This window comes from Streptomyces sp. NPDC107454 (genome assembly GCF_055582885.1).
In genome coordinates this window covers 57672-107126 of the sequence record NZ_JBVJPA010000024.1, presented here as the reverse complement: position 1 = coordinate 107126, position 49455 = coordinate 57672, and the positions used below count along the sequence as shown (strand labels likewise).

Here is a 49455-nt window from a genome sequence, read left to right as displayed (position 1 = left end):
ACCCGCGCCACCCCCCCCCCCCTTTCTCCCCCCCGGGCCGCCCGTGTGTGCCCGGTGACGGCTACCGGCCGTCCTGGCCGGCGTGGATGTCGACGCCGAGCTGGCGGAACAGCCCCGCCATGTCCAGCTGGTCCCAGTGCTCGGCCAGCAGCCCGCCCTCGACCCGCCAGAAGTCGATCGACTGGAAGTTCAGCGGCCGCCCGGTGGCCTCGACGCCGAAGAACGTGCCCTGGTGGGTGCCCGAGTACTCGAAACGGCCGGCGATGCGGTCCCCCTCCACGACCAGGTCGTGGACGGTGACCTTGACATCGGGGAACGCGGCGAAGATCTGCTCCCAGAACGCCGTGTTCGCCTCGATGCCGTCCTCCACGACCGGGTTGTGGTCGATGTGCCCGGGCGCGGTGTGCTCGCTCATGGTGCTCACGTCATGAGCGTTGATCATGTCGACGAAGCGCTGGACGAGTTCACGGTGGTTGTCTGCCATGCCTCAAGCCTTCCTGGGCTCACGTCACCGAAGCGGGCAGGCGCAGCCGCCCGCCCCGCCGTGTCACCCGAGGATCCCCACCGCCTCTCGAGCCGCCCTGGAGGGGGCCTGTGGGCGCGGCCCATCCCCCATCCCGGCTCAAGTGCCCGCTCCTAGCCTGATCTTCATGAAGGCTCTCGTACTCTCCGGCGGGGCCGGTACCCGCCTGCGCCCCCTCACCCACACATCCGCCAAGCAGCTGGTGCCCGTGGCCAACAAGCCGGTGCTCTTCTACGGCCTGGAAGCGATCGCGGACGCGGGCATCACCGAGGTCGGGATCGTCGTCGGGGACACCGCCGACGAGATCATGCAAGCCGTCGGCGACGGCTCCAAGTTCGGCCTCACCGTCACCTACATCCCCCAGGACGCGCCGCTGGGCCTGGCCCACGCCGTCATCATCGCCCGTGACTTCCTCGCCGACGACGACTTCGTCATGTACCTGGGCGACAACTTCATCGTGGGCGGCATCTCCTCCCTCGTCGACGCCTTCCGCGCACAGCGGCCCGCCGCCCAGATCCTGCTCACCCAGGTCTCCGACCCGCGCCAGTTCGGGGTCGCCGAATTCGGCGCGGACGGACGGGTCATCGGCCTGGAGGAGAAGCCCAAGGCCCCCAAGAGCGACCTCGCGCTGGTCGGCGTCTACCTGTTCACCCCGGCCGTGCACGAGGCCGTCCGCGCCATCAAGCCCTCCTGGCGCGGCGAACTGGAGATCACCCACGCCCTGCAGTGGCTCATCGACCAGCGGTGCGACGTGCGCTCCACGACGATCTCCGGCTACTGGAAGGACACCGGGAACGTCGGCGACATGCTGGAGGTCAACCGCTCCGTCCTGGAGCACACCGAGCCGCTCATCGAGGGCGACGTCGACGACACCAGTGAGATCATCGGGCGGGTGCAGATCGACGAGGGCGCCCGGGTGAGCGGCTCGCGCATCGTGGGCCCGGCCGTCATCGGCACCGGCAGCGTGATCACCGGCTCCTACGTCGGCCCGTTCACCTCCATCTCGCACGACTGCCGCATCACCGACAGCGAGATCGAGTTCTCCATCGTCCTGGACGGCTCCTCCGTGCGCGGCGCCCGCCGCGTGGAGGCCTCGATCATCGGACGCAACGTGGAGGTGACTCCCGCACCCCGGGTCCCCGCCGCCCACCGGCTCATCCTCGGCGACCACAGCAAGGTGCAGATCTCATCATGACCACCACACGCATCCTCGTCACCGGCGGAGCGGGGTTCATCGGCTCGCACTACGTGCGCACCCTGCTCGGCCCGGGCGGTCCGGACGGCGTCGAGATCACGGTGCTCGACAAACTCACCTACGCCGGCAACCCCGCCAACCTCGACCCGGTCCGCTCCCATCCCGCCTTCCGCTTCGTGCACGGCGACATCTGCGACACCCCTCTCGTGGCCGGTCTCGTCGCCGGCCACGAGCAGATCGTGCACTTCGCCGCGGAGTCCCACGTCGACCGTTCCATCCTCGGCGCCGCCGAGTTCATCACCACCAACGTGCTGGGCACCCAGACCCTGCTGGACGCCGCGCTGCGCCGGCCCGGCGGCCCGGCCCGCTTCCTGCACGTCTCCACCGACGAGGTCTACGGCTCCCTGGCCGAGGGCTCCTGGCCCGAGAGCGACCCGCTGCGCCCCAACTCCCCCTACGCCGCCTCCAAGGCCTCCTCCGACCTCGTCGCCCTCTCCTACCACCGCACCCACGGCCTGGACGTCCGGGTGACCCGCTGCTCCAACAACTACGGCCACCACCACTTCCCCGAGAAGGTCATCCCCCTGTTCGTCACCAACCTCCTCGACGGACACCGCGTCCCGCTGTACGGGGAGGGGCTCAACGTCCGGGACTGGCTGCACATCGACGACCACGTGCAGGGCCTGGAACTGGTGCGCACCGGCGGCCGGCCGGGCGAGGTGTACAACATCGGCGGCGGCACCGAGCTGAGCAACAAGGAACTGACCACCCTGCTGCTCGACCTCGCCGGGACGGCCTGGGACAGCGTCGAGCACGTGCCCGACCGGCTCGGCCACGACCTGCGCTACTCGGTGGACTGCACGAAGATCTCCCGCGAGCTCGGCTACCGCCCCCGCAAGGACTTCGCCCAGGGCCTGGCCGAGACCTTCGCCTGGTACCGCGACCACCGCGCCTGGTGGGAGCCCCTGAAGCACAAGGCCGCCCTGTGAGCCGGTGAGCGCGCTCCCGGAGGCGGCACCGGGCCCAGAGAAGACGAGGTTTCTTTTCCGGTGCTGTCACATCCTGCCGGGCCGGTCCGTCAAGGAGGTGTAACCACCGGCAACGGCACAGGAGCTCACCATGGACGCCCGCTTGAACCTCTTCGGCAACCCGCTCGCAGGCAAGGTCCTCAGGCACATCAACTCGGCAGGCAAAGCGGTCTCGGACTCGGCGCTGCCGGCCGCGACGCAGGAACTGGTGAAGATCCGCGCCAGCCAGATCAACGGCTGCGGTTTCTGCACCGACATGCACACCAAGGACGCCGCGCACGCCGGGGAGAGCGCGGTGCGCCTCCACCTGGTCGCGGCGTGGCGCGAGGCCACGGTCTTCACCGACGCCGAGCGCGCCGCCCTGGAACTGACCGAGCAGGGCACCCGCATCGCGGACGCGGCCGGCGGGGTCACGGACGAGGCCTGGGCGAACGCCGCCAAGCACTACGACGAGGACCAGCTCGCCGCGCTGGTCTCCCTCATCGCCCTCATCAACGCCTACAACCGCGTGAACGTCCTGGTCCGCCAGCCCGCCGGCGACTACCAGGCCGGCCAGTTCGGATGACCGGGCGCCCGTTGCGCCACGGGACGGTCACGGGCTGTACTCCACGCTCACCGGGGCTGTGTTGGTGTCCTGGTCCGGGTCGGCGGGAGCGGGCGGGACCGTGACGCTGCCGCGGGCCCGCAGGCGACGGGACCGCCCTTCGCCGGGCCCTTGCGGCAGTGGGAGTCCTCGCTCCGCGGCACGGCCCCGGGCTCCTGCGCCGGGTGACGGGTTTTCAGGGCCACGGCGCCTGCCCCGGCCGCCGCCGGCACCACCGCACACACCACGGCCGCATACCGCCGCTTCCTGTCCGCCCACCACGCCCTCAGTCCGCGTCAGGCGTACTGGACGCCGGATGGTTGCGCGAAGGGGAGGGCCGGGGTTGTGCCAGACACGCCCGCGCCTCAGGGGCGCGGGCGTGTCACCTGCCCCGGCAATCAGGGCTAGGACCTGGTCGGCTTGGCGGTCACGGTCGGGCGCGCCATCTTCGACGCAGTCGGCTTCGGCTTCGGCGTGTACTTGCGGGTCTTCGTCGGAGTCGGCTTCGGCTTCGGCGTGTACTTGTGCGTCTTCGTCGGAGTCGGCTTCGGCTTCGGCGTGTACTTGTGCGTCCTCGTCGGAGTCGGCTTCGGCTTCGGCGTGTACTTGTGCGTCCTCGTCGGCGACGGCTTGCTGGTCGTCATCGGCGAATGCTTGGTGGTCGTCATCGGCGACGGCATGGCGGTCGTCATCGGTGACGGCGCGGTGGTCATCGTCTTCGACGTCTCCGACGCCGGTGTCGAAGGTGTCGCCGCGCGTGCGGCCGGATGCTGGGCTCCGGCGGCCGCTACCGCGATACCGCCCGCTGTCCCTCCGGACAGCAGGGCCGCTGTCAGGGTTCCTACGGCGAAGGTGCGCCCCCAGTGGCTGCGGAATGTGGCATTCATGATGTTCTCCCATCTTGAACAACTGCCCCATTGGTCACTGTCGGCCTCAACCGAGGTTAGGTCGGTGTCCCCCGATCGGCGACCGGAGCACATCGGTTCGCACTTTCAACAGAAGTGGCGGGTGCCCGTACGCGGCCGCACTCCCCGGGCGGGCAGGAGTTGCCCCCCTCCTCGCCTCCCGCGCGCGGAACTGTGGCCTCCACCGCAGCGTGCGGGGTCCGCGCCTGGTCGACCGGCCGGAGGACGGGCCCGGGGCGGCATCGGTCTCGCGTTCCTCGCCGCCGCGGCCCTGCGGATCCATCTCCTGCGCCGTGAGGGGAGATCCCGCCAGGCCGCGGGAGGAAGCGTGTGAAGCCCCGCGCCGGGCTCGCTCCAACCCGCGTACAGGGCAGGCCGGTTCACACCCGGCGGCCGCCGGCGCCCCCGCTCCCGGCGGAGGGGTTCCGGGTGCCGGCCGCCGCGCTCACCGTGCCGGATCCGCCAGGGCGGCCAGATCGGTCCCGGCCGCCACCGCGTCGCGCAGCAGTGCGGCGATCTCCTGCGGCTCCGGGCTGAGGGCGTCGAGCGCCCGCACGCTCAGCGGGACTTCCTCGAGCCGGTACTCGCCGCGGTCCGGGTCGGCGAACTCCTCTCCGGTGCGGTCCGCCTCGGACCAGGACCGGATGCGCGCCAGGTAGAAGTACTGGCGCTGGTGCTCATCGGCCAGCACCTGCAGCAGGCCCGTGATCTGCGGCTCGGCGCCGGTCTCCTCGCGTACTTCACGGACCAGGGCCGCGCGCAGGCCCGGATCGTGAGGTTCGACGTGCCCGCCGGGGAAGACCCGGTAGGGCGTCGCGCCCGGCCAGGTGCGCCGGATCAGCAGCAGCCGGCCGGCGGGCGTGAGCAGTACCGCCCGGACACACTCGATCACCGCACCTCCCGCTGCCGGCGCCGCCCGTCAGGTTACGGGCGGGGGCCGGTGGTGCGGTAGGAGGCGAGGGCCTGTTCGTAGGTGGGCAGCAGGCCGCGGGCGGCGGCCTCCAAGAGGCCGGGGGCGTGGGTGTCCTTGTCGGAGCGGATGAGTTGTCCGCCGGTGTTCCAGGGGATGCCGATGTCGGGGTCGAGGGCCTGGATGTCGACCATGGTGCCGGGCACGTACTCCTGGGAGCACAGGTAGTTCATGCAGGTGTCGTCGCTCAGGGCGAGGAAGGCGTGGCCGAGGCCGTCGGCGAGGTAGACGCCGATGCCGGAGCCGGCTTCCTGCAGGGTGGTGTCGAACATGCCGAACGTCGGGGAGCCGACGCGCAGGTCGACGACCACGTCCAGGGCGGCGCCGCGCACGCAGGTCACCAGCTTCGCCTGGCCCGGCGGCAGGGTGGTGCCGTGGATGCCGCGCAGCGTATTGCGCCGGGAGACGGAGAAGTTGACCTGCCGGACGGTGAACGGCTGGCCGCTCGCCGCCGTCAGGCCGCCCAGCCGCCAGGCCTCGTAGAACAGGCCCCGGTTGTCCGGCAGCTGCGACGGTGTGATCCGGAAGGCGTCGCGGACCTTCATCTCCTCAATGGCCATGCGTCCTCGGTTCGTCGGGGCGTGGGGGCGCCGGTTCGTGGGACGGAGCCGGGGCCGGCGCCACCCGTGGGGTGGCACCGGCCCCGGCTCCGGGTCAGTGCAGGGGGGCCGGTGCACTCTCCTGCGCGGGGGCGGCCTTGGCGACGGGGGTGCTCGCGGCGGCCCGCCGGCGGGAGGGGGCCCCCAGCATGGCGAAGGTGGCAAGGGCCACCGCGGCGGCGCCCACCCACATGGCGGGCACCAGGCCGTCGACGAAGTTGCGCGGTGAGGCGTAGCCGCCGTTGGCGCTGAAGATGGAGGCGAGCAGGGCCACGCCGAGGGCGGCGCCGACCTCGCGGGTGGCGGCGGTGACGCCGGAGGCGATGCCCTGTTCGTGTTCGGCGACCGAGCCCATGGTGAGGTTCATCAGCGGGGCGTAGAACAGGGCCATGCCGGCGCCGCAGATCATCAGGGAGGGCAGCTGGGCGGCGTAGGAGACGTCCGGCCCCAGGACGAACGCCCAATAGACCATGCCGGCGGTCATCATGGCGAGGCCGAGGGTGACCACGGGTTTGCCGCCGATGCGGTCGGAGACCATGCCGCCGATGGGGGCGACGACCATCGGCATGGCGGTCCAGGCCAGCAGCCGTACGCCGGCCTGCATGGCGGTGTAGCCCTGGATGTTCTGCAGGAACTGGGTCATCAGGAAGATCGCGCCGAACATGCCGACCGACATGAGGGCGCCGGCCAGGTTGATCGCGGTGAACGCGCGGTTGCGGAACATCCGCATCGGCACCATCGGGTGTTCGGTGCGGTTCTCCCACACCACGAACAGGGCCATCACGGCGGTGCCGCCGATCAGTGCGCCCAGGACCTGCGGGGATGTCCAGCCGTCTCCGTGGCCCTTGATCAGGCCCAGCACGATGCCGAACAGGCCCAGGCTGGCCAGGGCGGTGCCGACGGCGTCCAGGCGGGAGTGGGCGATGCGGCTCTCGGCGAGCTTGCGGAAGGACAGCGGGGCAAGGGCCAGGCCGATCGGCACGTTCAGCCAGAAGATCCACTGCCAGGACAGGTGCTCGACGATGGCGCCGCCCACCAGCGGGCCGGCGGCGATGGACAGTCCGTTGACGGCGCCCCAGATCCCCAGGGCCGCGCCGCGTTTCTCGGCGGGCACGGCGGCGGTCAGCAGGGTCACCGACAGCGGCATGATGATGGCCGCGCCGACGCCCTGGACGGCGCGGGCGGCGACGAGTTCGTTGATGCCGGGTGCCAGCGCGGCGGCCGCGGAGGCGGCGGTGAACAGCAGCAGGCCCAGGCTGAAGACCTTGCGGCGGCCGAAGCGGTCGCCGAGGGCGGCGCCGAACATCATCAGGACCGCGAAGGACAGGGTGTAGGCGTTGACCGTCCATTCCAGGTCGGTGAGGCTGCCGCCGAGTTTCTCGCGGATGGTGGGCAGCGCCGTGATGATGACGAGGTTGTCCAGTCCCGCCATGAACGAGGCGAGGCTGGTGGTGAGAATGGCCCAGAAGACCACCCTCCTGGTTTCACCGCCCGGGGATGGGGGGTTGACGGTGCTCATCTGGATTCCTCCGTGGATACCCCAGCCTTCAGGCTGGGGAGGAAACGGACTCCTGCGGAGCAGGGCAGGGGAGGACGATTCGCTGCCAGGGCGGATCGTCGTTCACCAGCAACTGCCCGCGGGTGTATTAGAGTTGCCAGGCCCGGCCGGTGATAACCAAGCTGGCCGGGCCTACCGCCGGGCTGGCGGGATGTCAGGTCTGTGGAGCCGGCGTAAGACTGCTGGGCGTACCAACGTCCCCCGCCGTTGATTCGGGGCAGCTGCTGTCTGAGAAGCAGAAAGCTCAACCCGCGAGGGAAGAATCCCCCTGCTTCAGCTGGGGGAGATGTCAACCGAGCATCCTTTCTGGAGGCGGGTCGTGCGAGATGCTCATCGCCGTGACCGGTCCGTCCCGCGGCGGGCTGGTGCCCGCGCGGGCCGGTACGGCGCCGTCGACGCTACGGACGTCTGCTCAAGTCCTCCTTGAGTCCCGCTCGGCACACGCGGGCGCGGCGCGGCGGGGCCCGGATACCGGTGTGGCCGGTATCCGGGCCCCGCCGCGCCGCGCCCGTGGAAGGGGGGAGGGTCAGGCGAGCTGGCGCTGGAAGGTGGCGATGTCGAAGTAGAGGGTCTCGTCGATCAGGACGTCGCCGTCGAAGTGGAAGAAGACGGCGACGGGGGCGTCGATGGACTTGCCGCGGTTGGGGATGCCGCGCCAGTCGGCCTGCTGCCTGCCGCGGGCCTGTGCCTCGAGGATCACGGCGGTGGGTGTGTGGTGCACGTGGTGCAGTTCGTGCTCGAGGTCGGGGAAGGCGGCCTTGAGGTCGGCGAAGTAGCCCTTCTTGATGGCTTCTTCGCCGATCAGCGGGCCCTCTTCGAAGGCCTGGATACGGTAGACGCCGCCGCGCGGGAAGGTGGCCAGCACGCCGTCGATGTCCCAGGCGATCTCGGCGACCGTGTGCTGCAGGACGACCGCCTCGCGCTTCTTGCGCAGTTCGGCGTCGGGCTGCGGGAGATCCGCGCCGGGCAGGGTGAATTCGTGTGCTTCGGTGGCCATGACCATTCCTCCACGCATCGGCCGTGTTCGGTTGGGGCCGACGCTAGGGCGCACGGCTCGCTGCGCCCTTGGGTCCGGCTCGAACTGCGTGCCGCTGCCGGTGTGTTCAGGCGGTGGGCTGGAGGGTCGCGGTGTTCTGGGGCGGGCGGTAGGTGGGGCGGTAGCCGCAGGCCAGGGAGAGCGGGGACAGCAGCAGGCACAGGGCCGTGTCGAGGGGGTAGGGGCGGCCGGTGACGACGCGGTACTCGTCGCGGAAGGCGAGGGCGAGCAGCGGCATCTGCAGGCGGGGGGTGCCGTCGGGGCGCAGCCGGCCTTCGTTGGTCAGGCCCCAGAGGGTCTCGAAGACGGTTTCGGTCTGGTAGGCGGGGGTGGTGCGCCAGATGACCCGGGTGGGTTCGGGGCCGGGGTTCCACATGGAGTGGACGGCGCCCGGCGGGATGTAGAAGTCGGCGCCTTGTTCGTACTCGTGCAGGACGCCGTCGAGTTGGAGGCTGAGGCGGCCGCTTTCGAGGCGCATGTGTTCGGTCTGGCGGGGGTGGTAGTGCTGGGGCGGTTTGATGACGGCGGGGGCGTACTCGACTTCGACTTCGACGAAGGCGCCGTCGGTTTCGGCGGCGGTGGTCAGGAAGGTGAGCTTGTCCTTGCCGAGGCGGAGGGTGTCTCCGGGGCGTGCCATGGGCCTCTCCCTGTTTGTTGGGGGGGTTGGGGGGTGGTCAGGCGGTGCGGGGGCCGGCCGGGGCGGGGGCGCGGCGGTGGCGGGGCAGTCCGAAGTAGGCGGTGAGCAGGTTGAGGACGCCGATGCCGGTGGCGATCCAGAAGCCGAGGTGGAGGCCGTCCAGCCAGGCCAGGGCGGGGGCGGTGCGGTGGGTGAGTTCGTGGGTGGTGCGGGTCAGGGCGCTGGTGGCGACGGTGGCCACCCCGAGGGAGGCGCCGACCTGGAAGGCGGCGACCAGGACGCCGGAGGCGATGCCCTGCTGGCGGGCGGGGATGTCGGAGACGCCGTGCACGTTGACGGGGATGCCGCAGCACTGCATGGACGCGCCGAGGATGAGCAGGGCGGGCAGCAGGTGCAGCAGGTAGGTGCCGCCGGCCGGGGCCTGGGTGAGCAGGAGGAGGCCCAGTACGGAGCCGGCGGCGCCGGCGAGGTAGACGGGGCGGGGGCCGGCCTTGTGCATGATGCGGGTGGCGGGGGCGGTGACGAGGATGGCGACGACGCCCAGCGGCAGGAACGCGAACCCGGACTTGAGGGTGGAGTAGCCCAGGGTGCGCTGCAGGTAGTAGCTGCACAGGAAGAGCACGGACGCCTGCACGCCGCTGGTCAGGACGCGGCCCAGGCCCGCGGTGGCCAGGGAGCGGGTGGCGAACAGGTGCAGCGGCATCAGCGGGTCCGGGGTGCGGCGTTCGATCAGGACGAACGCGGCGAGCAGGACGAGAGCGGCGGCGGCCGGGGCCAGGACGTAGGGCGCGGAGGCGGCGCCGTGGTCCTGGATGTTGACGATGGCGTAGACGAGGGCGGCCAGGCCGGCGGTGACGGTGACGGCGCCGGCGATGTCGGGGCGCGAGCCGCGGATACGGGTCTCGGGGCGGCCCCGGGACAGCAGCAGGACGCCGGCGACGGCGACGATCCCGAAGGGCAGGTTGATGTAGAAGATCCAGCGCCAGCTGAGGCTGTCGGTGATCAGGCCGCCGGCGATGACGCCGAGGGTGCCGCCGAGGCCGGCCAGCGCGGCCCACACGGCGAGCGCGGTGGTGCGTTCGCGGCCCTTGGGGAAGATGGTGGTGACCAGGGACATCGCGGCCGGTGAGAGGAACGCGGCGCCGCAGCCCTGCAGGGCGCGGGCGGCGATCAGCAGGCCGGCGCCCTGGGCGAGCCCGCACAGCAGGGAGGCGGCGGTGAACAGCAGGGCGCCGAGCAGGAAGGTGCGCCGCCTGCCCCAGCGGTCGGCGGTGCGGCCGCCGAGCAGCATGAGGCCGCCGAAGCACAGGATGTAGGCGGTCAGCACCCATTCGACGGCGGTGGCGCCGGCCTTGAGGTCGGCCTGGATGGCGGGCAGGGCGAGGTTCACCACGGTGGTGTCGAGGAGCACCATGAACTGGGCGAGGGCGACGAAGACGAGCAGGCGCCAGCGGCGGGGGTCCGCTGCGGCGCCGGCGGGTGCGGTGTCCGTCGTGCGGGGGGCGGCGGTGTGGTCGGTGGTCATGGCTCCCTCTCGGATGAATCTGCCTCCCGCCCCCCTGCCCCCTCCTCCTGCAGCTGCTTCCTGTCGCGCTGGGGGGTGGGGGCGGGAGGGGCGGCCCGGTCAGGCGGCGGGTGCCTCGATGTAGCTGAGGGCGTTGTAGATGGTGCGGTCGGGGTCGGTGATGGCGCGCCGGCCGTGCATGACGCGGGTGTTGTCGATGACGGCGGCGTCGCCGTCCTGCCAGTCGAGGTTCTCGGTGAGGCGGGCGGTCACCTCTTCGACCTCGGCCAGCAGCTGCGGGGACAGGGCGGTGCCGTCGGCGAAGGTGATGGTGGGCTTCTCGTAGTTGAAGGAGGGGCCCAGGATGCTGTTGGCGAAGGAGGGGCGCGGCCCGAACACGGTGGTGCCGGCCGCGGGGGTGGTGAAGGAGTAGCGCACCCCGCCGTCGTCCTGCGGCAGGATCTCGGTGCCCGGCAACTGGCCTGCCAGCGCGAGGAGTTCTTCGACCCTGATCTCGTCGGCGGGCTTGGTGCGGCCCAGCAGGTGGTGGGCCATCGCCCGCCACTGCGGCTCGGCGACGTAGCGGCTGTAGACGATGTCCTGGGCCGCGAATGCCGTACGGGCCTGGGGGCTGAGGGCGTCCCAGACGCGGTAGCCGTCGCAGACGGTGGTCTGGGAGCCGGAGGAGGCGGCCTTCTCGCAGAAGAACCAGGCGAGGTGGGAGCGGAAGGGGCTGTTGCCGTTCTCGGTGTGCAGGCCCACCTCGTCGAAGCCGGCGTCGACCTTCTGGGCGACCTCGGAGTAGAAGTCGCGGGCCGGGTCGAGGGTGGTGGAGGTGGAGGTGTGCTGCACCAGGGCGGTGAAGGCGTCCATGTCCGCGCCGAAGCCGCGCAGCAGCAGGAAGCCGGCCTGGGAGAGCAGGTCGCGCAGTTCCTTGGGGTCGACGCCGTCGAGGCCGCCGGGGCCTGCGGGTTCGACCAGCAGGCCGCTGCCGGTGCCGTAGGGGGTGGTCTTCATAGCCGTGCTCATCTGGATTCCTCCGTGGATACCCCAGCCTTCGGGCTGGGGAGGAAACGGACTCCTGCGGAGCAGGGCAAGGGAAGACGATTCGCCGCCAGGGCGGATCGTCGTTCACCAGCAACTGCCCGCGGATGCAGTAGCGTTGCCACGCTCGGCCGGTGATAACCAAGCTGGCCGGGCCTACCGCCGGGCTGGCGGGATGTCAGGTCTGTGGAGCTGGCGTAAGACTGCTGGGCGTACCAACGTCCCCCGCCGTTGATTCGGGGCAGCTGTTGTCTGAGAAGCAGAAAGCTCAACCCGCGAGGGAAGAATCCCCCTGCTTCAGCTGGGGGAGATGTCAAGCCTTCTCCTTGGTCTCGCCGCCGCGGGGGGCCGGGGTGCGGGGCTGCTTGAGGACGTACGCGCGCACGACGTCGCGGCGGGGGCGTCCGGTGACGGTGAAGCAGGTGGCGTAGGCGGGGTCATCCTCGGACATGAGGTGGACGACGGCGGCGCGTTCGATGCCGGAGAGTTTCCGCCTGCCGAAGTCGGTGATCTCGCGGCGGGCCGTGGCGGGGTCGAGGCCGGCGTCGATGACGAACAGGCCGTGGACCTGGTCGAGGCCGTCGGCGACGACGGCGGCCTCGCGGACGAAGCCGAGTTCGCGGTAGCGGGCCTCGACCCATTCGGGGGCCACGTTGCGGCCGCCCGCGGTGATGACGAGGTTCTTCTTGCGTCCGGTGATCCGCAGATAGCCGTCGGCGTCGATCTCGGCGAGGTCGCCGGTGTGCAGGCGGCCCTGGTCGTCGACGACGACGCTGGAGGGGTCCTCGCGGGTGTAGCCGGCGAACAGGGAGGTGCTGCGGATGAGGAGTTCGCCGTCGTCGGCGAGTTCGGCGTGCACGTGGTCCAGGGGGCGGCCGACGGTGCCGAAGCGGACGGCGCCGGGGAAGTTCCAGGACACCACGGAGGAGTTCTCGCTCAGCCCGTAGCCCTCGTGGACGGTCAGTCCGTAGGCGTCGAGGCGCTGGAGGATCTCCGGGGGGACGGGGGCGCCGCCGCAGGCGATGAAGACCGGCCCGTCGTGTCCGAAGATCCGCCGGTGGCGCTCGGGGATGCTCTCGGCGGGCTGCTGGTCGCACAGGGCGAGGAAGAGGCCGGCGACGGTGGGCGGCACGACCAGGGCGGTGGGGCGGGCCGCTCGCAGCAGGGTGAGCATGCGGGGGGCGGCGTCGGCGGCGGTGCCGACCAGGGCGGTGCCCGGCGGCAGGAAGGACACCGAACCGCCTGCCAGGAAGGGCATGTAGAGGCCGGCGACCTGCTCGATGAGGAGGCTGAGCGGGACGATGGACAGATAGCGCTCGAAGATCTCCGGGCGGGTGCGGGCGCGCAGGGAGGTGAGGAGTTCGTCCAGGCCGTGCCGGCGGATCTGTACGCCTTTGGGGGCGGAGGTGGTGCCGGAGGTGTGGATGACCTTGACGATCTGGTCGTGTGCGGGGATCTGCGGGGGCGCGGCGGGGCGGGGTGCGCGGGCCAGGGCGGGCAGGTCGAGGGGAAGGACGCGGCAGCCGTCGGGCAGGACGGGCCGGGGGTTGCCGGCGCGCCAGCGGGCCAGGGCGGCTTCGCCCGCGGCGTCGGTGAGGCACAGGTCGGCGCTCTGAAGGAGGGAGGCGGCCTGCTGTGCGGTGAAGGCGGTCGGGACGGGGATCTCGACGGCGCCGGCGAACAGGGCGGCCAGGTCGGCGGCGACCCATTCGGGCGAGTTCTCCGCGAGCAGCCCCACCCGGGCCGGCCGGCCCAGCGCGCGGGCTCGTTCCTGGAGCCGGGCGGCCAGGGTGAGGGCGGCGCCGGTCAGGTCGCGGTAGCTGAAGGCGGCGGGCGCCGAGCCGTCGGCGGCCAGCACGCGGACCATGACGGCGTCGCTGGCGGCCCGCTCCAGGAGTCCCTGGGCGAGCGAGAGGCGGGCGGGGGTGTCAGGCGGCACGGGTGAGCACCCCCTGCTGCGGGCGGTTGCTCAGCAGCCGCATGTCGACCGAGGTGAAGCAGTAGCGGCCGATGGCGGCCAGCAGCAGGGTGGACTGCTCGGCGGCCTCGGCGTAGCCGACGACGGGCCGGGTGTCGTAGTAGGAGCCCCATGCGGCCCGTTCGCCTTCGGGCAGGCGTTCCGCGCTGGCGTCGGCGAGGGGGTGGAAGACGCAGCCCAGGCGCTGCATGAGGGCGGCGAGCCGGCCGGTCATGGTCATCACCGCGTACGGGCGGCCCAGGCAGGCCATGATCAGCGGGATCGCCTTGATGATCTCGGCGCCGGCGGCGGCCCGTACCGAGGCGATGGAGCCGATCTGCAGGACCTGGGAGCGTTTGACGGGGGCGCCCACGGCCCGGGTGATGACGTCTTCGACGGGGGCGTCGAGGTAGCGCTCGAGCAGGATGCTCTCTTCCTCGGGGAAGGACAGGCCCGCGCAGGCGAGGACTTCCTCCTGGCCGTCGGCGGCGGTCTCGAAGAAGGCGAGGAAGCCGTCCGGGTCGGGCGAGATGCTCGCCTGGTACTGCTTGGCGAACACCAGCCGGGCAAGGTCCGCGGCGGTCTGCCAGTCCGGGGTGCCGCGCTCGGACAGGGTGATTCTCATCGGGATTCCTCCGTGGATGCTCCGTCTTTCAGGGCGGAGGGGAAGCGGACTTCTGCGGAGCAGGGCAGGGACAGGTGATCCGCCGCCAGGGCGGATCGTCGTTCGCGGCCAACTTCCCGCAAATAGTCATAAGTTGATGCGATAGTTTGTGAGCTGTGACCACTCACGTGAAGCGGGCGTTCAAGTACCGCTTCTGTCCGACGGATGCGCAGGCAGCGGAGCTGTCGCGCACGTTCGGGTGCGTGCGGAAGGTCTACAACCTGGCGCTCACCGCCCGTACCCAGGCGTGGACGCGTCAGGAGCGGGTCAACTACCACCAAACGTCGGCGATGCTGACGGCGTGGAAGAAGACCGAGGAACTGGCCTACCTCAACGAGGTCTCCTCGGTGCCGCTCCAGCAGGCGCTGCGGCACCTTCAGACGGCGTTCACCAACTTCTTCGGCAAACGGGCCAAGTACCCGCGTTTCAAGTCGCGGAAGAAGTCCAGGAGGTCCGCCGAGTACACCACCAGCGCGTTCCGTTTCCGGGACGGCAAGCTGACCTTGGCAAAGATGGCGGAGCCGCTCGACATCGTGTGGTCCAGGCCGCTTCCCGAGGGTGTGAGCCCGTCCACGGTGACCGTGTCCCAGGATGCGGCGGGGCGCTGGTTCGTCTCGATGCTGTGCGACGACCCCGGCATCAGGCATCTGCCTGCCACGGACGCGGCGGTCGGTATCGACGCCGGGCTGGATCACCTCCTGACCCTGTCGACCGGGGAGAAGATCTCCAACCCCCGCCATGAACGCCGCGACCGGGCCGCGCTGGCGAAGGCGCAGCGCCGGCTGGCGAAGAAGGAGAAGGGTTCGGCGAACCGCGTCAAGGCCCGGTGCAAGGTCGCCCGTATCCATGCCCGGATCGCTGACCGGCGTCGTGACAGCCTGCACCAGATCACCACTCGTCTCGTGCGTGAGAACCAAACGCTCGTGATCGAGGATTTGTCCGTCCGCAACATGGTCAAGAACCGGAAACTGGCCCGGGTCATCTCGGACGCGGCATGGCGTGAGTTCCGGAGCATGCTGGAGTACAAGGCCCAGTGGTACGGGCGTGAGGTGATCGCGGTGGACCGGTGGTTCCCCTCGTCCAGGCTGTGCTCCGCCTGTGGCACCTTGCAGGACAAGATGCCGCTGAACGTCCGCACGTGGACGTGCGACTGCGGCGCGGCCCACGACCGGGACGTGAACGCAGCGAAGAACCTTCTGGCCGCCGGACGGGCGGTCGCAGCCTGCGGAGCTGGTGTAAGACCTCAACGGAGTTCTCCGGGCGGGCAGTCGGCGATGAAACAGGAAGTCTCACGGCGCGAGCCGTAAGAATCCCCTCCCTTCAGGGAGGGGAGCATCAAGTGCTGCGCTCCCTAACAGGGTGGGGTGGGACGTGAAGGGCTGCTCATCGCCCGAGCGCCGCGGGACGGTGCGCCGCCGGCCGGGCGTTCAGGGCGAGTTGGGCGGCCCGCAGGGCGCTGTTGATGGAGGTCTCGGCGAGGATGCCGGGGGCGGCGACGCTGTCGCCGGCCAGGAACACGCCGTCCCCGCGGTCGACGGCGGGCCGGTCGCGCCAGCTGAGGCCGGGCAGGTCCAGGGCGCCGGTGCGGCCGCGGGAGACGCCTTCGCGGCGCCACAGGAGGCGGGTGCGCCAGCCGGGGGTGGTGAGGTCGAAGAGTTTCTCCAGCCGGGCCAGGGCGTCGGCCTTCGACTCGCCGGGCCGCAGCGGCATCTGGCCCTGGAAGAGGGCCTGGCCCTTCGGGGCGAGGGAGGGGTCGTGGTCGGAGTACTGGGAGGTGAAGCCGCCCTCGTCCATGTCGAAGGAGACGTTGCCGTCCTTCTTGGAGTGGGTGACGGCCATGTCCAGCAGGGCGGCGGTGCCGCTGGGCCATTCAAGGCCGGGGTCGCCGAGCAGGCTGCGCGCGGAGGCCAGCGAGGTCGCCACGATCACCGGTCCGCCGGCGGGCAGTTCGCTCAGCCGTGAGCCGGTCTCGATGATGACGCCGCGGGCGCGGGCGACGCGTTCCATGCGGGCGATCAGCGCGCCCCAGCCGCCGATGAAGTAGCGGCTGGGCAGCGGGAAGCGGGGGGTGCCCACGCGCAGCAGCCGCTCCCACACGAAGGCCGCCGACAGCCGTCCGGGGTCGCCGTCGAAGAGGATCGGGCCGAGGAAGCCGAGGGCCTCGTTCACGGTCTGCTGGGCGAAGCGTTCACTGGCCCAGTCCTGGAAGGAGCGGTCGACGGGGACCTCGATGCCGCGGTGGCGCCAGGTCATCTTCATGTAGCCGGACGGCAGGGTCATCCGCAGCCGGCCCTGGTGGCGGAAGCGCATCCGGGTCCACTCGTGGAAGGACAGCCGCACGTAGCGGCCGGCCAGTCCGCGCTGCAGCAGCCAGTGCCAGGCGTCGCCGTTGTCGAAGAAGGTGTGCGGCCCGTCGTTGGTGACGTAGGGGCCCGCGGCCGAGCGGGCGCGGCCGCCGGTGTGGGAGTGGGCCTCGTGGACGGTGACGCGGGCGCCCTGTTCGGCGGCGGAGATCGCCGCGGTCAGGCCGGCCAGTCCGCCGCCGATGATCGTGATGTTCGCCATGGTTATCGCACTCACTTCGCCTTCGAAGGCCCGCGGGCCGGGGTCGGGGGTCAGCCGTCGAGGGTGGCCATGGCACCGACGGGGTAGCGGTCGCCCGCCGTGGAGCCGTGGGGGGCGATCTCGTCGAGGGCGGCGAGGTCGGCCGCGCTCAGCTCGACGGCGCAGGCGGCGAGGTTCTCTTCCAGGTAGGTGACGCGTTTGGTGCCGGGGATGGCGACGATGTCGTCGCCCTGGGCGAGGACCCAGGCCAGGGCGAGCTGTCCGGCGGTGATCTTCTTGGCGGCGGCCAGTGCCTGCAGCCGCTCCACGACGTGCAGGTTCGTCTCGAGGTTGCCCTGCTGGAAGCGGGGCACGACGCGGCGGAAGTCGTGTGCGGCGAGGGCGTCGAGGCTGCGGATGGCTCCGGTGAGCAGGCCGCGGCCCAGCGGGCTGTAGCCGACGAAGCCGATGCCCAGCTCGCGGACGGCCGTCAGGACGCCGTTGGCCTCGACGTCGCGGGTGGACAGGGAGTACTCGGTCTGTACGGCGGTGAGCGGGTGCACGGCGTGGGCGCGGCGGATGGTGGCGGCGGACGCCTCGCAGATGCCGAGGTGGCGGACCTTGCCGGCGGTGACGAGGTCGGCGAGTGCGCCGGTGGATTCCTCGACGGGGACGGCGGGGTCGACGCGGTGCAGGTAGTACAGGTCGAGGCGGTCGGTGCCCAGCCGGCGCAGGGTGGCGTCGATGGAGGTGCGGATGTAGTCGGGGCGGCCGTTGAGGCGGCCGGTGATGGTGCCGTCGGCGGTGACCTCGTTGCCGACCTTGGAGCAGACGGTGATGCTGTCGCGGCGGCCGGCGATGACTCGGGCGACGAACTCCTCGTTGCTGTGCGGGCCGTAGAAGTCCGCGGTGTCCAGGAGGTTCACGCCCAGTTCCAGGGCGCGGTGCGCGGTGCGCAGGGCTTCCTGGTCGTCGGCGGGCCCGTAGGCGAAGGTCATGCCCATGCAGCCGAGTCCCTGCTCGGAGACCTCCAGCCCCTGGCTGCCGAGTTTTCGTTGCCGCATCATCGGTTCCTTCCTGAGCCGTGCACGGGGCAGTTGTCGTCTAGCAGTGGCCGTCTAGCAGTGACAGTGTCGGTGTCTTTGCTAGAGAAGTGGTGGGGTGCCGGTCCCCCGGTGCTCGCGCAGCGGTCAGCCGGCGGTGGTCAGTTCGCTGGTGACGGACATCCAGGTGTGGCCCTGGCGGGCGGCGTTGGCGGCCAGGTGGGTCCACGGGTCGGTGCCCAGCACCGCGGCCGCTTCCCGGCGCAGCCAGGCGTCGAAGGGGTCGGCGGAGGCCGCCAGCCGGCGGGCGGCGCCCTGCGGGTCGCGGGCCTCGATCCGGTGGACCAGCACGTCCTGGCCGTTAAGGGGCTGGAGGGCGAAGGACTCCTGGAGGATGCCCGCGCGGCGCCGGGAGGCCTCGTAGGCGCGCAGTTGCTTTCCGGCGAGTTCGGCCTGCAGGGCGTGCCAGGCGCCGGCGGCGCCGGGCGGCAGCGGCAGCAGGGCGCCGGCGCTGGTGACGGTGCGGCGGGCCGCGGTGCGGGCGCCGGTGCGGGCGGCGGGGGCGAGGCGGCGCAGGCCGAGCACGGCCAGCATGTTGGACTCCACGCCGATGCCCCAGCGTTCGGCGATCAGGCCGTCGGCCAGCAGCCGCCACACCACGACGCCGGTGAACTCGATGGCCTGTCCGGTGGGCGGCGCGCCGAGGAAGTCGCCGAGGTGGGTGCCGCGCCAGGTGTTGTGGATGACGACGTGGTCGCCGTGGGCGCTCATGTCCTCGATGGTCACGTGCAGGTCGGGGAAGCCCTCGCGCAGGCCGGCGATGGTGTAGCGGACGCCTTCGAGGCCTTCGGGGGCGCCGGGCAGCGGCTGGTGGTCGATCATGCGGGGGCTGTAGATCTCGTCGACGACGGAGAAGTCGCCCTGGTTGACGAAGGCGTCGAAGACCCGGCGGATGGTCTGCTTGTTGCGTTCCTCCACGCTGCGGGCGGTGCGCTCCGTCTCTTGTATCGACACGTTCTCTCGTCCTTCGGTCTCGGCGTCCCGCGGGTGCGGGGGCGCAGGTCACAGGGGCGGCGGGCGGGTGTCCGGGGCGAATCAGCGGCCGGGGAAGGGGGCGTCCCAGGTGAGGGTGAGGCCCGCGTACAGGTAGCGGCTGGCCTCGATGGCCAGCAGCAGGACCGTGTCGCCGGGGCGGATGCGGCCCTCGCGCCAGCCGGCGTCGAGGGCGAGGGGGACGGCGGCGGAGCCGGTGGCGCCGACGTCGGTGAGGTTCTCCACGATGGTCTTGCTCAGGGCGGCCTGGTCGGCGGGCGGCAGTCCGGCGGCGGCGTACTCGCTCGCGAAGTACTCGGCGTTGCCCTCGGGCAGCACGCACGCGTCGAGGTCGGCCAGGGTCAGACGGGAGCGGGTGAGCAGGTCGTGGATGCCCTCGACGAAGACGCGGGGGCCGAACTGGGCGGTGCCGGGGATGTCGAGGCGGATGTCCATCAGGCGGGGGCGGCGCTGCTGTTCGGCGAGGGGGGCGTCGGTGCCGCCGCCGACGATGAGCATGCCGGGTTTGCGGGCGCCGCCCAGGGAGCGGGTGGCGAAGACGGGGCGCCGGCGGCCGTGGGCGGAGCCCTCCTCGCCGGCGCGCAGCACCAGGGCGCCGGCGCCGTCGCCGAAGGTGTAGACGGTCAGCCGGTCGCGCATCCGTACGCGTTCGGGGTCGCGGCCCAAGAAGACGGGGGCCAGCAGCGGGGAGACGGCCTCGGCGCCGATGACCAGGGCGGTGGTGTAGGTGCCGTCGGCGAGCAGGCGGCGGGCGATGTCGTGGGCCTGGACGGCGCCCACGCAGCCGGCGCGGACCTCGATGACCGCGCAGTCCTTGAGGCCGAGCTGCTGCTGGACGTAGGTGGCGGCGACGGGCAGGAGGTAGTCGGGGCTGGCGGTGGACAGGACGATCAGGTCGATCTCGTCCGCCTGGACGCCGGCCCGCTCGAGGGCCTGGCGGGCGGCGGCGGTGGCCATCTGCGAGGTGCTGGTGGTGTGGGCGCCGGTGGCCGGGTCGATCATCCAGTGCCGGCGCTTGACCTGGATGCCGTCCAGGACGTCGGCGGGCAGCGGGCCCGTGATGCGGGCCAGGGCGTCGTTGTCGAGGGCCTCGCCCGGCAGGTGGGCGCCGGTGGCCAGGACCGAGACATGGCGGGCGCGGGGTTCGGCGGGCGGGGCGGTGGGGGTGTGGGGCATGGTCAGTTCTCCGTTGCGGGACGCAGGACGAGGCTGATGTGGGTGCCGCCGAGCGAGGAGCTGTTGATGAGCACCGGCCCCGCCGCCACCCCGCTTGCCGGGGTGGTCCAGGCGGTGAGGGCGAGGAGGGCGGCGAGCTGGGCGCCCGCGCCGACCGGTTCGCCCAGGGTCTGTTTGGGGGTGTGCACCGGGCAGTGGGCCTCGGCGGCCAGCCGTGTGGTGGCAAGGGCCTCGGGGGTGTCCGCGCGGGTGAGGCCGGCGGCATTGGCCCAGATGCCGGTCAGCTCGCCGGGGGTGAGGCCGGCGTGGGTGAGGGCGGCGCGCATGGCGCGCTCGACGCCCTCGCCGTCGGCATTCCAGCGGCCGATGCCGGCCGCGTCGCCGGCGGCGCCGTGGCCGGCGAACTCGGCCAGGATGCGGGCGCCGCGGGCGCGGGCGCTGGATTCGCGTTCCAGGACGAGGGCGATGCCGGCCTCGGCCAGGGTGTAGCCGGCATCGTCGAACAGCGGCAGCTGGCGGTAGGCGGCCAGCACGCCCGGGGAGAGGTCCTCGACCGCCGGGCACAGCACCGCCTCGGCGCGGTGCTGCAGCAGCAGGTCGTGGGCGACGGTCAGGGCGGAGGCGCCGGCGGCGTGTCCGGTGGTGACGGTGGAGGTGGGGCCCTTGGCGCCGACGTGCATGGCGACCTGGCCGGCGGCGGCGTTGAAGACGGTGTTGGGGAAGACGGCGGGGCTGCCGTGGGCGGGGCAGCCGCCCAGCACCGGCAGCAGGAAGTCCTCGATGCTGCGCATCGGGCCCAGTCCGGTGCCCAGGACGACCCCGGTGTGCTCGTCGGCCTGAAGGCCGGCGTGGGCGAGGGCGGCGCGGCAGGAGGCGACGGCGAGCTGGGAGAGGCGGTCCATGCGGCGCCGGTCGCGGGCGCCGATGTGGGCGCCCGCGTCGAAGACGGCGCGGGCCACGCGCAGGCCGTCCTCGTCGGCGCCCAGCCGCCGCCCCTGCCGCCAGGCCTCCCACAGCGCCTGGAGGCCTTCGCCGGCGGGGGTGAGGGCGGCGCCCCCGGTGATGACGACCTTCTCGGCGGCGGGCGGGGCGGGGACGGTGAAGCGCCGTCCGGAGGGCCAGCCGAAGGCGACGCAGGCGTTGGCGCCGGCGAAGGCGAAGTTGTTGGACAGGGCGGCGTTCATGGCCAGTTCGCGGCCGGTGTCGGGGACCGCGTCCAGTCCGCACTTGGGGTCGGTGCCGGTGAAGTTGGCGGTCGGCGGGGCGATCTGTTCGACCAGGGCCTTGACGGTGACGATGGCCTCGACCGCTCCGGCCGCGCCCAGCAGGTGGCCGATCATCGACTTGGAGCTGCTCAGGGCGGTCTTCTGGGCGGCCTCGCCGAACGCGGCACGCACCGCGTTGGACTCGGCGGAGTCGTTCTTGGGGGTGCCGGTGCCGTGGCCGTTGATGTAGCCGACGTCCCCCGGGGTGATGCCGGCGGCCTTCAGGGCGCCGCGGATGGCGCGGGCGGCGCCCTCGCCCTCGGGGTGCGGGGCGGTGGCGTGGTAGCCGTCGGCGGACAGGCCGTAGCCGAGGACCTCCGCCAGGACGGGGGCGCCCGCGGCGCGGGCCACCGACTCCTCGGCCAGCACCAGCATGCCCGCGCCTTCGCCCAGGGACAGCCCGTCGCGGTCCTTGGAGTAGGGGGCGGCGGGTTTCGCCGACAGTGACTGGAGGCTGGTGAAGCCGGCGAACGCGGTCTCGGTGAAGGCGTCGCTGCCGCCGGCGAGCATCGCGTCCGCGCGGCCCGCGGCGATCGCCTCGGCGGCGTGCGCGATGGCGTGCGCGCCCGAGGCGCAGGCGGTGTTGACGGACAGGGCCGGCCCCTTGAGCGCGAAGGCGCCGCTGAGTGCCTCGGCGATGGCCTGCGGCGGGACCAGCAGGTAGTGCAGGGCGTCGTCAGGGCGGGCGGTGCCCTCGCGGCTGCGGCGGGCGAGTTTCTCGGCGCTGCGCAGGCCGCCGTTGCAGGAGCCGAAGGCCACCCCCCAGCGTTCGGCGGGCAGACCCGCAAGGCCCGCCTGCTGGAGGGCTTCGGCGGCGGCGGTCAGCGCGAAGTCGGCGGCCGGTTCCCGCTCGCTGCCGCCGAAGGCGGCCAGGTAGTCGTAGGCGGGCCGAGGCAGCGGGGGCACTTCGCCGCCGATGGCCGTGCCGTAGCCGTCCATCGGCATGCCGGTGACCGGGCCGATGGCCGAATGCCCGGCCCGGATGCCCTCCCACAGCGCGGCGGCGCCCTCGCCCTGGGCGGTCACGGCGCCGACACCGCAGACCACCACGGTCCGGGGCCGGGCCGCGGTGTCCGGCCGTACGGCGCGGTCGTGGACGTCGGTCATGGCCGCACTCCTTTCGGATATGGCGGGTGTTGCGGGTGTGTCTGTCATGAGGTCCGTCCCAGGGCGACGGCGACGGCCTGGCCCTCCAGGCCGCGGGCCAGGGCCAGGGCGCTGTCGGGCCGGGTGTGGCGGGGGGTGAGGGGGACGTAGTCGAGGTCGCACTCGGCGGCGGGGTGGTGGAGGTTGAGGGTGGCGGGCACGGTGCCGCTGTCCAGGGCGAGGGCGGCGACGGCCGCGTTCAGTGCGCCGGCGCCGCCGACGAGGTGTCCGGTCTGCGGTTTGACGCTGCTGATCTGGGCGGACTTGGCGGCCGTGCCGAGGGCGTCGTGCAGGGCGACGGTCTCGCTGGCGTCGCCCTGCAGGGTGGCGCAGCCGTGCGCGGCGATGTAGCTGCCGTCGGGGAAGGGCCGTGCGGCATCGGCGAGGGCGCGGCCGATGGCGCGGGCCAGGCCGCGGGCGCGGGGCTGGGGGCTGGGCGGGCGGACGCAGTCGTTGCCGGCGCCGAAGCCGGTGATCTCGGCGTAGCAGCGGGCGCCGCGGGCCAGGGCGTGTTCGCGTTCCTCCAGGACCAGGAGGGCGGCGCCCTCGCCGAAGACCGAGCCGGAGCGGTCGCGGTCGAAGGGCCTGAAGGCCTCGGTGCCCAGGTCGGTGCGGGTGCTCAGGACGCCCAGGCCGTCCATCTTGGACATCGCCCACCAGCCGGTGGCGTCGTCGTAGCCGCCCGCGAGCACGAGGTCGGCCTCGCCGCGGCGTACGGTGCGCATGCCCCGGCCGATCGCCATCGCGCCGGAGTCGGCGGTGCCGGCGAAGTAGGCGTTGGCGCCGCGGATGCCGTACTTCTCGGAGATGTGGAAGGCGGCGGCGGGCTGCAGTCCCTCGACGAAGAACAGCGGGGCGATCACCGAGGAGGCGCTCTGTCCCAGCCGGTGCAGGTCGGGGGTGCCGTCGTCGGCGCGCACGGCCTGCAGCTGGGCGATGAGCTCGTCCATGCGGGGCATTTCCTTGTTGCTGCCCAGGAACAGGCCCGCGCGCTGTCCCAGCTCGCTCCCGTCGTCCAGGCCCGCGTCCTTGAGGGCGAGGGTGGCGCCGGCCAGGGCGAGCTGGTCTCCGCGGCACAGCATGCGCAGGGTGCGGCGGGAGGCCCACTGGGCGGGGGTGAAGGAGGGGATCTCGGCGCCGATGCCGGTGCGCAGCGGGGCGGGGTCGTAGGCGCGCAGCGGTCCGATGCCGCAGCGGCCCTCCAGCAGGCTGTGCCAGGTCTCGGCGGCGCTCTGGCCGATCGCGGTCATCAGGCCGATGCCGGTGACCATCACGCGGCGGCGCTGCTCGCTCATGCTGTGCCCTCCCGGGTCGTCTCGTCGCTGGCCAGGGCCAGGACACGGGCGGTGGCGACCACCCGGCCGCCGGCCCGGGCGGTGGCCCGGCACTCGGTGCGGTGCGGGCCGTGAGCGGTCACCTCGACGGTGAGGTGGACCTGGTCGCCGGGGCCGACGAAGTGCTTGAAGCGCACGCCGCGCACGGCGGCCAGGCGCCAGGTGCCGGGGCCCGCGGCGGTACGGGCGAGCGCGGCCATGCTCTCCAGCAGCAGCACGCCGGGCAGCACGGGGTGGCGCGGGAAGTGGTCGGTGAAGCAGGTCAGGGTGGCGGGCACGTTGCGCACGGCCGCCGCCCGCTCGCCGACGACAACCTCCAGCAGCCGGTCGAACCCGCCCAGGCCGCCGCCGGGCACGGCGGCGGCCGCGGATCCCGCACCGGAGACAGGAGCGGATCCTGCACCGGAAACAGGGGCGGATCCTGCGGCGGGGGCGGGGGTGGGTCCCGCGGTGGGGACGGTGGTGGTCATGTGTCCTCCCGCGGGGCGCCGACGACGAGGCTGGTGTTGCTGCCGCCGAACGCGAACGCGTTGATCAGGGCCGCCGCCACCGGCATCGGGCGGGCGGTGTGCGGCACGTAGTCGAGGTCCAGGCCGCGGTCGGGCCGCTCGAGGTTGACGGTGGGCGGGACCAGGGAGTGGCGGATCGCGCCGAGCGCGGCCAGCACGCCCAGGCCCAGGCTGGCGGAGGTGAGGTGGCCGGCCATCGACTTGGGGGCGCTGACCACCAGACGGCGGGCGTCGTCGGCGAAGACCTTCTTGATGGCGACCGTCTCGGACTGGTCGTTGCCGTGGGTGCTGGTGCCGTGCGCGACGACGTAGTCGATGCCGGCGGTGCCCAGCCCGGATTCGCCGATCGCCGCCTCCATGGCCTGCACGGCGCCGGAGCCGTCCGGCGGGGAGTCGGTGATGCGCCAGGCGTTGAGGGTGGAGCCGTAGCCGAGGACCTCGCCCAGAACGGGCGCGCCGCGCTCGCGGGCGGCGTCGAGGTCCTCGAGGACGACGGCGACGGCGCCCTCGCCGATCACGAAGCCGGAGCGGTCGGCGTCGAAGGGCCGCGAGGCGCGTGCGGGATCGTCGTTGTGACGGTCGGTCAGCGCGCCCAGCAGGCTGAAGCCGAGCAGGTCGAGCCAGGTGGTCAGGGAGTCGTAGCCGCCGGCGACCATCAGCCGGGCGTCGCCCTCCTGGATGGCGCGGTAGGCCTCCCCGATGGCGTGCCCGGAGCCGGAGCAGGCGGTGGAGATCCCGATCATCGGCCCGGTCGCGGACATCATCCGGGCCATCGCGCTGAGCGGCACGTTCTGGTCGTCGGTGAGGGTGACGGCCGGCGGGTGGCACAAGAAGGCGTCCGCGCGGCCGGTGGTGGCGCGCAGGTGGCCGACGTCCAGGAGGGCCTGCAGCTCGGGGCGGCCGACGCTCGCGCCCATCGCCACCCCGCGCTCGCCCGGCTCGTACACCTCCTCCCCCAGGTCCTCGGCCCGCGCGGAGCGCAGCGCCTCCCAGGCGGCCGCGACCCCGAACAGGCCCACCCGGGAGAGGTGTTTGCGCCCGATGCGGGCCGGGATCGCCGTGGCCGGGTCGAAGTCCTTGACCTGGGCGGCGATACGCACCGGGAAGCCGGCCGCGTCGAAGGTGGTCAGCGGCCCGACGCCGCTGCGGCCGGCGGCCAGGCCCTGCCAGGTGGTGCCGGCGTCGTTGCCCAGCGGGGTGACGGCGCCGACGCCGGTGATGGCTACGCGGGTCATCCCACCGGCCCCCCGCCCTGCAGCTGGTGCGCCATGCGCCGGGTGGCGGCCGGGTCGTCGAGGCGTTCGGCGTCGATGAGCGCGCACAGGATGCCGCTCGCCTCAAGGACGTTCTCGCCGTCCACGGTGACGGTGCCGTCCAGCAGGGCGGCCTCCTCGGTCATCGACTCGACGCTGGCGTGCATGCGCAGCACCTCGCCGGGGCGCACCGGGCGGTGTGCGGTGGCCTCGCCGACCGCCAGCAGCGCGGCGCGCAGCCGGTGGTCGGTGGAGAGCATGATCAGCCAGGTGGCGGACTGGCACAGGGCCTCCAGGGCCAGCCCGAAGGGCAGCGCGGGTCCGTCGCCGGTGTCCTGCCAGTAGGTCTCCTCGGCGGAGGTGACCTTGCGCGCGGTGATGTGCTCGCGGGGCGCGCAGGTCTCGATCCGGTCGATCAGATGGAATCGCATCGTCGTCTCTTCTTCCGTTCCCTCACGCGTCCGTTACGGGCGGCCGATGCCGAGCTGGGCGGAGAACCCGCCGTCCACGCAGAGCAGTTCGCCGGTGGTGTAGCCGGAGTCGGGGCCGGCCAGGAACACCGCGGCCGCGGCGACCTGGCCGGCGGTGGCGAACCGGCGCAGCGGGATCTGCCGCTTGATGCTCTTGCCGCCGTCGCGCTGCAGCACGCCGTCCACGAGTTCGGTCGGGGTGAACCCGGCCAGGACCGCGTTGACGCGGATGCCGAAACGGGCGAGTTCGACCGCGGCGCAGCGGGTGAAGGAGTTCAGCGCGCCCTTGGAGGCCGAGTAGTTGGCCTGGCCGATCCAGCCGCGTTCGCCCATCGCGGAGGAGATGTTGACGATGGTCGCGTCGCCGCGGGCCATGAACTGTTCCAGGACGGCGTGGGTGCAGTGCCAGGCGCCGCCGAAGTTGGTCTTCATGACGTTCAGCCAGGCGTCCGGCGGCGCGTCGTAGATGAGGCCGTCGTCGCTGGTGCCCGCGTTGTTGACGAGGATGTCGAGGGGGCCCAGGAGGCGGGCGGCCTCCTGTACCAGGCGGGCGGCCTGCTGCGGGTCGGCGACGTCGGCGGCGACGGCCGCGGCCCGGCCGCCCGCCGTCTCGATCTCCTTGACGACCGCGAGGGCGTCCTCCTGGCGGGAGCGGTAGTTGACGGCGACGGCCGCCCCCTGCTCGGCCAGGGCCAGGGCGATGGCCCGGCCGATGCCGCGTGAGGCACCGGTGACCAGGGCGGTGCGGTCCTTCAGCTTCATCTGTCTCTTCCCGTTTCTGCTACGAGGGGGCGGTGGCCGGCCGGGGCCCGCGCGGGCGCCAGGGGCGGCGGGGGTGCGGGACGCCGTTGGCCCGCACCGCCACCGGCCCCCGGGGGGGGAGGGGTCCGGGTTCAGGCGGCGTGCTGGGCCGCGGCCCGCTCGGTCAGCAGGTCGGTGAGGTTCTGCACGGTGAACAGGCCCAGCACGCCCTCGGCGGTCAGCGGCTCGCTGAGCTGGCTGCGGTCGAACTGCGGCAGGACCTTCTCCAGGTGGGTGAGGCCGGTGTCGTTGACGACCTCGTTCTCGTCGCCGAACTCCTCGTCGGGGATGCCGCCCTGCAGCAGGGCGGCGATGTCGGCCACGGTGATCTTCACCTTGGTGGCGCGCTCGATACGGAAGAGGATGTCGAGCAGGTCGATCGACTCGGCACCCAGCTGCCCGAGCAGGGTCGCCTCGGGCACGGCCTCGGCCTCGTCGATGCCCAGGGCGTCGGCGATGGCGGCCTGGACCGCGGAGAAGTAGTCGGTCGAGGTGGGGGTCAGGGTTTCGGACACCGTTGGCTGCCTTTCGGATGGGTCGTTCCGCCGGTACCGGCCCGGGGGCCCGCACCGGACGGACGGGAGAGGAAAAGAAAAGGAAGAGAAGAAAGGAGAGGGAGGAGAAGGGAGGAGGAGGGAGAAGGGGGAGGAGGGGGGGAGGAGGGGGGGAGGAGGGAGAGGTGGAGGGAGTGGGTGGTGGGGGCGGCCCCCCGGGGGGCGGGCCGCGCGCCGGGTCAGGCGGCGGCGCCAGGGGCGGGCTCCTGCCCGAGCTCGCGCAGCAGTGCGGAGATCCGGCGCGCGTCGTGGGTGCTGCGCACCACGGAGTGGACGCCGGTGCGGTTGGCGAAGCCGCTGAGCACCCGGCCGGGACCGACCTCCAGGCAGCCGTCGACGGCGTGCGCGGCCACCGCGCCCAGTACGTCCGCCCACCGCACCGGCCCGGCCAGCTGACGGCGCAGCAGATCGCGGGCGTGGCCGCCGTCGCGCACCAGGGTGCCGGTCACCGAGCTGATCACGGGCAGCCGGGGCGCGCTGAAGCGCACGCGCTCCAGTTCGGCGGCGAACTCGTCCTCGATCGCCCGCATCAGCGAGCAGTGGAAGGGCGCCGAGACCTTCAGCGCCACCGCCCGCTCGGCGCCCGCGGCCAGGGCCCGGCGGGCGGCCTCCTCGACCGCGGGGCGCTGTCCGGAGATCACGGTCTGGCCCGGCTCGTTGTAGTTGGCGACCTCCACCACGCCCAGGGGGGCGCAGTCCGCGCAGATCTCCTCGATCCGGGCGGCGGCAAGACCCAGTACGGCCGTCATCGCGCCGCCGGCCTGCCGGGAGACCCCCGCCATCAGCTCGCCCCGGCGGCGCACCAGCCGCAGCGCCGCCTCGGCCTCCAGCACCCCGGCGGCCACCAGCGCGGGGTACTCCCCCAGGCTGTGCCCGGCCACCACGGCGGGCACGAAACCCGCCTGATCGCGCAGTACCTCAAGGACCGCGAGGCTGGTGGCGACGATGGCGGGCTGGGCGATCTCGGTCGGGGCCAGCTCCTCCTCCGGCGCGGTGCTGCACAGCGCGGTCAGCGGCAGGCCGGTCGCCTCCTCGGCGCGGGCCAGGACGCGTCCGGCGGTGCGGGGGTGTTCACGCAGCAGATGCCCGGCCATGCCCGCGCGCTGCGAGCCCTGCCCGGGAAACATCGTGAAGAGATTGTCGATCATCCCCGTTCCTGCCTCACTGAGTTGTCGGAAGAACCGTCGGAAAACTGCGGAAGAACTACCGGAAGAACTGCCGGAAGACCTGTCCGAAGACCTGAAAAGAACGGTCCGCGGAACGGTCCGGGAGAGCGGTCCGGGAGAGCTGTTTCCAGAGCCGGAGAAAGGTCATCGGGCGGTCGGCGGGCGGTACTTGATTCTGTGAATCTGCCACGGGGTTCTGGCGCATTCCTTGAATGCGTCTGGACCGGCACTACGGCGCCCGGCAATCAGCCACTAACGTGCTGGCATGGTGAGGATGAGTGCAGACGAGCGGCGCCGGAGCGTCATCCGCGCGGCCGTGAGCGAATTCGCCCGGGGCGGGTACGACGGCACGTCCACCGAGGCCATCGCCCGGCGTGCGGGGGTGTCGCAGCCGTACCTCTTCCGGCTCTTCGCGGGCAAGCGGGCGCTCTTCCTCGCGGCGGCGCGGTGCTGCCTGGCCGACACCGCCCGGCTGTTCACCGAGGCCACCGAGGGCCTGGCGGGCGAGGAGGCACTGCGCGCCATGGCCAACGCCTACACCCGCGTCATCGTCAAGGAGCCGGAGCGGCTGCTGATGCAGATGCAGGTGTATGTCGCGGTGGCGGCGGGCGAGGCGGACGGTGACGCGGCGTTCGGGGAGGCGGTGCGGGCCGAGTGGCGGCGGCTGTGGGACACCGTCCACCGGCCGCTCGGCGCGGACACCGGCCAGACCACCACGTTCATGGCGTACGGGATGCTGGTCAACGTCCTGGTCTGCCTGGGGTTTCCGCCCGAGGACCCGCTCTGGGACGGGCTGTATCCGGCGGCGCGGGCCGGGGCGCGGCAGCCGGGTGCCCTGCAGCGGCGGCCGGCGCCCGGCTGACGGCCGCCGTCGCGTCGTCCGCCGGGCGGGCGGGACCGGCGGGCCCGGCCCGGCCCGGCCCGGCCCGGGCCGGTCTGCGCCGGGCCGGTTTGGGCCCGCCCGGTCTGGGCCCGCCCGGTCTGGGCCGATAACCGAGGGGCCGGATCCGGACCGGGGCCGGGGGCGCGGCCGGGACACCGAGTCCAGGGCCGGGGACCCAGGCGCGCGGTCCGCGCTCGTGACCCGTGGCCTGTGGCCCGTGAGCCCGTGGCCCGTGAGCCGGAAGCCCGTGAGCCGGAGGCCCGTGAGCCCGTGGCCCGTGAGTTGGAGGCCCGTGAGCCCGTGGCCCGTGAGTTGGAGGCCCGTGAGCCGTGGCCCGTGAGTTGGAGGCCCGTGAGTTGGAGGCGGCGGGTACGGCGCCGGGACCGGTCGGCCGGACCCGGAACCCGGTCCCCGGACCGTCCGTGGCCTGTGAGCCGGGGGTACGGGGAGGACAGCCGGGGCTGGATCTCCGGGACCGGGTCCCGGACCGCCCGTGGCTCAGGGGCCGTGGGCCCAGTCCGTGCGCGGGGCCCCGGCCCACGGGTACGGCGGCCGGGGCCCGCAACCGGGCCCGGAACGGGGGGTTCCGGGGCGGGCGTCAGTCCACGGTGGCGGCCGGGGCGGGGGCCGGGCGGCGGGCCGGGGCCCAGCGGGTGCCGTAGGCGACCTGGCCCTTCTCCGCGGCGGCGAAGGCCTTCGTGTTCCAGTTCTTGCGCATGAACGCCTCGCGCGCCCGGATCAGCAGCGGATTCTGCACCGCGCCCATCCGTCCGATCCGCCAGGCGATGCGCTGCAGCGGCGCGGTACGGGCGCGGCGTTCGCGCTCGTAGCGGCGCAGCGCGGCGATGGGGTCGTCGGCGTGCTCCAGGTGCTCGGCGAGGACCAGGGCGTCCTCCAGGGCCTGGCAGGCGCCCTGGCCGATGTTGAAGGTGATGGGGTGCGCGGCGTCGCCGAGCAGGGTGACGCGGCCCTGGCCCCACCGGCGTTCGGGGCTGCGGCCCTCGACGTCGCCGCGGATGATGTCCTCCTGCGGGGTGGCGGCGAGGATGTCGGCCACCGGGCCGCCCCAGCCGCGGTGGCGGCGCAGCAGCATCTCCCGCACGCCGGGCGCGTCCCGGCCGCCCGCGGGCCCGTTGGCCACGCTCATCCAGTGGACCAGGCCGGGTGCGACGTCGTAGTAGGTGAAGCGGGTGCCGGGCCCGAACATCGCGTTGAAGGTGCCCGGCGGGATGTCCGGGTGCTGCAGGGGGGAGCGGCCGCGCCAGGCGATGTAGCCGCTGTAGCGGTTGCGGGCGGGGCCGAAGAGGGCGTCGCGGACCGTGCCGTGGATGCCGTCGGCGCCGATCAGCAGGTCGCCCCGTTCGCTGCCGCCGTCCGCGAACCGTACGGTGACCCCGTCCTCGTCCTGCTCGAAGCCGGTCACGTGGGCCCCGGTGCGCACCGGGGAGCCGTGCAGGGCCTCGCGCAGCACGCCGTGCAGGACGGAGCGCTCGACGGCGATCGTGGGCGCGCCGTAGCGCTCGACGAAGTCGCCGACCGGCCAGGCGCCCAGCACCTCGCCGCGGTGGGTGCTGAAGTGCGCGACCTGCTGGGCCGGGGCCGTGCGCAGGACCTGCCCGGCCACGCCCAGGCAGTCCAGCGCGAGCACGCCGTTGGTCCAGATGTGCAGGCCCGCGCCGCCGTCGCGCAGTGCCTCGGCCCGTTCGAAGACGACGGGCTCAAGACCGGCGCGCTGGAGCGCGAGGGCCGCGGCCAGGCCGCCGATCCCTCCGCCGGCGATGAGTACGCGACGGGCACGTCCAAGGGCCATGGGTCTGTCTCCTCGTGGCTGTCCGGGCGGATGTCCCCGTAGGGCGGGGACGGCACTCCGCTGCGGCCCGGGGTGCTCCCTCGTCCTTGCGGAATCCCCTGCGGACCACTGGAGTTGTCAACGCTAGCATTCGAAGCACTGAACTTGATAGTGTCGGCAGTACATCTAGCGTTGATAAATCCACGTGGCGGCAGGCCATGTGGCAACCGGCAGACGGACAAGGGTGGTTGTGATGGAAACCCTCGTACAGACCCTGGCCGTGGTGGCCACGATGGCCAACGCGGTGGTCTACGGCACCGACGTCTTCTCCGCGATCGTCCAGCGGCCGGCCCTCGCGCACGTCGACGACGCGGTGCTGACCAGCACCATGGGGCAGATCCACCGTTTCGGGGACCGCCGGATGCCCGTCCCGGGCGTCTTCGGCCTGCTCGCCACGGTGGCCACGGCCGTCGCGGCCGGGTTCGGCGGCCGTGTGACGGCGGCCGCCGCGGCCGCCGTCGCGGCGGCGGCCCTGGTGGTGTGGCTGGCCGTCTACAACAAGGTCAGCGCGCCGGTGAACAAGGAGCTGACCGACGCTGCCCTCGACTGCCGCACCGCGCCCGACGCGCGGGGCCTGCAGCGCACCTGGGACAGCGTCATCAACGCCCGGGTCGTGCTGCAGGCGGTGGCGCTGGGCGCGATGTGCGTGGCCCTCGTGGCGTCCTGACACCGCGGAAGGCCGCCGCCGCGCAGACGGGCGGGGGTGGGGCAGGGAGACCCGCGGGTCTCCCTGCCCCACCCCCTTCCCGCCTCCCGCCTCCCGCTTCCTTCTTCCTGCTTCCCGTCCGCGGCGGCCCCTGCCGCAGGGCGATTACTGCAGGGCGATGCTGCCCAGGACGGACGTCTCGGTGTCCTCGTCCGGGCCGTCGGCGATCTCACTGCCGAATGCGGGGCTGAGCTCCGGCTCGTTTCCTGCGGGATTCTTCTTCTTGCTGACCACGGTGGTGTCCCTTCGGGCGTGAGCGGCCAATACCGTACTGAGATTCACGAAGGGCCGCACCGCGCGTCAAGGCGCATTGCGCCGCGTCCACCGGAATGCGAGGCGCCCTCGAGAAATCCGGTAAAAGAAATACGCATTCCGCACACCGCACTCCCCCGAGGCCGGCGGGAATCAGCGCACCGCCCGCCCCGCCCGAATTCCCCCCGCTCCCCCTCCCCCGCCCCTGCCTTCCCCCGCCGCTGCCTTCCCCGCCCCTGCCTCCCCCGCTCCTGCCCCGCCCCTTCCCTGCCCCGCTCCTGCCCCGCCCCTGGCCTTCTCCGCCCCTGTCCTTTCCTCCCGCGGCTCCTCCCGCGGCTCCTCCCGCGGCGGTCTGGCCGGGCGCGGGCGGCTGGTCACGCCGGTTCGGCCGGGGCGGGCCGGGACTGGGCGAGGGCGTCCGCGAGGGTCCGCCAGATCTCCGCGGCGAGGTCGATGTTGGCGTCCGTCTGGGCCTGCTGCGCCAGGGTGCGCAGCCCCTCCACGCCGGAGGCGTCGCCGCCCAGGATCAGCAGCCGCTGGCGCAGGATCTCCAGCCGCACCCGGTCGCGGTAGGTCATCCTCGGCTCGTCCCCGGCCAGGTCGCCCAGCAGGGCGCGGGCATCGTCGTAGCGGCCGGTGGCGAACGCCAGATCGGCCTTCAGCGCGGTCAGGTCCTGGCGCAGGGCGGGCGTGCCGACGAAGGCGAGGGCGGCCTCGGCCTGAGCGGCGCAGGCCTCGGCCCGCGCGGGGTCGGGGGGCAGGCTCTGCAGGTGCAGCCGGCCCGCGGCCAGCCGCAGCCTGAGCCACAGCACCAGGTCCTCCTGGCTGCTGAAACGCTCCAGGGCCGCGTCCAGGAAGGCCTGCGCCCCGGTGTGGTCGCCCTGGCGCACCCGGACGGCGGCGGCCGTCCACATGGCCTCGGCCCACAGCGCGTCGGTGCGGCCGGCGACCAGCGCGGCCAGTTCGTCGGCGTGCACCCGCGCCTCCGGCACCTGCCCGGCCTCCGCCTGCACCGACACCAGCGCCAGCAGCGCGGCGGCCCGGTCCTCCACGCCCAGGTCCTCGCCCAGGGCGAGCCGGTGGGCGGCGACGGCCGCGTCCAGGGCGGGGGTGATCTCACCGAGCGAGCGCAGGCAGCGGGCCAGCCGGGTCAGGCCGCGCACCCGCAGCTCGGCCGATCCCACCTCGTCTCCGAGCGCCACCAGCCGGCCGAGGTCCGCGCGCTCGGCGGCGTGGTCGCCCTGCAGCCGGGCGGCCCGCGCCAGCAGCCACAGCGCCTGCCAGCGCAGCACCGCGCTCTCGTGGCCCTCGGCGGCCAGCGCCGCGCGCAGCGCCCCGATGGCGTCCGCGGAACCGGTGGAGGACGCCAGCGTCAGCGCGTGTGCCAGGGAACCGGTGACCGGCTCCTCGAAGTCGGCGACGTCCAGGCCCAGCCGGCCCGCCAGATAGCCCACGGCCCGGTCGGTGGGCTGGCGCGCCCCCGATTCCAGACGGGAGAGATAGCCGGTGGACATGCCCTCGCCGGCCAGCGCCGTCTGCGACAGCCCCTGGGCCGTCCGGAGCTTTTTCAGGCGGTGTCCGAACGCGGGCTGTCGCAGCATGACCGAATCCCCTGGGGTGAGCGGGCAAGAAAGTTTCACCGGGAGCCGCCCCGAGCGTAGGGCGCCGGGCAACACGCGGGCAAACCTTTGCCAGGCCCCCGCCGGGAATCTCGTGCCGCTCTCACGCGCCTCTCGTGGACTCCTCCAGCGTTCCTCCAGCGCGGCGGGGCACGCTCGGCAGGACCCGGCCGGCGCACCCGGCCGGGTGCGGAGCCCCTCCGCAGGTCAACGCCCGGGAGTCGACGATGAGGCCATCGGTGTGCGCACCGCGGCGGGCGGCGTGGACGGCCACCGCGGGACACGGCAGCGGCCCCTCCCCGGCGGCGGACACCGGCCGCCGGACCCCGCCGGCACCGGACACCCCCTCCGACGAGGACATCGGCTGGCCCAAACGCTCCGCCCCGCCCGCCCCGTAACCCACGTAACCCTGCTGTGCCGGGTGATGGACCTGCGTCACCGTCCTTGCCGGAGTCGTGCCCTGGGGGCTGAGACGGCACCGCATGCAATGACACAAGACACGGGGCCAGACGCCCGCACCCTTCCGCGCCTGGGGCCCTGCTCCTGCTCCCTCAACTACCCCCGGCCACTGGCACGTTCTGATCCAGCAGACCCCTGCCGATCTGTGACTGACTGTCGGCGGTGAGTTGCGGGCTGCCGACCCGCACACGAGCAGCCGCGGCATCAGACCTCGTGGTCGTCTGCGCCGAGCCGCTGGCTGAGGTCGCTTGCCCAATGCTGGGCCCAGGCCCGCAGGCGCGAGGTCTCGTCCTCGGTGAGTCCGTAGGCGGCGAATTCCTCGTCGTCGTACCACTCGGCGCCGGCGAGACGGTCGTGGAGGTCCTGGAGGCGGAACTCGTCGCGGCCGTGCCGCTCGCCGAGCCGTTCGAGGTCGTTCGTGGTGTGGTTCTCGGCGGCGGCGTGCACGTCGATGAGATCTCTTACCGCGCCCCGGTCAGCCAGGGCGCGGACCTTGGTGCCGATGACGTCAGGAAGAGCGAGGACCAGGCCGTACTCCGTTTCCACGGGCGGTGCCCAGAGGTTCTCTTTGAGGATGTCCACTTCGCAGTCCTCGCCGGTTGCGGGGACGGCGGCCACAAGGCGTGCGGAGAGCGGGTCCACGCTGACTACCGTGACGGCCCAGCCACGCTGGACCAGACCGTGCTCTACAGCGCGGACGATGTCCGTCAGGGGGGCCGGATTCTCGGTGGCGACGTCAAGGTCCTGACTCAGCCGGTCGACCAGCCCATGGGCCTGGACCGCGTATCCACCCGTGATGATCAAGGGGTACGGCGTGCCGATCGCGAGGACATCGGCCAAGAGCCGCCGGTGGAGCTCGCTGAGGTTCACGCGGCGGTCGGCGTCCGCCCGGCGAGCGCGGGAAAAGCGTCCTCCCACACCAGGCGGATGTGCCTGCTGACCAGGGTGCGCAACACGGGCCACTGGGCGACCAGCAGGTCCCTGTCGAGCAGGGTGATCAGGTCGTCGCGCTGCCCCTCGGCAAGGACAGTGCGGTACAGGCTCATGCGCTGGCGCGGCCGGTCCAGGTCGTAGGCGCGAAGCCCGGACCAGGCGACGTGCAGCGGCAGTTCAACCCGGCCCTGCGCGGGTCCGGAAAGCTCGTCGAGCGAGGCGGGCAGGCGACACGCGTACCGCTCCCGCAGAACTTCGGCAGCGGGCGGCACGGAGACGGGTGAGGACTGTGAAGCCATGCGCCCGATTATCCCCGCTCCGCCCGCCCCCGGTCACACAGACGCGGTATCTGCCGCTCCCTCTGGGACAGATGTGCATCACGGCGGCGGCTGCCCCGGCGCGGGATTCCCCTAGCCACCTGCGACTGCGGCGCCGCCGTGACGAGGCCCGGGCCCGGGCCGGCCGACGGGGTGTACGGGGCCGGAGGCGGGCGGGTGCCGGGGGGCTGCCGCTGCTGCGGTGGGCGGGCGGTCAGCCGGAGGGGGCGTCGGCCGCGGAGGCGGCCGGGCGCAGGGGGGCGGCCGGGGCGCGCAGGCCGGATTCGAAGGCGTAGATCGCGGCGTGGACGCGGTTGCGCAGCCGCAGCTTGTGCAGCAGGTTCTGCACGTGGGTCTTCACGGTGTGCTCGGACAGGGTCAGCGCCCGGGCTATCTCGCCGTTGGACAGGCCGCGGGCCAGCAGGTCCAGGACCTGGCACTCGCGGTCGGTGAGCCGGTCGGGGCTGACGGGCGAGATGGGCGCCGGCGGCCCGGCGGCCGGCCGGCGACCGGACGGGGGCGGGGTGGGGCCGTGCACCAGGGTGTATCCGGCGGCGGCCAGGACGACCGCGGAGGCCAGCTGCCCGGCGGTGGCGGTGGCCGGCAGATGACCGCCGGCCGCCCGGCCGGCGGCGTCGGTGCGGCCCGGGCCGCCGAGGGTCAGCAGCGGCAGGTCCCCGCCGCCGAAGGCCGGCGCGGCGAGCTGTCCGCCGCCGGGTGCGCCGTGGGCGACCAGGACGTGCGGGGGCCGGGCGGCCAGCGCGCGCAGCAGCGGCGGTCCCGGTTCGCTCTCACCGGTGACGCGGATACCGGGGTGGCCCTCGAGGAGGGCGGTGATGCCGCGGCGGGCGAGCGGGTCCTCGCCGATCACGTGCACGCGCACGGCGGCCGGCGCACCCGGGCGGGGGGCCGGGGCCGGGCCGGCCGCCTCACCGGGGCCAGGGCCGGGGCCGGGGCCAGGGCCAGGGCCGGGGCCGGGGCCGGGGCCGGGGCCGGGGCCGGGGGCGGCGGGGGCGGGTGCGGGGAGCACGCGGAGTGTGGCGTGCCGCTCGTCCATGGCGGTCTCCTCCCTGTCTCCCGGGATGTCCCGCCGGTCCTTGGATGTCCTACCAGGTCCTGGGATGTCCCGCCCTGCTCACCGTAGGCGGCGGGCGCGGGCGTGTCCGGTGCGCTCCAGCGGGCCACGACCCGTCCGCTATCCCCCCTCACTCCGTGCCGGGGGCGAGGGGGAAGGAGGCCCGCACGGCGGACTGCGTCGAGGGCTGAACGCCGGGGCGCCCGCGCGGGAGTCAGGCGAACGCGGGCCGGGACGCATCCACCAGGTGCAGTCCGCCGTCCGCGTCGAGATAGCCGGCGTCGCCGGTGGACAGCCAGCCGTCCGCGTCCGCCGGCACCCCGGCCTGGCCGGCCGGCAGGCCGGGGCTCAGCTGCGGTCCGCGGATCTGCACCTGGCCGGTCGACCACACCGGCGCGGGCCGGGCGCCGCCCGGCAGGACGACCCGGCACTCGGTGCCCGGCAGCGGCACCCCGACCGCACCGAGGCCGGGCCGCGAGCCGGGCGGCTGGTAGTGGGAGAGGGCACACACCTCGGTCAGGCCGTAGCCCTGCAGGACCGGCACGCGCAGCGCGTCGCGCAGCCGGCGGGCCCGGCCGGGCTCCAGCGCGCCGCCGCTGACCTGGAGGGCGCTCAGCCGGTGCCCGCCCGCCCGGGCACCGGCCCCGCCCAGCCGGGTGTCACCGGCGAGGCGGTGCAGCCGGGCGGGCGGGGCGTAGAAGTGGGTGGCCCCCGCCCGCGCGGCTGTTTCCAGCGCCCCGAAGGGATCCGGGTCCGGGCACAGCACCTGCCGGGCCCCGGCGTGCACGGCCGAGTTGAGATGCACGGCATGGAACTGCGGCAGGTGGTTGAGGACGACGGAGGAGGGGCCCAGGCGGTGGGCGAGGGCGGTCTGGGCGGCGCCCGCGAGAAGGTTGCGGTGCGTCAGCCGCACCCCGTTCAGCCGTCCCGCACCGTCCGGGGCGAACTGCAGGCACGCCACCGCGTCCACCCCCGGCGCCGGCGTCCGCGCGGACCGGCCGGCGGGCACCGACGCCAGCGCCCGCGCCAGCGGCACACCCCCGCCCGCACCCGCCGGCGTGTCTGCTGCCGCGTCCGCCGGGGCGTCCGTGAGGACGACGGTGTGCAGCAGGGGCAGCCGGTCACCGAGCCCGGCGAGCAGCCCGGCCAGCGCGGCGGGTACGAAGGCGATCTCGGCCCCGGCCGCCGAGCACACCTCGTACAGGGCGGCCGGCCCCATCAGCGGGTCGAGCAGGGCGAGCGGGTGGCCGCTGCGGACGGTGCCGTAGTACACGGCGGGAAAGACCGCATCGAGGGTGGCGGCCGCGGCGACGACGGCGCCGGCCCGGCCCGCGGCGCGCCGCACGTAGTGGGCGACCCGGTCCGCCTCCCGGTCCAGGGCCGCGAACGACACCCCGGCCCCCGCCCCCGCTCCGGCCACGGTGACGGCCGGGGCGTCCGCGTCACGGGCCGCGGCCCGCCGCAGCAGGTCGTCCAGCGGGCTCTCCAGATACCTGAGGATGGGCACGGCACGACCTCCCGGCGGCAGACAGCAGGAACACAGGAACGCAGAAACGCAGGAACGCAGGAACAGCGGATGTCCGGATGACCCCACGGTCGGCGGCCGGGCTCGAGACCCCTTCGAAACCCGCTGGAGACTCCCCCGCACCACCGCAGCGGACCGGCCGCGGTGCGCACACGGACCGGTTCCGGGCGTACGGCGGCCGGGGCAGGGCCTGCCGCAAGGCCCGGGGCCAAGCCGGTACGGGTGCGGTGCGGTGCGGTGCCGGTGCGGGTGCGGGTGCGGTGCGGGTGCGGGTGCGGGTGCGGTGCGGGTGCGGGTGCGGTGCCGGTGCCGGTGCGGTGCGGTGAGTGGTGGGCCGGCGGGAGGTCTCTCCTGCCACTCCCCCCCCCGGGGGGATCCGGTGCCGTTTCCTGCCCGTACCCGCTGCAGGTGTGGCGCGTAGCGCCCTGTGCCTTATGCGGGGAGTGCCGAGGGGTGTCCGCCCACCGGGCGGGGCAGGGGGAAGCTGCGCAGTGCCGCGCGGCTCCAGGGGAAGCCGTAGCCGAGGTGCAGGACCGGGTCCTGGGCCTCGTCGGCGGGGACGGCGACGGCGACCAGCACATCGGGCACCGGCTCCAGTTCGACGAACCGCCACGGGCGGGCCGTGTCGTCGGCCGGCGGCGTGAAGGCCCGTACGCCGCGTTCGTCGTCCAGCGTGAAGGCGAACGCGTCGAAGGGCAGCCCGAGCCCCAGGCCGCGGGCCTTGGAGTAGGCCTCCTTGAGGGTCCACACGCGCAGCGCGCGCCGGTCGCGGGCCGGCCCCTCGGGGGCCTGTGCGACCCATTCCCGCTCCGGGGCGGCGAAGGTGCGCACGATGGTGGTGATGGCCCGCTCGTCCCGGTCCTCCAGCCGTTCCACGTCCACGCCGATACGGTGCCGGCGCACGATGCCCAGCAGGCTGTAGCCGCCCGCGTGGGAGAGGTTGAAGTCCAGCCGGGAAGCGCCGCGCGGCTCTCCCGCGGCGGCGGGCCGCAAGAAGGGCCGTCCCCGCGCGGAACGCCAGATGACCAGCTCCGCCTCGGCCAGGCCCGCCTCCAGCGCCAGCGCGCGCCGCACCAGGGTGTGGGCCAGGAGGTACTGGCGCCGGTCGCGTTCGAACAGGAAACGGCTCGCGGTCTTCTGCTCCTGCGCGTCCAGCCAGTGCGTGGCGAGCAGGAGCGCGACCTCCGGCGGCAGGCCGTCGTTGGGACACAGCCACAGCTTGACCGGCTCCCCGCCCCCCGCACCCGGAGCAGGAACGGGAGCGGGCCCGGGCCCGGGTTCGGGGGTGGGGGTGGGGGTGGTCGGGGGTGCGGGGCGGGTGGTCACTGCGGTGCTCCGTCCGTGCCGGGGCCGGGCTCCAGCGGGCGGGGCCGCAGCACGGTGGCGGGCAGCTCGACGGCGGCCGGGCCGGGATGCGCGGGCAGTACGGCGCAGACGTCGACCCCGGCCAGCCACAGCCGTGTCAGCTGCTCCAGGCGGCCGCCCTGCCACAGTGCGGCCACATAGGCGCGGGTCTCCTCGAGTCCCTCGATCAGCGGCGGGCCCGCGGCGGTGCGCAGGTCGGCGCTGTGCACGCCCGCCGGGCCTGTGCCCGGGCCGGGATGCGCGGCGAAGCCGGCCAGCGCGTCGGCCAGTTCGGCGACCGTGCGGACGGTCACCGCCAGACGGCAGCGCAACACCGCCCGCCCCAGGCGCAGTTCGTGCGCGACCGCGGCAAGATCCGGGGCCGCCGGGCCGCCGTCGCGGCCGCCGCCGTCGGACAGGCGGGCCGCGAGCCGGCCGGCGGTGGCCGCCAGGTGCGCGGGCGTCGCGGCGGACAGCAGCACCAGCTCCGCGGGACGCGGGCCCGGCGGCGGGTTCGTGCGGGCCGGGGCGCGGGGGACGGCAGGCGCCTCCTCCACGACCAGCACCGCACCCACACCCTCCACGCCGTCCGTGTCTTCCACGCCGTCCGCAGCGTCTGCCGCATCCACTGGGCTTACGGCGTCTGCGGGGGCTGCGGCGTCCGTAGGGCCTGTGGGGTCTGCGGGGGCCGCGGGTCCGGGCACGCTGACCAGCGCCCTGCGGGGCAGCACGGTGCCGTCGCCGCGGCGGGCCGGCTCCCAGGCGGCGGGCGCGGGGCGGTCCGGGCCGGCCAGCAGCACGGCGTGGCGCAGCTGCCCCACGGCGCGGACCAGCGCCGCCGCCCCGGTCACCGCCCCGGCATCGCCCACCAGCGCCGCCACCGTCCGGGAACTCTCCTCCAGAGCGACCCCCACAGCCTCCAGGCCGGCGTCCGGCACCTGCGACTGCGCCCCGGCGTCCGGGCCTTGCGGGCCGGTGCCCGGGGGCCGCAGGCCGGCCGCGGCCAGCGCCCGGCCGACCAGCCGGCCGTGCTGCGGGCCGGGGGCGGCGCGGCCCGGGTGGCCGACCGCGCTGGAACGGATCACGGCATGCACGCGGTCGCCGTCGGCACGGGCCGCGGCCAGCGGCTTGAGGAGCACGGCCGCCACCCCCTCACCGGCGCCGGGCCGCTGGCACGCCGGATGCAGGCGCAGCTCGACCGCGCCGACCAGCGCCGCGGCGCACTCGCCCGCGCGCAGCGCACCGAGCGCGAGGTGCAGCGCGGTCAGGAAGGAGGAGTCACCGCTGTCCACGCTCAGGCTGGGCCCGCGCAGGTCGAGCAGCCGCGACAGCCGCGCGGCCGGCCCGGGCCGGGAAGGCAAAGGGGCGGTGTGCCGGTGCCCGGTGCCCGCCGGCGCACCGCCGGCCGGCCCGAGAGCGGCATACACACCCACACTGCGTGCCGTGCCGTCGGGGGCGGTGAGCCGTTCCAGGCGCGCTCCGGCGTATCCGGCGCTCTCCAGCGTCTGCCACGCGCTCTGCGCCAGCAGCCGCTCGCGCAGGTCCAGCCCCGCCGCCTGGCGGGCACCGAGCCCGAACAGGTCCGGGTCGAACTCCTCCACACCGTCCAGGAAATGCCCCCGCCAGCCCGCACACGCCGACCGCCGGCCGCCCGGGAGCGCGGCCTCGGCGATACGCCCCTGCAGCCCGTTGCGCCAGAACGCCTCCACATCCCCCGCCTGCGGGAAACGGCCCTGGATCCCCACGACCGCACACGGCATGCCCGCACCGGTCCTGTTCCCGTCCCCGGCCCCGTCACCAGCACCGGGAACCGGGCCGGGGCCGGGGCCGGGCAGCGGCTCACGGTCCGCCGCCACCGGCAGGGCCACCGCCGGCAGGGCCACGACCGGCGGGGCCACGGCCGGTGAAGTGCCGGCCAGCAGGGCCACGGCGTGCTCACGCCGCAGGGTGCCGCCCTTGAACCGCGTCAGGATCTCCCGGGTGTCCATCACCGTGCGCCCCTCGTCTCGGACGGTCCGTCAGGCGGAGCGGGCCGCCAGCAGGGCGGCCGCCTCGTCGATGCTGAGCACCTCGTCACGTACCGCGTCGAGCAGCGCGTCCAGATCGACCCCCGCCGGCGGGACCTGGGCGCCGCCCGGCGCCGGGCCCGCCGGGAACGGCCCCGCCTGCCCGGCCGGGAGGGCGGAAGCCGCGCCCGGGCGGCCGGACACGGGCGTGCGGTGCGCGCGGTGCGCCGCCCGCGCGCTGACGTACGCCGCCATGGCCCCGAGGTCGGGCTGGTCGTAGAGCAGGTCGGCCTGCTCGCCGAGGCCGTAGGTGCGGTTGATGCCGGCCAAGAACTCCGCGGCCAGGATCGAGTCCAGCCCCAGCGCCGCGAACGGCGCGCTCACGTCGATGTCCCCCGGCCCGCAGTGCAGGATCCCGGCGAGCTGCTCCCGCAGCGTGTCCGTGACCGCCTCCACAGCCACATCAGCCACATCCGCGGCCACGTCTGCCTCTGTGGGTGTGTCCGTGGGCGGGGCGGGGCGGGGGGTGGCGAGTTCGGCCGCGACGTGCCGGGCCAGTGCCTGGGGCGTCGGGTGCTCATACAGTGCGGTGGCCGCGATCCGGGTGCCGTAGCGGGCGTTGAGCGCCGCGACGAACTCGACCGACAGCATCGAGTCCAGGCCCAGCAGCCGGAAGGGCTCCTGCGCGTCGAGCGTCTGCGGCTCGATACGCATCATGCCCGCCAGCACCGCGGTGAGCTCCGCGAGCACGTCGGCCACGGGCGTCGGCGAGAGGGCCGGCGGCTGAGGGACGGATGTCATGGTGGGCGTCTCCAAGGGTCGTATCCCGGGTGGCCGTTGTGGCATTGTGGGCGCCGCCGGCCCCCCGCCACATCCCCGGCCGTGGTGATCCCCGCCGCCGGTGACTGGCTCCCGGGAACCAGCCGCCGCCGCGGCCCTCCGCCCAAAGAATGAGCCGCCCCGCCGCACCGCCCCGCGCAAACCGCCCTGCCGCACCGCCCTGCCGCCGCGTTGCCGCCGCGTGCCGTGGCGTGCCGGCCCGCGCGGGTCCGCGCCGTGTCAGCGGACCCGCGCGGGGGCGGGCGGGCCCGCGCCGTCGGCGGGGGCGGGCGCCGGTGCCGCCTCCGGCGCCGCGGTCTGGATCGAGTGCTGCAGCCGCCGCAGCCGCGGCGAGGGCTCCAGGCCCAGGTCCGTGTCGAGGGTGGCGCGCAGCTGGTGGTAGACGCTGAGCGACTCGCTGCGCCGCCCCGAGCGGTGCAGGGCCAGCATGAACTGCGCGTGCAGATTCTCATGGGTGCGGTAACGGCTGGTCAGCACGGTCAGTTCGGGCAGCAGTTCGCGGTGGCGGCCCAGCCGCAGATCGGCCTCGATGCGCTGGTCCAGCGCGCACAGCCGGCTCTCCTCCAGCCGCCGGGCCTCCATCCCCAGCTGCGCCCCCGCCTGGACGTCGGCGAACGCGGCCCCCGTCCACAGCGCCAGCGCCCGGCCCAGGGTGCGGGCCGCCTCGGCGAAGGCGCCCTGGTCCATGGCCCGGTAGCCCTCCCCCGCGAGCCGCTCGAAGGCGCGCACGTCACTGCTGCCGCCGCCGGAGGCCAGCAGATAGCCGCCCGGCAGGGTCATCAGGACGTCCTTGGCGGCGGCCCGGTCGTCCCCCAGCGCCTGCGCGATGAGCTCGCGCAGCTGCAGCACGTACGTCTGCAGCGTGGTGCGGGCGCTGCGCGGCGGGGCCGCGCCCCACAGCTCCTCGGTGAGGGCCGCGACCGGCACCACCTGGTCGGCGTGGAGCGCCAGCAGCGCCAGGACCTGCCGCGGTTTCGGCGCGGTCGGGGTGATGGACACCCCGTTCTCCCGCACCGCCAGTGCGCCCAGTACGTCGATGTCCACGCCGTCTCCCCTGGTCGGTGTGCCGTGCCGCACCCACGATTACAAAACAGCACGTCCGGTCTGTCAATACTAGACCGTTCGTGCTGTTTCTATCGGGTGACGGGTCGGCAGCAGACCGGCGGCGGACGCGGAACAGGCCGCCGGGGTGCCGGAATTCCCCGGTCCGCACCCTCCGGGGAGAGGCCGGGCCCCGGCCCTGCCCGCCGCGGCCGGCGGCCCGCAAAGCAGACCGCCGGGTCTGCTCCCGGCACGGGAAGGGGCGGGAAAGGGCGGGAAGGTGCGGGAAGGGCGGGAAGGAGAGGTGCCGGGGAGGGCGGCGGGGCGGGGGTTACTGCGGGGGGTTGCCGTGTTTGCGGGAGGGCAGGTCGGCGTGTTTGGCGTGCAGCATGGCCAGGGAGCGGATGAGGACCTCGCGGGTGGCGGCGGGGTCGATGACGTCGTCGACCAGGCCGCGTTCGGCGGCGTAGTAGGGGTGCATGAGTTCGGCCTTGTACTCCTTGACCATGCGGGCGCGCATGGCCCCGGGGTCGGCGGCCGCGGCGATCTGCCGGCGGAAGATGACGCCTGCCGCGCCTTCCGCGCCCATCACGGCGATCTCGTTGGTGGGCCAGGCGTAGGTGAGGTCGGCGCCGATGGACTGGGAGTCCATGACGATGTAGGCGCCGCCGTAGGCCTTGCGCAGGATGAGCGAGATCCGCGGCACGCTCGCGTTGCAGTACGCATACAGCAGCTTGGCGCCGTGCCGGATGATCCCGCCGTGCTCCTGGTCCACCCCGGGCAGGAATCCGGGCACGTCCAGCAGGGTGACGATCGGGATGTTGAAGGCGTCGCACATCTGCACGAACCGGGCGGCCTTCTCGGAGGCCTCGATGTCCAGCACACCGGCCAGGGTCTGCGGCTGGTTGGCGACGATGCCCACCACCTGGCCGTCCAGCCGGGCCAGCGCGCAGATGATGTTGCGGGCCCAGCGCTCGTGGACCTCCAGGCAGTCGCCGTCGTCGACGATCTCCTCGATGACCTTGGCCATGTCGTAGGGGCGGTTGCCGTCCGCGGGGACCAGGTCCAGGAGACTCTCGCCGCGCCGTCCGGGCGGGTCGTGGGGGGTGGTGTGCGGGGGGTTCTCGCGGTTGTTCTGCGGGAGCATCGACAGGAGGTAGCGCACCTCGGCGAGGCAGGTCTCCTCGTCGTCGTAGGCGAAGTGCGCCACGCCGGAGGTCTCCGCGTGGACGTCGGCGCCGCCGAGCCCGTTCTGGGTGATCTCCTCGCCGGTGACCGCCTTGACGACGTCGGGGCCGGTGATGAACATCTGCGAGGTCTCACGCACCATGAACACGAAGTCCGTCAGCGCGGGGCTGTAGGCGGCGCCGCCCGCGCACGGGCCGAGCATCACGCTGATCTGCGGGATGACGCCGGACGCCTTCGTGTTGCGCTGGAAGATGCCGCCGTAGCCGGCGAGCGCGCTCACACCCTCCTGGATGCGGGCGCCCGCACCGTCGTTGAGGGAGACCAGCGGCGCACCGGCCGCGATGGCCATGTCCATGATCTTGTGGATCTTCGTGGCGTGCGCCTCGCCCAGCGCGCCGCCGAAGATACGGAAGTCGTGCGCGTAGACGAAGACCGTACGGCCCTCCACCGTGCCCCAGCCGGTGACGACTCCGTCGGTGTACGGCTTCCTGGCCTCCAGGCCGAACCCGGTCGCCCGGTGCCGGCGCAGCTGCTCGACCTCCTGGAAACTGCCGTCGTCCAGCAGCAGGGCGATGCGTTCCCGGGCGGTCAGCTTGCCCTTGGCGTGCTGCGCGGCGGTCGCCTTCTCCCCCGGGCCCAGCCGGGCCGCCTCGCGGATCGCGTGCAGCTCGGCCACGCGTCCGCGGATGCCGGCCGGGTCCTGGGCGGGCGCCGGGTCCTGGGCGGGGGCCGGGTCCTGGGCGGGGGCGGGGGCGGTGGTCATTGCCATGTCAGGTCCCTTTCTGGGGCGGGGAGTTCCGCATCACGGCCGGCTGCGCCGGACCCCGGCGGGTGCGGGGGGGCGGTGTCACGGCCGGCCGCGCGGGGCCCGGCGGGTGCGGGGGGTGTCACTGCCAGCTGCGCGGGGCCCGGCGGGTGCGGGGCCGCCACCAGCGGGAGCCGTTGACCGGCCTGCCCCGGCGGGGGAACGCGCCGCCCGCGCGCAGCGCGAGCAGCACCACGGTCAGTGCGGCCAGTTCCTCGTCGCTGGCCTGCCCGCGCTCCACGCGCAGGACGGGCTCGTGATGCTCCGGCGTGCCCATACCCCCTCCTTCGGTCGTGGGGACACCGTCGGCCACCCGGCTCAAGAACCGCTCTCACCGCGCTCGAAGGCCGCCGCACACGGGGGCGGGCCGGGGCGGCACCGGGGGGGTGGCGCGGAGCATCACAGGGCAGGGGGCGGGGCGGGGGAAACGCTTCGGCCAGCCGCTGCCCGTGCGGGCGGGCAGGCGGCGGGGCGGCGGGGGCCGGGCGGCGGCGCGGGCGGCGCGCGGTGCGGCGCGTACGCGGCGGGGCCGGGCACATGGTGTCTTGACTGCGCCGGTGGCGGTGATTACGGATCCGGCCGGCGGCCGCGCCGGCACGTGAAAAGGGGACGACGGTAGCCGTGTGGAGTGCGGCGACAGCGGAATCAGGAGTTCTCCTCGAGCAGCCGTACACACGTTCTCCAGCGCGCCGAACGCCGTACGCGGCACCGGACTTGGAAGTCCGCTCGAGAACGGATCCAGGAAAACGCTGGACGGGGACGGCCGCGGCTAGCGTGAGCGGCGGCGCGGATTTCCGGCCAACAAAGTGGAACGGGACAAGGAGCTCGACGACATACGGAATGCGGAGGAGACCGTGAGGATTCAGGTTCTGGGTCCGTTGAGTGCCGAGGTCAACGGGGGATCCATCGTTCCGAGCGCGGGCAAGCCGCGGCAGATCCTGTCGCTGCTGGCGTTGTATCCCGGGCGGGTGATGCCCGTCCCGACCCTCATGGAGGAGATCTGGGCGACACAGCCGCCGCAGAGCGCGCTGACCACGCTGCAGACCTACATCCTGCAGCTGCGCCGGCGGCTGGGCACCGCGATGGGGCCCGGTGCGCCGGGCGGCGCCAAGGAGGTGCTGGCCACCCGGCACGGCGGCTATCTGCTGCAGATCCCGCCCGACTGCGTCGACGTGCACCAGTACGACCGGCTGACCAGGGAGGGCCAGAGCGCTTTCGAGAGCGGCGACGACGAGGTCTCCGCCGCCCGTTTCAAGGCGGCCCTGGGCCTGTGGCAGGGCCCCGCCCTGGTCGACGTACGGCTGGGGCCGGTCCTGGAGATCGAGGTGGTGCGGCTGGAGGAGAGCCGGCTGGTCACCGTGGAACGGCGCATCGACGCCGACCTGCGGCTGGGCCGGCACGCCGAACTCATCGCCGAACTCATCGAACTGACCGCCCGTCACCCCCAGCACGAGGGACTGCACTCCCAGGCCATGGTGGCGCTCTACCGCTCCGGCCGGCAGGCCTCCGCGCTGGAGGTCTACCGCCGGCTGCGGGTACGGCTGATCGAGGACCTGGGCGTGGAACCCTCCCCCCAGCTGCAACGCCTCCACCAGGCCGTCCTGACCGTCGACCCCCAGCTGGACGTCCTCGCAGGCCCACGCCACAGCTCCACCTACGACCTGTTCACGGCCTGACAGACCCGCCCCCGGCCGCTGCCCGCCCCCCGCCGCAAGTCGCGGCGGGGGGCGGGCAGCGGCCGGAGGGATGCGGCCGGCGGCGGACGAGCCGGGACCGGGACCGGGACCGGGACCGGGAGGAGCGTACGGGCCGGCGGCGGACGGGCACAGCGGGGACGTACGGCAGGCACAGCGGGGACGGGCGGCGGGCGCAGCGGGGACGTACGGCGGGCGCAGCGGAGTGGAGTGGAGTGGAGTGGACGGCGGATCCCGGGCTGCCCGTCGGTCTCTCCGCCTGTCCGCCCCCGTGGCCACGGGCCCTTCGGGTACCCGGTGCGTTCCTCCCTGGTGAGTCCCGGGCGGCCGTCGTGGCCGTCACCGGTCCGGTCCGGTGAGGGCCTCCGGTCACCGCGGGATCCGGGGTGACCGCACAGCCGGGGGCGTGCGGGGCACCGGATCGTCCCAGAACCTGTGGACGCCCGTTCCGGGGCGCCGGGTTCACCGCCTGGCCGGAGGGCTTCGCAGCCCGTCCGGATGCCCGTGCAACCGTGCCGGTGACCGCCGGGCCGTATGCGGTGCACGGCCCCGGCCACCGCAGCCGATGGCGGCCGGATGCGCCTGGTGGGCCCTGTCCTCCCAAGCGCGTGCCCTCTCGCACGCGAGCGGCGGAGGAACGCCCCGGCGAGCTGAACACCGTGGTGAGAGAGGCCGGTCCCGGCCCCGCGGGCGGCCAGGCTCCCGGTATCGGATGCAAGGCGGCGCTCCGTACGCCGGCCGGGCGCCCGGCCGGCGTACGGGTGAGCGGGGAACTCCTCGCGCGCGGCGCCTGCCGACGGGCCAGGCCCCGGCAGGAGCCCGCCGGGGCACAGGAAACCGGCGGGGAAGGGGGACCGCGTCACCACCGGCCTGGCGGATGCGCGGCGGCGAGCAGACGTACAACGTATGCCCGGCTCGGCGGGACCGGTTCCGGCACGGGGCGGGGCGGGTTCAGGGGGGCGGGGTGAGGACGGCGCGCACCCCGCGGGCGAGGGCGGACGCGCTGGCGGCGGCGTCGCCGATGCCGGTCATGACCACGGCCGGGACCATGCCGGGCGCATGCGGTGTGCGCCGGGCGAGTTCGTAGGCGGCCCTCCCGCCGGGCCCGCACCCGCACAGCACCAGGCGCCGGCCCGGCCCGGGTGCCTGCTGCAGCACGTCCGGCGCGCTGTCACCGCGCACGGCCACGATCTTCTCCGGGCCGCGGTGGCCGCGGACGAACAGGTCGTAGCTGCCCGCCGGCACACCCGGGGCGGTGACCAGGCAGATCACGTCCGCGTGCGGATGCCCGGGCCGCAGCACGGTCAGGGCGGGGTGCGGCGCGGGCGGCACCGGGCGGGCCATGCGCGGTATCGCGGCCCGGGCCAGCAGGTCCAGCAGCTGTCCGGCACTGGCCCCGGCCTGCCGGTGCTCGGGCAGCGCGCGCAGCAGGCGCACGCACTGGGAGTGCAGGGCGGCGGCGTCCTCGTCCGCCAGCTGCGCCCGGTCGTGGAACAGGCCCAGGACCAGGCCGCCCGCGGTGTCGTGCCGGGCGGCGAGGGTGAGGGGCCCGCCGGTGCTGCCGGCCGCGCTGCGGGGGGTGTCCGCGTGGACGCCCTGGGCGGCGAGTTCGCCGCGCAGGACCTTCGGCAGCACCAGCGGGCCGTCGAAACGCACCAGCGTGCTGCCGGCACCGCAGAGCGCACCCGCACCCGCAGCAGGCCCCGCAACAGGGCCGCCAGCGGGACCGGCAGCGGGACCGGCAACAGAGCCGGGGGCGGCGGGCGGGCGGGGGGCCCACGCACGGATCGTCTCGGTGCTGGCCCACGGGTAGGCGGCCAGGTCCAGCAGCGTGTCGCGGACCTGGTGCAGCAGGTCCGCCAGCGGGGCGGCCGGATCGACGGTCACGGTCATCGGCAGCGGGCTGTCCAGCAGGCCGGGAATGCCCGCGGCACCCGGCAGGGCGATGTCCCGGCCCGACAGCTGCACCCCGAAACTCACCGGCAGCGGCCCCCGGGCGCCTGCCGCCCGGTACAACAGCAGCGCCCACACCAGGTGCAGCGCGCTGGACTCGGCGGCACCGCGCAGCGCGGCCCAGGAACGCAGCCGGAAGGTCTCCGGCGCCCGCAGCCGGGTGTGCAGCAGACCGGGCCCGCTCTGCCCGGTGGCGCCGCCCGGCCGCCCCGGACGGGTCGCGGTGTGCGGCGGCGGCACCGCGCGGGCCCAGAACTGCCGCGCGGCCGTGGTGTCCTGGCCGGCCAGCCAGCGGGCATGGTCACGCAGATCGGGACGGCGTTCCCCGCCCGGCAGGACACCGCCGGCGGCGTAGGCGCGGTAGAACTCCCGCAGCAGCAGGTGCACACCCCGCTCGTCCAGGAGCGCCGGGTGATAGGTCAGCAGCACCCGCGGCGGCGCCGCGCCCG

Annotated in this window: 45 protein-coding genes (1 of these 45 cut by a window edge); 9 read left to right on the top strand and 36 right to left on the bottom strand. The window is 73.9% G+C overall.

Annotated elements, in window-relative coordinates:
- Positions 1-61: 61 nt before the first annotated feature.
- Positions 62-484 (bottom strand): ester cyclase, encoded by a 423-nt coding sequence (locus tag ACZ69M_RS44125; RefSeq protein WP_470059116.1) that lies wholly within the window; start codon positions 482-484, stop codon positions 62-64.
- Between the two features lie 166 nt (positions 485-650).
- On the opposite strand from ACZ69M_RS44125, the gene ACZ69M_RS44120 reads away from it, so the two are divergent.
- The 4 genes from ACZ69M_RS44120 to ACZ69M_RS44105 all read left to right on the top strand — a co-directional run bounded on the left by ACZ69M_RS44120 (position 651) and on the right by ACZ69M_RS44105 (position 4568).
- The gene (locus tag ACZ69M_RS44120) at positions 651-1718 is read left to right on the top strand and encodes a glucose-1-phosphate thymidylyltransferase (RefSeq protein WP_470059114.1); all 1068 of its coding nucleotides are present in this window, start codon (positions 651-653) and stop codon (positions 1716-1718) included.
- On the top strand, positions 1715-2707 hold the full coding sequence (gene rfbB / locus ACZ69M_RS44115; RefSeq protein WP_470059112.1) for a dTDP-glucose 4,6-dehydratase: 993 nt from the start codon (positions 1715-1717) through the stop codon (positions 2705-2707). Before ACZ69M_RS44120 ends, rfbB begins: the two co-directional genes overlap by 4 nt.
- A gap of 130 nt (positions 2708-2837) precedes the next feature.
- On the top strand, positions 2838-3311 hold the full coding sequence (locus ACZ69M_RS44110) for a carboxymuconolactone decarboxylase family protein (protein ID WP_470059110.1): 474 nt from the start codon (positions 2838-2840) through the stop codon (positions 3309-3311).
- Between the two features lie 438 nt (positions 3312-3749).
- A complete protein-coding gene (locus tag ACZ69M_RS44105; RefSeq protein ID WP_470059108.1) occupies positions 3750-4568 on the top strand; it encodes a hypothetical protein in 819 nt (272 codons plus the stop codon).
- A gap of 111 nt (positions 4569-4679) precedes the next feature.
- Here the strand turns inward: ACZ69M_RS44105 and ACZ69M_RS44100 are convergent, their stop codons facing one another.
- The 9 genes from ACZ69M_RS44100 to ACZ69M_RS44060 form a co-directional block, all read right to left on the bottom strand.
- A complete protein-coding gene (locus ACZ69M_RS44100; RefSeq protein ID WP_470059106.1) occupies positions 4680-5126 on the bottom strand; it encodes an NUDIX domain-containing protein in 447 nt (148 codons plus the stop codon).
- 32 nt (positions 5127-5158) lie between these two features.
- Entirely contained in the window at positions 5159-5764 is a 606-nt protein-coding gene (locus ACZ69M_RS44095; RefSeq protein WP_470059104.1) for a dTDP-4-dehydrorhamnose 3,5-epimerase family protein, read from the bottom strand.
- A 94-nt stretch (positions 5765-5858) separates the two neighbouring features.
- Positions 5859-7322 (bottom strand): DHA2 family efflux MFS transporter permease subunit, encoded by a 1464-nt coding sequence (locus ACZ69M_RS44090; RefSeq protein WP_470059102.1) that lies wholly within the window; start codon positions 7320-7322, stop codon positions 5859-5861.
- Positions 7323-7887: 565 nt separating this feature from the next.
- The gene (locus ACZ69M_RS44085) at positions 7888-8358 is read right to left on the bottom strand and encodes an ester cyclase (RefSeq protein ID WP_054231420.1); all 471 of its coding nucleotides are present in this window, start codon (positions 8356-8358) and stop codon (positions 7888-7890) included.
- A 106-nt stretch (positions 8359-8464) separates the two neighbouring features.
- Positions 8465-9034 (bottom strand): cupin domain-containing protein, encoded by a 570-nt coding sequence (locus ACZ69M_RS44080; protein ID WP_470059099.1) that lies wholly within the window; start codon positions 9032-9034, stop codon positions 8465-8467.
- Between the two features lie 37 nt (positions 9035-9071).
- Positions 9072-10559 carry an MFS transporter gene (locus ACZ69M_RS44075; protein WP_470059097.1) on the bottom strand — a complete coding sequence of 496 codons (1488 nt, stop codon included), beginning with the start codon at positions 10557-10559 and terminating at the stop codon, positions 9072-9074.
- A 99-nt stretch (positions 10560-10658) separates the two neighbouring features.
- Positions 10659-11567, bottom strand: coding sequence for a TauD/TfdA family dioxygenase (locus ACZ69M_RS44070; protein ID WP_470059096.1), 909 nt, complete (start codon positions 11565-11567; stop codon positions 10659-10661).
- Between the two features lie 328 nt (positions 11568-11895).
- Positions 11896-13521, bottom strand: coding sequence for an AMP-binding protein (locus ACZ69M_RS44065; protein WP_470059094.1), 1626 nt, complete (start codon positions 13519-13521; stop codon positions 11896-11898).
- Positions 13511-14164: a thermostable hemolysin gene (locus ACZ69M_RS44060; protein ID WP_075032267.1), complete on the bottom strand. Its 654-nt coding sequence runs from the start codon at positions 14162-14164 to the stop codon at positions 13511-13513. The genes ACZ69M_RS44065 and ACZ69M_RS44060 overlap by 11 nt, the downstream gene beginning before the upstream one ends.
- A gap of 155 nt (positions 14165-14319) precedes the next feature.
- On the opposite strand from ACZ69M_RS44060, the gene ACZ69M_RS44055 reads away from it, so the two are divergent.
- Positions 14320-15510: an RNA-guided endonuclease InsQ/TnpB family protein gene (locus ACZ69M_RS44055; RefSeq protein WP_470059092.1), complete on the top strand. Its 1191-nt coding sequence runs from the start codon at positions 14320-14322 to the stop codon at positions 15508-15510.
- A gap of 76 nt (positions 15511-15586) precedes the next feature.
- On the opposite strand, the gene ACZ69M_RS44050 is transcribed toward ACZ69M_RS44055, so the two are convergent.
- The 12 genes from ACZ69M_RS44050 to fabD form a co-directional block, all read right to left on the bottom strand.
- Complete coding sequence (locus ACZ69M_RS44050) at positions 15587-16822, bottom strand: FAD-dependent oxidoreductase (protein ID WP_470059231.1); 1236 nt, start codon at positions 16820-16822, stop codon at positions 15587-15589.
- Positions 16819-17811: an aldo/keto reductase gene (locus ACZ69M_RS44045; RefSeq protein ID WP_470059229.1), complete on the bottom strand. Its 993-nt coding sequence runs from the start codon at positions 17809-17811 to the stop codon at positions 16819-16821. Before ACZ69M_RS44045 ends, ACZ69M_RS44050 begins: the two co-directional genes overlap by 4 nt.
- 126 nt (positions 17812-17937) lie before the next feature.
- On the bottom strand, positions 17938-18804 hold the full coding sequence (locus ACZ69M_RS44040; RefSeq protein WP_470059090.1) for an ester cyclase: 867 nt from the start codon (positions 18802-18804) through the stop codon (positions 17938-17940).
- Positions 18805-18885: 81 nt separating this feature from the next.
- Entirely contained in the window at positions 18886-20019 is a 1134-nt protein-coding gene (locus ACZ69M_RS44035; protein WP_470059088.1) for a 3-oxoacyl-ACP synthase III family protein, read from the bottom strand.
- A 2-nt stretch (positions 20020-20021) separates the two neighbouring features.
- The gene (locus tag ACZ69M_RS44030; RefSeq protein WP_470059086.1) at positions 20022-22391 is read right to left on the bottom strand and encodes a beta-ketoacyl synthase N-terminal-like domain-containing protein; all 2370 of its coding nucleotides are present in this window, start codon (positions 22389-22391) and stop codon (positions 20022-20024) included.
- 44 nt (positions 22392-22435) lie between these two features.
- Positions 22436-23725 carry a beta-ketoacyl-[acyl-carrier-protein] synthase family protein gene (locus ACZ69M_RS44025; RefSeq protein ID WP_470059084.1) on the bottom strand — a complete coding sequence of 430 codons (1290 nt, stop codon included), beginning with the start codon at positions 23723-23725 and terminating at the stop codon, positions 22436-22438.
- Positions 23722-24234: a 3-hydroxyacyl-ACP dehydratase FabZ family protein gene (locus tag ACZ69M_RS44020; RefSeq protein WP_470059082.1), complete on the bottom strand. Its 513-nt coding sequence runs from the start codon at positions 24232-24234 to the stop codon at positions 23722-23724. Before ACZ69M_RS44020 ends, ACZ69M_RS44025 begins: the two co-directional genes overlap by 4 nt.
- Positions 24231-25508: a beta-ketoacyl-[acyl-carrier-protein] synthase family protein gene (locus ACZ69M_RS44015; RefSeq protein ID WP_470059080.1), complete on the bottom strand. Its 1278-nt coding sequence runs from the start codon at positions 25506-25508 to the stop codon at positions 24231-24233. The genes ACZ69M_RS44020 and ACZ69M_RS44015 overlap by 4 nt, the downstream gene beginning before the upstream one ends.
- A complete protein-coding gene (locus tag ACZ69M_RS44010; protein ID WP_470059078.1) occupies positions 25505-25957 on the bottom strand; it encodes a hotdog family protein in 453 nt (150 codons plus the stop codon). The genes ACZ69M_RS44015 and ACZ69M_RS44010 overlap by 4 nt, the downstream gene beginning before the upstream one ends.
- 33 nt (positions 25958-25990) lie before the next feature.
- Complete coding sequence (locus ACZ69M_RS44005) at positions 25991-26758, bottom strand: SDR family NAD(P)-dependent oxidoreductase (RefSeq protein WP_470059076.1); 768 nt, start codon at positions 26756-26758, stop codon at positions 25991-25993.
- Positions 26759-26889: 131 nt separating this feature from the next.
- On the bottom strand, positions 26890-27312 hold the full coding sequence (locus ACZ69M_RS44000; protein WP_225900738.1) for an acyl carrier protein: 423 nt from the start codon (positions 27310-27312) through the stop codon (positions 26890-26892).
- A 218-nt stretch (positions 27313-27530) separates the two neighbouring features.
- Entirely contained in the window at positions 27531-28499 is a 969-nt protein-coding gene (gene fabD, locus ACZ69M_RS43995; protein WP_470059074.1) for an ACP S-malonyltransferase, read from the bottom strand.
- Between the two features lie 283 nt (positions 28500-28782).
- Between fabD and ACZ69M_RS43990 the strand changes: the two genes are divergently transcribed.
- Entirely contained in the window at positions 28783-29379 is a 597-nt protein-coding gene (locus ACZ69M_RS43990) for a TetR/AcrR family transcriptional regulator (protein ID WP_180292654.1), read from the top strand.
- A 619-nt stretch (positions 29380-29998) separates the two neighbouring features.
- Here the strand turns inward: ACZ69M_RS43990 and ACZ69M_RS43985 are convergent.
- The gene (locus tag ACZ69M_RS43985; protein WP_470059072.1) at positions 29999-31210 is read right to left on the bottom strand and encodes an FAD-dependent monooxygenase; all 1212 of its coding nucleotides are present in this window, start codon (positions 31208-31210) and stop codon (positions 29999-30001) included.
- 232 nt (positions 31211-31442) lie between these two features.
- Here ACZ69M_RS43985 and ACZ69M_RS43980 point away from each other — a divergent pair, with 232 nt between their 5' ends.
- Positions 31443-31916 carry a DUF1772 domain-containing protein gene (locus tag ACZ69M_RS43980; protein WP_470059070.1) on the top strand — a complete coding sequence of 158 codons (474 nt, stop codon included), beginning with the start codon at positions 31443-31445 and terminating at the stop codon, positions 31914-31916.
- A gap of 144 nt (positions 31917-32060) precedes the next feature.
- On the opposite strand, the gene ACZ69M_RS43975 is transcribed toward ACZ69M_RS43980, so the two are convergent.
- Entirely contained in the window at positions 32061-32189 is a 129-nt protein-coding gene (locus tag ACZ69M_RS43975; protein ID WP_256259265.1) for a hypothetical protein, read from the bottom strand.
- Positions 32190-32581: 392 nt separating this feature from the next.
- Complete coding sequence (locus ACZ69M_RS43970; RefSeq protein ID WP_470059068.1) at positions 32582-33808, bottom strand: helix-turn-helix domain-containing protein; 1227 nt, start codon at positions 33806-33808, stop codon at positions 32582-32584.
- Between the two features lie 245 nt (positions 33809-34053).
- Here ACZ69M_RS43970 and ACZ69M_RS43965 point away from each other — a divergent pair, with 245 nt between their 5' ends.
- Positions 34054-34224 (top strand): hypothetical protein, encoded by a 171-nt coding sequence (locus ACZ69M_RS43965; RefSeq protein ID WP_470059066.1) that lies wholly within the window; start codon positions 34054-34056, stop codon positions 34222-34224.
- Positions 34225-34489: 265 nt separating this feature from the next.
- Here the strand turns inward: ACZ69M_RS43965 and ACZ69M_RS43960 are convergent, their stop codons facing one another.
- The 10 genes from ACZ69M_RS43960 to ACZ69M_RS43915 all read right to left on the bottom strand — a co-directional run bounded on the left by ACZ69M_RS43960 (position 34490) and on the right by ACZ69M_RS43915 (position 45636).
- The gene (locus ACZ69M_RS43960; RefSeq protein WP_470059064.1) at positions 34490-35155 is read right to left on the bottom strand and encodes a nucleotidyl transferase AbiEii/AbiGii toxin family protein; all 666 of its coding nucleotides are present in this window, start codon (positions 35153-35155) and stop codon (positions 34490-34492) included.
- Entirely contained in the window at positions 35152-35517 is a 366-nt protein-coding gene (locus ACZ69M_RS43955) for a hypothetical protein (RefSeq protein ID WP_470059062.1), read from the bottom strand. The genes ACZ69M_RS43960 and ACZ69M_RS43955 overlap by 4 nt, the downstream gene beginning before the upstream one ends.
- Before the next feature lie 232 nt (positions 35518-35749).
- Positions 35750-36592: a response regulator transcription factor gene (locus tag ACZ69M_RS43950; RefSeq protein WP_470059060.1), complete on the bottom strand. Its 843-nt coding sequence runs from the start codon at positions 36590-36592 to the stop codon at positions 35750-35752.
- Between the two features lie 232 nt (positions 36593-36824).
- Positions 36825-38117, bottom strand: coding sequence for an AMP-binding protein (locus ACZ69M_RS43945; RefSeq protein ID WP_470059059.1), 1293 nt, complete (start codon positions 38115-38117; stop codon positions 36825-36827).
- Positions 38118-38567: 450 nt separating this feature from the next.
- The gene (locus ACZ69M_RS43940) at positions 38568-39461 is read right to left on the bottom strand and encodes a 4'-phosphopantetheinyl transferase family protein (protein ID WP_470059057.1); all 894 of its coding nucleotides are present in this window, start codon (positions 39459-39461) and stop codon (positions 38568-38570) included.
- Positions 39458-41467, bottom strand: coding sequence for a beta-ketoacyl [acyl carrier protein] synthase domain-containing protein (locus ACZ69M_RS43935; protein WP_470059227.1), 2010 nt, complete (start codon positions 41465-41467; stop codon positions 39458-39460). Before ACZ69M_RS43935 ends, ACZ69M_RS43940 begins: the two co-directional genes overlap by 4 nt.
- Before the next feature lie 30 nt (positions 41468-41497).
- Complete coding sequence (locus ACZ69M_RS43930; protein WP_470059055.1) at positions 41498-42286, bottom strand: phosphopantetheine-binding protein; 789 nt, start codon at positions 42284-42286, stop codon at positions 41498-41500.
- 258 nt (positions 42287-42544) lie between these two features.
- Positions 42545-43369, bottom strand: a complete 825-nt coding sequence (locus tag ACZ69M_RS43925) for an AfsR/SARP family transcriptional regulator (protein ID WP_470059053.1) — start codon at positions 43367-43369, stop codon at positions 42545-42547.
- A 328-nt stretch (positions 43370-43697) separates the two neighbouring features.
- Entirely contained in the window at positions 43698-45323 is a 1626-nt protein-coding gene (locus ACZ69M_RS43920; RefSeq protein ID WP_470059051.1) for an acyl-CoA carboxylase subunit beta, read from the bottom strand.
- A gap of 118 nt (positions 45324-45441) precedes the next feature.
- Positions 45442-45636, bottom strand: a complete 195-nt coding sequence (locus ACZ69M_RS43915) for an acyl-CoA carboxylase subunit epsilon (RefSeq protein WP_067383529.1) — start codon at positions 45634-45636, stop codon at positions 45442-45444.
- Between the two features lie 577 nt (positions 45637-46213).
- Between ACZ69M_RS43915 and ACZ69M_RS43910 the strand changes: the two genes are divergently transcribed.
- Positions 46214-47035, top strand: a complete 822-nt coding sequence (locus ACZ69M_RS43910; protein ID WP_351313756.1) for an AfsR/SARP family transcriptional regulator — start codon at positions 46214-46216, stop codon at positions 47033-47035.
- Positions 47036-48004: 969 nt separating this feature from the next.
- Here the strand turns inward: ACZ69M_RS43910 and ACZ69M_RS43905 are convergent.
- On the bottom strand, positions 48005-49455 hold the 3' portion of the coding sequence (locus tag ACZ69M_RS43905; RefSeq protein ID WP_470059048.1) for a condensation domain-containing protein. Its footprint extends 724 nt past the window's final position; 1451 of the gene's 2175 nt are visible here — the last part of the coding sequence; its start codon lies beyond the right edge, outside the window; it ends in the stop codon at positions 48005-48007.

What these genes read in the sequence shown, in the direction of transcription:
- ACZ69M_RS44125 (WP_470059116.1), bottom strand. Translation starts at nt 484, where the DNA reads ATGGCAGACAACCACCGTGAACTCGTCCAGCGCTTCGTCGACATGATC.
- ACZ69M_RS44120 (WP_470059114.1), top strand. Translation starts at nt 651, where the DNA reads ATGAAGGCTCTCGTACTCTCCGGCGGGGCCGGTACCCGCCTGCGCCCC.
- rfbB (WP_470059112.1), top strand. Translation starts at nt 1,715, where the DNA reads ATGACCACCACACGCATCCTCGTCACCGGCGGAGCGGGGTTCATCGGC.
- ACZ69M_RS44110 (WP_470059110.1), top strand. Translation starts at nt 2,838, where the DNA reads ATGGACGCCCGCTTGAACCTCTTCGGCAACCCGCTCGCAGGCAAGGTC.
- ACZ69M_RS44095 (WP_470059104.1), bottom strand. Translation starts at nt 5,764, where the DNA reads ATGGCCATTGAGGAGATGAAGGTCCGCGACGCCTTCCGGATCACACCG.
- ACZ69M_RS44090 (WP_470059102.1), bottom strand. Translation starts at nt 7,322, where the DNA reads ATGAGCACCGTCAACCCCCCATCCCCGGGCGGTGAAACCAGGAGGGTG.
- ACZ69M_RS44085 (WP_054231420.1), bottom strand. Translation starts at nt 8,358, where the DNA reads ATGGCCACCGAAGCACACGAATTCACCCTGCCCGGCGCGGATCTCCCG.
- ACZ69M_RS44080 (WP_470059099.1), bottom strand. Translation starts at nt 9,034, where the DNA reads ATGGCACGCCCCGGAGACACCCTCCGCCTCGGCAAGGACAAGCTCACC.
- ACZ69M_RS44075 (WP_470059097.1), bottom strand. Translation starts at nt 10,559, where the DNA reads ATGACCACCGACCACACCGCCGCCCCCCGCACGACGGACACCGCACCC.
- ACZ69M_RS44070 (WP_470059096.1), bottom strand. Translation starts at nt 11,567, where the DNA reads ATGAGCACGGCTATGAAGACCACCCCCTACGGCACCGGCAGCGGCCTG.
- ACZ69M_RS44060 (WP_075032267.1), bottom strand. Translation starts at nt 14,164, where the DNA reads ATGAGAATCACCCTGTCCGAGCGCGGCACCCCGGACTGGCAGACCGCC.
- ACZ69M_RS44045 (WP_470059229.1), bottom strand. Translation starts at nt 17,811, where the DNA reads ATGCGGCAACGAAAACTCGGCAGCCAGGGGCTGGAGGTCTCCGAGCAG.
- ACZ69M_RS44035 (WP_470059088.1), bottom strand. Translation starts at nt 20,019, where the DNA reads ATGCCCCACACCCCCACCGCCCCGCCCGCCGAACCCCGCGCCCGCCAT.
- ACZ69M_RS44030 (WP_470059086.1), bottom strand. Translation starts at nt 22,391, where the DNA reads ATGACCGACGTCCACGACCGCGCCGTACGGCCGGACACCGCGGCCCGG.
- ACZ69M_RS44025 (WP_470059084.1), bottom strand. Translation starts at nt 23,725, where the DNA reads ATGAGCGAGCAGCGCCGCCGCGTGATGGTCACCGGCATCGGCCTGATG.
- ACZ69M_RS44020 (WP_470059082.1), bottom strand. Translation starts at nt 24,234, where the DNA reads ATGACCACCACCGTCCCCACCGCGGGACCCACCCCCGCCCCCGCCGCA.
- ACZ69M_RS44015 (WP_470059080.1), bottom strand. Translation starts at nt 25,508, where the DNA reads ATGACCCGCGTAGCCATCACCGGCGTCGGCGCCGTCACCCCGCTGGGC.
- ACZ69M_RS44010 (WP_470059078.1), bottom strand. Translation starts at nt 25,957, where the DNA reads ATGCGATTCCATCTGATCGACCGGATCGAGACCTGCGCGCCCCGCGAG.
- ACZ69M_RS44005 (WP_470059076.1), bottom strand. Translation starts at nt 26,758, where the DNA reads ATGAAGCTGAAGGACCGCACCGCCCTGGTCACCGGTGCCTCACGCGGC.
- fabD (WP_470059074.1), bottom strand. Translation starts at nt 28,499, where the DNA reads ATGATCGACAATCTCTTCACGATGTTTCCCGGGCAGGGCTCGCAGCGC.
- ACZ69M_RS43990 (WP_180292654.1), top strand. Translation starts at nt 28,783, where the DNA reads ATGGTGAGGATGAGTGCAGACGAGCGGCGCCGGAGCGTCATCCGCGCG.
- ACZ69M_RS43985 (WP_470059072.1), bottom strand. Translation starts at nt 31,210, where the DNA reads ATGGCCCTTGGACGTGCCCGTCGCGTACTCATCGCCGGCGGAGGGATC.
- ACZ69M_RS43980 (WP_470059070.1), top strand. Translation starts at nt 31,443, where the DNA reads ATGGAAACCCTCGTACAGACCCTGGCCGTGGTGGCCACGATGGCCAAC.
- ACZ69M_RS43970 (WP_470059068.1), bottom strand. Translation starts at nt 33,808, where the DNA reads ATGCTGCGACAGCCCGCGTTCGGACACCGCCTGAAAAAGCTCCGGACG.
- ACZ69M_RS43965 (WP_470059066.1), top strand. Translation starts at nt 34,054, where the DNA reads ATGAGGCCATCGGTGTGCGCACCGCGGCGGGCGGCGTGGACGGCCACC.
- ACZ69M_RS43955 (WP_470059062.1), bottom strand. Translation starts at nt 35,517, where the DNA reads ATGGCTTCACAGTCCTCACCCGTCTCCGTGCCGCCCGCTGCCGAAGTT.
- ACZ69M_RS43950 (WP_470059060.1), bottom strand. Translation starts at nt 36,592, where the DNA reads ATGGACGAGCGGCACGCCACACTCCGCGTGCTCCCCGCACCCGCCCCC.
- ACZ69M_RS43935 (WP_470059227.1), bottom strand. Translation starts at nt 41,467, where the DNA reads ATGGACACCCGGGAGATCCTGACGCGGTTCAAGGGCGGCACCCTGCGG.
- ACZ69M_RS43930 (WP_470059055.1), bottom strand. Translation starts at nt 42,286, where the DNA reads ATGACATCCGTCCCTCAGCCGCCGGCCCTCTCGCCGACGCCCGTGGCC.
- ACZ69M_RS43920 (WP_470059051.1), bottom strand. Translation starts at nt 45,323, where the DNA reads ATGGCAATGACCACCGCCCCCGCCCCCGCCCAGGACCCGGCCCCCGCC.
- ACZ69M_RS43915 (WP_067383529.1), bottom strand. Translation starts at nt 45,636, where the DNA reads ATGGGCACGCCGGAGCATCACGAGCCCGTCCTGCGCGTGGAGCGCGGG.